At 71.3% G+C, this 57088-nt stretch carries 48 protein-coding genes and 3 pseudogenes (1 of these 51 cut by a window edge); 25 read left to right on the top strand and 26 right to left on the bottom strand.

Annotated features, from left to right (window positions below; all coding sequences use genetic code 11):
• Window positions 1–77: 77 nt before the first annotated feature.
• Entirely contained in the window at window positions 78–659 is a 582-nt protein-coding gene (locus WMF24_RS34995; RefSeq protein ID WP_437731785.1) for a Mut7-C RNAse domain-containing protein, read from the bottom strand.
• A gap of 123 nt (window positions 660–782) precedes the next feature.
• Here WMF24_RS34995 and WMF24_RS34990 point away from each other — a divergent pair, with 123 nt between their 5' ends.
• Entirely contained in the window at window positions 783–1730 is a 948-nt protein-coding gene (locus WMF24_RS34990) for a matrixin family metalloprotease (RefSeq protein WP_437731784.1), read from the top strand.
• A 60-nt stretch (window positions 1731–1790) separates the two neighbouring features.
• Here WMF24_RS34990 and WMF24_RS34985 read toward each other — a convergent pair whose 3' ends face one another.
• From WMF24_RS34985 to WMF24_RS34975, 3 genes are all read right to left on the bottom strand, one after another.
• Window positions 1791–3107: a PAS domain-containing protein gene (locus tag WMF24_RS34985; RefSeq protein WP_437731783.1), complete on the bottom strand. Its 1317-nt coding sequence runs from the start codon at window positions 3105–3107 to the stop codon at window positions 1791–1793.
• A gap of 19 nt (window positions 3108–3126) precedes the next feature.
• Window positions 3127–3960 carry a hypothetical protein gene (locus tag WMF24_RS34980; RefSeq protein WP_437731782.1) on the bottom strand — a complete coding sequence of 278 codons (834 nt, stop codon included), beginning with the start codon at window positions 3958–3960 and terminating at the stop codon, window positions 3127–3129.
• Window positions 3961–4118: 158 nt separating this feature from the next.
• Window positions 4119–4886: a TVP38/TMEM64 family protein gene (locus tag WMF24_RS34975; protein ID WP_437731781.1), complete on the bottom strand. Its 768-nt coding sequence runs from the start codon at window positions 4884–4886 to the stop codon at window positions 4119–4121.
• Between the two features lie 115 nt (window positions 4887–5001).
• Between WMF24_RS34975 and WMF24_RS34970 the strand changes: the two genes are divergently transcribed.
• The 10 genes from WMF24_RS34970 (at window position 5002) to WMF24_RS34925 (ending at window position 13831) form a co-directional block, all read left to right on the top strand.
• Window positions 5002–5943 (top strand): Uma2 family endonuclease, encoded by a 942-nt coding sequence (locus WMF24_RS34970; protein WP_437731780.1) that lies wholly within the window; start codon window positions 5002–5004, stop codon window positions 5941–5943.
• Between the two features lie 217 nt (window positions 5944–6160).
• Complete coding sequence (locus tag WMF24_RS34965) at window positions 6161–7015, top strand: urease accessory protein UreD (RefSeq protein WP_437731779.1); 855 nt, start codon at window positions 6161–6163, stop codon at window positions 7013–7015.
• 10 nt (window positions 7016–7025) lie between these two features.
• Window positions 7026–7367 carry an urease subunit gamma gene (locus WMF24_RS34960; RefSeq protein ID WP_437731778.1) on the top strand — a complete coding sequence of 114 codons (342 nt, stop codon included), beginning with the start codon at window positions 7026–7028 and terminating at the stop codon, window positions 7365–7367.
• A gap of 18 nt (window positions 7368–7385) precedes the next feature.
• The gene (locus WMF24_RS34955; protein ID WP_437731777.1) at window positions 7386–7700 is read left to right on the top strand and encodes an urease subunit beta; all 315 of its coding nucleotides are present in this window, start codon (window positions 7386–7388) and stop codon (window positions 7698–7700) included.
• A 12-nt stretch (window positions 7701–7712) separates the two neighbouring features.
• Window positions 7713–9434 (top strand): urease subunit alpha, encoded by a 1722-nt coding sequence (gene ureC / locus WMF24_RS34950; RefSeq protein WP_437731776.1) that lies wholly within the window; start codon window positions 7713–7715, stop codon window positions 9432–9434.
• Window position 9435: 1 nt separating this feature from the next.
• A complete protein-coding gene (locus WMF24_RS34945; protein WP_437731775.1) occupies window positions 9436–10065 on the top strand; it encodes an urease accessory protein UreE in 630 nt (209 codons plus the stop codon).
• The gene (locus WMF24_RS34940; protein ID WP_437731774.1) at window positions 10062–10742 is read left to right on the top strand and encodes an urease accessory protein UreF; all 681 of its coding nucleotides are present in this window, start codon (window positions 10062–10064) and stop codon (window positions 10740–10742) included. The genes WMF24_RS34945 and WMF24_RS34940 overlap by 4 nt, the downstream gene beginning before the upstream one ends.
• The gene (gene ureG, locus WMF24_RS34935; RefSeq protein WP_437731773.1) at window positions 10739–11383 is read left to right on the top strand and encodes an urease accessory protein UreG; all 645 of its coding nucleotides are present in this window, start codon (window positions 10739–10741) and stop codon (window positions 11381–11383) included. Before WMF24_RS34940 ends, ureG begins: the two co-directional genes overlap by 4 nt.
• A gap of 960 nt (window positions 11384–12343) precedes the next feature.
• The gene (locus WMF24_RS34930) at window positions 12344–13375 is read left to right on the top strand and encodes a hypothetical protein (protein ID WP_437731772.1); all 1032 of its coding nucleotides are present in this window, start codon (window positions 12344–12346) and stop codon (window positions 13373–13375) included.
• A 333-nt stretch (window positions 13376–13708) separates the two neighbouring features.
• Window positions 13709–13831, top strand: a complete 123-nt coding sequence (locus WMF24_RS34925) for a hypothetical protein (RefSeq protein WP_272101989.1) — start codon at window positions 13709–13711, stop codon at window positions 13829–13831.
• Window positions 13832–14128: 297 nt separating this feature from the next.
• Here the strand turns inward: WMF24_RS34925 and WMF24_RS34920 are convergent, their stop codons facing one another.
• Entirely contained in the window at window positions 14129–14974 is an 846-nt protein-coding gene (locus WMF24_RS34920; RefSeq protein ID WP_437731771.1) for an SDR family NAD(P)-dependent oxidoreductase, read from the bottom strand.
• 125 nt (window positions 14975–15099) lie between these two features.
• On the opposite strand from WMF24_RS34920, the gene WMF24_RS34915 reads away from it, so the two are divergent.
• On the top strand, window positions 15100–15690 hold the full coding sequence (locus WMF24_RS34915; protein WP_437731770.1) for a TetR/AcrR family transcriptional regulator: 591 nt from the start codon (window positions 15100–15102) through the stop codon (window positions 15688–15690).
• Between the two features lie 81 nt (window positions 15691–15771).
• Here WMF24_RS34915 and WMF24_RS34910 read toward each other — a convergent pair whose 3' ends face one another.
• The 3 genes and pseudogenes from WMF24_RS34910 to WMF24_RS34900 all read right to left on the bottom strand — a co-directional run.
• Window positions 15772–16041, bottom strand: a complete 270-nt coding sequence (locus WMF24_RS34910) for a beta-propeller domain-containing protein (protein WP_437731769.1) — start codon at window positions 16039–16041, stop codon at window positions 15772–15774.
• Window positions 16038–16313, bottom strand: coding sequence for a beta-propeller domain-containing protein (locus tag WMF24_RS34905; protein ID WP_437738888.1), 276 nt, complete (start codon window positions 16311–16313; stop codon window positions 16038–16040). Before WMF24_RS34905 ends, WMF24_RS34910 begins: the two co-directional genes overlap by 4 nt.
• A gap of 361 nt (window positions 16314–16674) precedes the next feature.
• Window positions 16675–16830: pseudogene (locus tag WMF24_RS34900) on the bottom strand (alcohol dehydrogenase catalytic domain-containing protein); the annotation flags it as partial.
• Here WMF24_RS34900 and WMF24_RS34895 point away from each other — a divergent pair.
• Window positions 16828–17135: pseudogene (locus tag WMF24_RS34895) on the top strand (TetR/AcrR family transcriptional regulator); the annotation flags it as partial. The pseudogenes WMF24_RS34900 and WMF24_RS34895 sit on opposite strands and share 3 nt — an antisense overlap.
• Before the next feature lie 392 nt (window positions 17136–17527).
• Here the strand turns inward: WMF24_RS34895 and tnpA are convergent.
• The 6 genes from tnpA to WMF24_RS34865 form a co-directional block, all read right to left on the bottom strand.
• Window positions 17528–17737 carry an IS66 family insertion sequence element accessory protein TnpA gene (gene tnpA / locus WMF24_RS34890; protein ID WP_437738887.1) on the bottom strand — a complete coding sequence of 70 codons (210 nt, stop codon included), beginning with the start codon at window positions 17735–17737 and terminating at the stop codon, window positions 17528–17530.
• 701 nt (window positions 17738–18438) lie between these two features.
• On the bottom strand, window positions 18439–19239 hold the full coding sequence (locus WMF24_RS34885) for a hypothetical protein (RefSeq protein WP_437731768.1): 801 nt from the start codon (window positions 19237–19239) through the stop codon (window positions 18439–18441).
• 212 nt (window positions 19240–19451) lie between these two features.
• The gene (locus WMF24_RS34880; RefSeq protein WP_437731767.1) at window positions 19452–19868 is read right to left on the bottom strand and encodes a hypothetical protein; all 417 of its coding nucleotides are present in this window, start codon (window positions 19866–19868) and stop codon (window positions 19452–19454) included.
• Between the two features lie 779 nt (window positions 19869–20647).
• Window positions 20648–21922 carry an IS91 family transposase gene (locus tag WMF24_RS34875; protein WP_437729911.1) on the bottom strand — a complete coding sequence of 425 codons (1275 nt, stop codon included), beginning with the start codon at window positions 21920–21922 and terminating at the stop codon, window positions 20648–20650.
• A 6-nt stretch (window positions 21923–21928) separates the two neighbouring features.
• Window positions 21929–22792 (bottom strand): tyrosine-type recombinase/integrase, encoded by an 864-nt coding sequence (locus WMF24_RS34870; protein WP_437730089.1) that lies wholly within the window; start codon window positions 22790–22792, stop codon window positions 21929–21931.
• Window positions 22793–23520: 728 nt separating this feature from the next.
• The gene (locus tag WMF24_RS34865; RefSeq protein WP_437731766.1) at window positions 23521–24921 is read right to left on the bottom strand and encodes a hypothetical protein; all 1401 of its coding nucleotides are present in this window, start codon (window positions 24919–24921) and stop codon (window positions 23521–23523) included.
• A gap of 382 nt (window positions 24922–25303) precedes the next feature.
• Between WMF24_RS34865 and WMF24_RS34860 the strand changes: the two genes are divergently transcribed.
• The gene (locus WMF24_RS34860; RefSeq protein ID WP_437731765.1) at window positions 25304–25504 is read left to right on the top strand and encodes a hypothetical protein; all 201 of its coding nucleotides are present in this window, start codon (window positions 25304–25306) and stop codon (window positions 25502–25504) included.
• Between the two features lie 71 nt (window positions 25505–25575).
• The gene (locus tag WMF24_RS34855) at window positions 25576–25929 is read left to right on the top strand and encodes a hypothetical protein (RefSeq protein ID WP_437731764.1); all 354 of its coding nucleotides are present in this window, start codon (window positions 25576–25578) and stop codon (window positions 25927–25929) included.
• A 43-nt stretch (window positions 25930–25972) separates the two neighbouring features.
• On the opposite strand, the gene WMF24_RS34850 is transcribed toward WMF24_RS34855, so the two are convergent.
• The 3 genes from WMF24_RS34850 to WMF24_RS34840 are packed head-to-tail and all read right to left on the bottom strand — an operon-like array spanning window position 25973 to window position 28124.
• Window positions 25973–27079 carry a hypothetical protein gene (locus WMF24_RS34850; RefSeq protein ID WP_437731763.1) on the bottom strand — a complete coding sequence of 369 codons (1107 nt, stop codon included), beginning with the start codon at window positions 27077–27079 and terminating at the stop codon, window positions 25973–25975.
• Complete coding sequence (locus tag WMF24_RS34845; protein ID WP_437731762.1) at window positions 27076–27777, bottom strand: hypothetical protein; 702 nt, start codon at window positions 27775–27777, stop codon at window positions 27076–27078. Before WMF24_RS34845 ends, WMF24_RS34850 begins: the two co-directional genes overlap by 4 nt.
• Window positions 27774–28124, bottom strand: coding sequence for a hypothetical protein (locus tag WMF24_RS34840; protein WP_437731761.1), 351 nt, complete (start codon window positions 28122–28124; stop codon window positions 27774–27776). Before WMF24_RS34840 ends, WMF24_RS34845 begins: the two co-directional genes overlap by 4 nt.
• A 773-nt stretch (window positions 28125–28897) precedes the next feature.
• Here WMF24_RS34840 and WMF24_RS34835 point away from each other — a divergent pair.
• The 3 genes and pseudogenes from WMF24_RS34835 (at window position 28898) to WMF24_RS34825 (ending at window position 29610) form a co-directional block, all read left to right on the top strand.
• On the top strand, window positions 28898–29119 hold the full coding sequence (locus tag WMF24_RS34835; protein WP_437731760.1) for a hypothetical protein: 222 nt from the start codon (window positions 28898–28900) through the stop codon (window positions 29117–29119).
• Between the two features lie 132 nt (window positions 29120–29251).
• Window positions 29252–29335, top strand: a pseudogene (locus tag WMF24_RS34830) (urease accessory protein UreG); the annotation flags it as partial.
• Window positions 29336–29466: 131 nt separating this feature from the next.
• Window positions 29467–29610, top strand: a complete 144-nt coding sequence (locus WMF24_RS34825) for a hypothetical protein (protein WP_437738957.1) — start codon at window positions 29467–29469, stop codon at window positions 29608–29610.
• Window positions 29611–29934: 324 nt separating this feature from the next.
• On the opposite strand, the gene WMF24_RS34820 is transcribed toward WMF24_RS34825, so the two are convergent.
• The 3 genes from WMF24_RS34820 to WMF24_RS34810 all read right to left on the bottom strand — a co-directional run bounded on the left by WMF24_RS34820 (window position 29935) and on the right by WMF24_RS34810 (window position 34527).
• Entirely contained in the window at window positions 29935–30615 is a 681-nt protein-coding gene (locus WMF24_RS34820; protein ID WP_437731759.1) for a hypothetical protein, read from the bottom strand.
• A gap of 77 nt (window positions 30616–30692) precedes the next feature.
• Window positions 30693–31154, bottom strand: coding sequence for a hypothetical protein (locus WMF24_RS34815; protein ID WP_437731758.1), 462 nt, complete (start codon window positions 31152–31154; stop codon window positions 30693–30695).
• 367 nt (window positions 31155–31521) lie between these two features.
• A complete protein-coding gene (locus WMF24_RS34810) occupies window positions 31522–34527 on the bottom strand; it encodes a CHAT domain-containing tetratricopeptide repeat protein (RefSeq protein WP_437731757.1) in 3006 nt (1001 codons plus the stop codon).
• Between the two features lie 101 nt (window positions 34528–34628).
• On the opposite strand from WMF24_RS34810, the gene WMF24_RS34805 reads away from it, so the two are divergent.
• Both WMF24_RS34805 and WMF24_RS34800 read left to right on the top strand, forming a co-directional pair.
• Window positions 34629–36068: a sigma 54-interacting transcriptional regulator gene (locus WMF24_RS34805; RefSeq protein ID WP_437731756.1), complete on the top strand. Its 1440-nt coding sequence runs from the start codon at window positions 34629–34631 to the stop codon at window positions 36066–36068.
• A gap of 48 nt (window positions 36069–36116) precedes the next feature.
• Window positions 36117–39740: a serine/threonine-protein kinase gene (locus WMF24_RS34800; protein WP_437731755.1), complete on the top strand. Its 3624-nt coding sequence runs from the start codon at window positions 36117–36119 to the stop codon at window positions 39738–39740.
• A 122-nt stretch (window positions 39741–39862) separates the two neighbouring features.
• Here the strand turns inward: WMF24_RS34800 and WMF24_RS34795 are convergent, their stop codons facing one another.
• The gene (locus tag WMF24_RS34795; protein WP_437731754.1) at window positions 39863–40255 is read right to left on the bottom strand and encodes a hypothetical protein; all 393 of its coding nucleotides are present in this window, start codon (window positions 40253–40255) and stop codon (window positions 39863–39865) included.
• Between the two features lie 1360 nt (window positions 40256–41615).
• Here WMF24_RS34795 and WMF24_RS34790 point away from each other — a divergent pair.
• Window positions 41616–42551, top strand: a complete 936-nt coding sequence (locus WMF24_RS34790; RefSeq protein ID WP_437731753.1) for a trypsin-like serine protease — start codon at window positions 41616–41618, stop codon at window positions 42549–42551.
• A 141-nt stretch (window positions 42552–42692) separates the two neighbouring features.
• Here WMF24_RS34790 and WMF24_RS34785 read toward each other — a convergent pair whose 3' ends face one another.
• Complete coding sequence (locus WMF24_RS34785) at window positions 42693–45677, bottom strand: penicillin acylase family protein (protein WP_437731752.1); 2985 nt, start codon at window positions 45675–45677, stop codon at window positions 42693–42695.
• Window positions 45678–45748: 71 nt separating this feature from the next.
• Window positions 45749–46690 carry a LysR substrate-binding domain-containing protein gene (locus WMF24_RS34780; protein ID WP_437731751.1) on the bottom strand — a complete coding sequence of 314 codons (942 nt, stop codon included), beginning with the start codon at window positions 46688–46690 and terminating at the stop codon, window positions 45749–45751.
• Between the two features lie 380 nt (window positions 46691–47070).
• On the opposite strand from WMF24_RS34780, the gene WMF24_RS34775 reads away from it, so the two are divergent.
• Entirely contained in the window at window positions 47071–47487 is a 417-nt protein-coding gene (locus tag WMF24_RS34775; protein WP_437731750.1) for a cupin domain-containing protein, read from the top strand.
• Here the strand turns inward: WMF24_RS34775 and WMF24_RS34770 are convergent.
• Both WMF24_RS34770 and WMF24_RS34765 read right to left on the bottom strand, forming a co-directional pair.
• Window positions 47439–50660 carry a hypothetical protein gene (locus WMF24_RS34770; protein ID WP_437731749.1) on the bottom strand — a complete coding sequence of 1074 codons (3222 nt, stop codon included), beginning with the start codon at window positions 50658–50660 and terminating at the stop codon, window positions 47439–47441. The genes WMF24_RS34775 and WMF24_RS34770 overlap by 49 nt on opposite strands.
• 139 nt (window positions 50661–50799) lie before the next feature.
• Entirely contained in the window at window positions 50800–50967 is a 168-nt protein-coding gene (locus tag WMF24_RS34765) for a hypothetical protein (RefSeq protein ID WP_437731748.1), read from the bottom strand.
• 814 nt (window positions 50968–51781) lie between these two features.
• Between WMF24_RS34765 and WMF24_RS34760 the strand changes: the two genes are divergently transcribed.
• The 3 genes from WMF24_RS34760 to WMF24_RS34750 all read left to right on the top strand — a co-directional run bounded on the left by WMF24_RS34760 (window position 51782) and on the right by WMF24_RS34750 (window position 56339).
• A complete protein-coding gene (locus WMF24_RS34760; RefSeq protein ID WP_437731747.1) occupies window positions 51782–52258 on the top strand; it encodes a hypothetical protein in 477 nt (158 codons plus the stop codon).
• Between the two features lie 352 nt (window positions 52259–52610).
• Window positions 52611–53588 carry a response regulator gene (locus tag WMF24_RS34755; protein WP_437731746.1) on the top strand — a complete coding sequence of 326 codons (978 nt, stop codon included), beginning with the start codon at window positions 52611–52613 and terminating at the stop codon, window positions 53586–53588.
• Between the two features lie 51 nt (window positions 53589–53639).
• Window positions 53640–56339, top strand: coding sequence for a response regulator (locus WMF24_RS34750; RefSeq protein ID WP_437731745.1), 2700 nt, complete (start codon window positions 53640–53642; stop codon window positions 56337–56339).
• 106 nt (window positions 56340–56445) lie between these two features.
• Here WMF24_RS34750 and WMF24_RS34745 read toward each other — a convergent pair whose 3' ends face one another.
• Window positions 56446–57088 carry the end of an ABC transporter substrate-binding protein gene (locus tag WMF24_RS34745; protein WP_437731744.1) on the bottom strand. Its footprint extends 788 nt past the window's final position, so 643 of the gene's 1431 nt are visible here — the last part of the coding sequence; its start codon lies off the right edge, out of view; it ends in the stop codon at window positions 56446–56448.

Genomic DNA, 57088 nt, shown 5'->3' with positions numbered 1-57088 from the left:
GCGCTCGCGGGAAGAGCGCTGGTGGCGGTGGCTCGTCACCCCGCCCCTGGGAGCGCTCCCCGCCCGTGGGTGAATTTTTACCGCAGACGAGCGGTCTTTGCCAAGCCCGGCGACGGAGCGGCCGCCGCGGCCCCAGCGCCGGCCGCAGCGGCGGCCACCCCGGCGGCCACCCCGGCGACGATGCCCTCCCAGTGGCTGCCCTTCCACAGCACCTTGCCGCAGCGCTCGCACCGCCAGAACTCGTCGTAGCGCTCCACCACCACCGCGGGCACAGCCCCCCGCACCGCGTCCTTCGGCGCGGCGGCGAGCGCGCCGCCGCACGCCATGCAGCGCGGGTCGCGCACGGGCAGCCCGAGCTCCCGCAGCACGAAGCCCGCCTGCTCCATCGGCCGGAGCCCGCGGGGCACGTAGAGCCCGCGCACGGCCGCGGTGCGCAGGGGGCGCCGCTCGAACACGCCGGCGTCGGAGCTCAGCAGCACCCGGCCGGTCCGCTGCGCGAGGCGCACGAGCTCGCCGTCGTCGATGCCGTGCTCGAACGTCGCGTCGTACCCGGCGCCGCGCAGCCAGCGCGACAGACCGCCGAGCATCGCGTCGCACAGGAAGCGAGGCCCCGCCGCGTCGTCCGGCGCCGCGGCCGCCCCGCCGCCCGCCTCATCCACGTGCTCGCCCCATGCGCTCAGGATGGCGCCCGGCCCGCGGGCGGCAAGGCGCCCGCCGCGAAATCCCCACGGCCCGCTCGAGCGCTGGTACCGTCGTGGTGAAGCGATCGCCTGGAGGAGTGGATGTCGATGAAGGGTGCGTGGTGGTCCTCTGCGGCCGTCGCGCTCGCCGTGCTGGCGAGCGCACGGGAGGCTCCGGCCTACTGCCGCTCGAACACCTGCAAGATACCGGAGCTGTGCCTCCAGGACGACCTGCCGAGGGGCGACTGCAAGCCGCTCCGCTGGACGGGCGATTGCATCGGGTTCTCCGTCCACGAGGACGCGTCGAGCGAGGTCTCCTACCAGCAGATCTCCGACGTGCTCGATGCCGCCTTCAGGGCGTGGCAGGAGGCGCCCTGCCCCGGGGGAGGGACCCCGGGCATCCGCGTGCAGAACCTCGGCCCCGTGGCCTGCGGCGAGGTGGAGCTGAACGCGAGGGACGGCAAGACCCGGCTCGTCGACGGGCTCGTGCCGGGCAACGCCAACGTGGTCGTCTTCCGCGACATGGACTGGCTCGCGGCCGCGGGGCACAGCAGCGAGATGCTCGCGCTCACCACGGTGCAGTTCGACAAGAAGACCGGTGATCTCTGGGGCGCCGACATGGAGATCAACTCCAACCTCTACGACTTCGCCGTCGGGGACGACTCGGCTGCGCCGCGGGAAGACCTCCTCGCCGTCGTCACGCACGAGGCGGGGCATTTCCTGGGCCTCGATCACTCGATGATCGGCCCGGAGGCGACCATGCATTACCGGTACGACAGGTCGGACCCGATGAACTTCCGGACGCTGCACGAGGACGACATCGCGGCGATCTGCCAGGTGTACCCTCCACGGGATCTCTCGACATCGACCTGCAACCCCATCCCGCCGCACGGGTTCTCCCCGGAGTGCGCGGCGGACCAGCTGGTCACCTGCGGCGTGGCGCCGCCCATCGCAGGCGGCGCGGGGTGGGGCGCGCCGCTCGCGGCCGCCGCGATCGGCGCGGCCGCCTGGCTGCGCGCCGGCGGGCGTGGCCGCCGCGGGAGGCGCTGACCGGCGCGCGCCGGCGTCGAGAGGCGCTGACGGGCGCGCGCTGTCGGGGCGCGCCTGGGCCTACGGCGCCGCGCCGCGGTGGCCCCGGCGGGAGAGCGCGTAGGCGACCCCCCGCTCCAGCGTCCCCAGCGTGACGATGCCGCCGAGGTCGGCGTCGAGCTGGACGAGCGACTGGGCCACGCTCGGCCGCACCCCGGTGATCACGATCTCGGCCCCGAGCATCCGCACGCTGCGGGCGGCCCGGATCAGCGCGTCGGTCACCTCGGCGCCCGCCTCCGGCATGCCCGTGACGTCGAGGATCGCGATCCTCGCCTGCTGGCTCGAGATGCCGCGAAGGAGCGCCTCGATGACCAGATCGGCCCGCTCGCGGGTCACCTTGCCGACGAGCGGCACCACGAGGACGCCGGCGGCGATGGGCAGGAGCGGCGTGGAGATCGACCGCAGCGTGTCCTCGCGGACGCGGAGCATCTGCTCCTGCAGCCGGAGGTTCTGCTCCTCGGCCCGCACGCGCTGGGTGATGTCCGCCGAGATGCCGCAGACGCCCGTCACCTTGCCGTCGTCGTCGCGGAGGGCGAACTTCGTGGTCATGAACACGTGCGTGCCGTCGTGCATCTCGAGCCGGTCCTCGGCGACGATCGGCGCGCTGGAGGCCATGGCATGGCGGCCCTGCTCGGCGAACCGAGCGGCCACGTCCACGGGCACGAAGTCGCCCGGCCTCCGCCCCACGAGCTCGCCCCGGGATGCGCCGAGCGCCTCCTCGACGAGGCGGTTCGCGACGGTGTAGCGGCCCTCGGCGTCCATCGCGTAGATCAGCAGGGGCGCGTTCTCGATGATGCTCTGCAGCAGCGCGGCGCTCCGGCGCTGCCGCGCCTCGGCCTCCCGGTGCGCCGAGACGTCGCGGATCAGCGCCACGACGAACCTCACCCCGGCCTCGTCCCGGAGCGGCAGGAACGTCACCTCGAGCCAGCACCAGCGGCCCAGGTCCTCGTTGACCTCGTGCTTGATCACGTAGGGGATCGCCGGGAGCGTGACCGGCTCGCCGGCGACCGCGCGCAGGAAGGCCTCCGCGAACCCCTTCGATATCGCCTCGGGGTCCTGCAGCACGCTGTACTTGCCGACGAGGTACTCCCGCGGGGTCTTGTACCAGGTACAGGTGACCTCGTTGACCGCGGCCACCACCCCGTCGGTGCGGTAGACGAAGGCGGGCATCGGCAGCAGCTCGAAGACCGCCTCGAACGGGACGCGCGGCTCGGTCGCGGAGGCCTGCGCTGCGGGCGGCGACGTGGCCTCGCCGAGCCGCCGCTCCAGCTCCTCGACGCGGGCCCGCAGGCGCGCGTTCTCCGCCGCCGTCGCGTCACTGACCCCCTGTGTGCTCATGGTCCCTCGCTCGTCGATGTCACGCCGTCCGCGGCCGCTCCACGCGGAGCTCGGTCCACGGAGACGTCTGCTCGGCGAGCGTACGATACGCGAGGGCCGCGGCGCCGACGAAGAAGAGCGCAAGCGCGGCCGGCCCGATGCCGATGCCGCCGGCCGGGCCGAGGGCGCCGAAGACGCCCGCGTGGAACGCGCGGAACAGGCCGAGGTGGAGCCCCGTGAGCGCCGCGCCGAGCGCGAGGGCCCAGGCGCGGTGGAAGCGCGCGCGCCGGGCGTGGTGGGCGATCACCGTGTCGGAGGAGACGCAGAGGTTGCCGTGCGCGGGGGCGCGGAGCACCCAGGCCTGCGCCGCGTCGCGGTACCCCTTGCCGGCGGCGCTCGGGTCGATCTCGCGGCGCACGGAGCCGGCGATGTAGATGGCGTCGCCCGGGCGGACCTCGGACCGGTAGACGAGCGCGCCGCCGCGGCTCGCCGGGACGAAGGTCGTATCGAGGGTCAGCCGGCCGCTCGCCGGCTCGACGCGCACCGCGGCGCCCGAGGGGAGCCGGAGCGAGAACGCGCGCGCCCGGGTGTGCCACGCGCCCGGCGTGGCGCCGGGGACCGGCCGGCCGCCGCACGGGATCTCGACCGCGATCACCGCGTCGTCGGGCGCGGAGTCCTCCGCGCCGACCTCGCCGCGGAGGAGGGCGAACCCCTCCCGCATCGCGCCGGGCGACGTCGATGGGCTCCGCGCGTACGCGGCGACCTGCGAGCGCCGCCGGTGGTGGAGGCAGCGCCCGATCGCGATCGCGAACGCGGCGCCCAGCACCACCCCGGCCACCCCGTACACGATGAGAAAGCTGGCGACGAACCCCATCCGGTGAGCCTAGACGTGCGGCTCCGGCCCGTCGAGATGGGCAGTTTGCCGCGGCGGATGGCCTCCGGCGTGTCGGCGGACTCGGCGGATGGCCTCTGGCGTGTTGGCGGCCGCGGCGGATGGCCTCTGGCGTGTTGGCCGCCTCTCCACCCCACGCGTCAGTCCGACCGGCGGTCGCGCTCGCGGGGCGCTCCGCCCGCCCGCGCCGCCCGGCGCCAGCGCTCCGGCAGGCGCACGAACACGAGCAGCGCGAGCCCGGGGAGCAGCACCATCCCCGCGAACAGCAGCAGGACGGACGTGAGCCGCGCGGCGGAGGCGCCGACCGCCGCGTATGTCGCCGAGATGCCCAGGTTGGCCAGGGCGGTGACCGTCAGGAACGCGCGGCGCGGCATGCGGCCCGCGCCCGCGAAGACGACGGACGCCTCGGAGAGCACCGGCACGCCGCGGAAGACGAGCAGGAACCAGGGGCCGTGCCGCTCGGCGGCCCGCGCGAGGCGCGCGAGCTCCGCCTCGCCCACCATCCGCCGGAGCGCCGGCGCCCCGGCGCGCGCGCCGACCGCGTAGCCGAGCGCCGAGCCCGCCATCATGCCCGCCCAGGAGACCGCCGTCCCGCGCCAGAAGCCGAGCAGGCCGCCCGCGGCCGTGCTCACGAAGCTCGACGGGACCGGCAGGAACACGTCGCTCGCGAGCAACCCCCCGAGCACGAGCGCCGTCGCGCCGGCCGGCGGGGGCGACGCGAGCAGCGCGCGCGCGGCCGCCTCGAGGCGGTCCGCGAAGAGGAAGAAGGGCACGAGGATGCCGAGGAGCAGCAGGCCGGAGAAGCCGGCCCACCCCGCCCAGGAGCGCCGCGCGCGCGCCGGCGCGCCGGGGGCGGAAGAGCTTCCCGGGGGGCGGGGCGAGGCGGGGCCGGGGGGTGACGACGGCAATTTCTGGGTCTCTCGGCGTGCCTGGCGCCCAGGCGGTCAGCGCGTCCGGCCCTTGTACCAGACGCAGGCGAACACCGCCCCGCCGCGGCCTCCTCGCCGGTGCTAGCTTCTCGGCATGGTCCTCCCCGCCTCCGGGACGCCGCTGCCGCCCTCCTCCCTGCCGATCGCTCCGACAGAGGAAGCGTGGCGCGCGATGACCCCGGCGGAGCGCGAGCGGCTGCTGGTGACGATCCTCGACGCCCTGTCGGATCCGCGGAGCGCCATGGCCGAGGGGCGGCCCCATTACAAGGCCAAGGCGCGGGCGATCGACATGCTCACCCTGCACTTCGGCTCCACCGGCCGCGTCATCTACCTGGCCGAGGAGATGGCGGTCCTGTACCCGGGGGAAGAGGTGTTCTCCCCGGATATCCTCGCGGTGCTCGACGTGCCGCAGCCGGAGGACGACCCGCGGATGGCGTGGGTCGTGGCCGACGAGGGCAGGGGGCTGAGCCTGGTCCTGGAGGTGCTCCACCAGGGCGACCGGAACAAGGATCTCGTCGCCAACGTCGAGCGCTACGCGCGCCTGGGCATCCCCGAGTACTTCGTCTACGACCGGCTCCGGCAGCAGGTCCACGGCTACCGGCTGCCGGCGCCGGACGCCACGCGCTACCAGCGCATCGTGCCGCAGATGGGGCGTCACGCCTCGGCGGTGCTGGGCCTCGACCTGGCGGTCACCGGCGAGCGGCTCCAGTTCTTCCAGGGCATGGCCGAGCTGTTCGGCACCGCGGACCTGATCGGCCGGCTGAAGGGGATGATGGAGAGCCTCGAAGCGAGGGCCGAGCAGGCGCAGGCCCAGGCCGAGCAGGCGCAGGCCCAAGCCGCGCAGGCGCAGGCGCAGGCCGAGCAGGCCATGGCGGGGCTGCGCGAGGCCATCCTGGCCACGCTCTCGCTGCGCGGGATCGCGTGCCCGGACGAGCCGCGCGCCCGCCTGCTGGCCTGTCAGGAGCCCGCGACGCTGCAGCGCTGGCTGCTGCGGGCGATGAGCGCCGGCTCTCTCGACGAGATCCTCGCCGGGTAAACCAGGCCGCCCGTCGTCCCCGCGAGGATCGCGCGCCCTGGCTCGAGCGCGAGCGCCGTGCCGTCCGCGCCTCTGCGGCTCGAATTCTACTCCATTGCGTCCATTGCGGAGCCGGAGACTCTTATGGACAGCGCTGCATCGGCTGAAGTACAAGCCTGAGGCCGGATCGGTGAGCGGCGGCGAGACGGGGACTTTGCACGATCGACAGAGGCTCTCCTTGGCTGACCCGACCGACTACCCCGAGCACCGGCTGAAGCTGCAGCGGGACGACGGGTTCCTCGAGGTCCGCTTCGAGCATCACGATCGCACGCGGCCGGTCCACCTCGCGCACCGCGCCCCGTGCCGCATGCTCTTCCCGCGGCGAGAGCCGGACGAGCCGCTGCTCGGGGTGTTCGTCACGACCTCGGGCGGCACGGCCGGAGGCGATGTCCTCCGGGTGTCCGTCGAGGCGTGCCGCGGCGCCGACGCCACCGTGACGAGCCAGGCCGCCGAGAAGATCTACCCCTCGCTCGGCGCCCCGAGCCGCCTCTCGCTCGAGCTCCGCGTCGAGCAGGGCGCCGCGCTCGAGTGGCTGCCCCGGGAGACGATCCTGTTCAACAGCGCCCGCTTCGAGCGGCGCGCCGAGATCGACGTCGCGCCCGGCGGGAGCCTCCTCGCGCTCGACCTCGTCGTCTTCGGCCGGCTGGCGCGCGGCGAGCGCTTCACGGCCGGCGCGCTCCACGACGTCTGGCGCGTCCGGCGCGGCGGGCACCTCGTGTGGGCGGACGCGCTCTCCCTCTCGGGCGACATCGCCGCGCAGGTAACCAACCCCGCGGGCTTCGGCGGCGCGACGGCGGCGGGGCTCGCGCTGCTCGTCGCCGACGACGCGGCGGCGTGGGTCGACGAGGCGCGCGCGCGGCTCGCGCGCGGGGCGTCCCGCGCGGGCGCCACGCTCGTCGGCGGGGTGCTCGTGGCGCGGGCGCTCGGCGCCGAGCCGGCGCACGTGCGGCGCGACCTCACCGAGCTCGTCTCGTGGCTCAGGGCGGCGCGCTCGGGGCATCCGGCGCGCATGCCGCGGTTCTGGTCTATCTGAGGAGGAGTCGATGAATCTCACCCCCCGAGAGAAGGACAAGCTGCTCATCTCCGTGGCCGCGATGGTCGCGCGCCGGCGGCTGGAGCGCGGCGTCAAGCTCAATTACCCCGAGGCGGTCGCGCTCATCTCCGACTTCGTGATGGAGGGCGCGCGCGACGGCCACTCGGTGGAGGACCTCATGAGCCGGGGCGCCCGCGTCGTCTTCCTCGATCAGGTGATGGAGGGCGTCGCCGAGATGATCCACGACGTCCAGGTCGAGGCGACGTTCCCCGACGGCACGAAGCTCGTCACGGTCCACAACCCGATCGGCCCGCGGCTCGGGGTCCAGTCGGCGCCCCAGGACAAGCCGTAGCGGCGAGGAGGACGAACCATGATTCCCGGAGAGATCATCACCCCCGCGGGGCAGGAGGACATCCAGCTCAACGTGGGCCGGCCCGTCGCCACGATCACCGTCAAGAACACCGGCGATCGGCCGATCCAGGTCGGCAGCCACTACCATTTTTACGAGGTCAACGCGGCGCTCGAGTTCGACCGCAAGGCGGCGCGCGGCATGCGGCTCGACATCCCGGCCGGGACAGCGCGGCGCTTCGAGCCGGGCGAGACGTGCGAGGACGTGCCCCTCGTCGCCTACGGCGGCGACCGCGTCGTCGTGGGCTTTCAGGGGAAGATCAACGGCTCACTCTAGGAGACCCCGGCGATGCCTCATCCGATCTCTCGTTCCAGCTACGCGAGCCTGTACGGCCCGACCGTGGGCGACAAGGTGCGGCTCGCCGACACCGATCTCCTCATCGAGGTCGAGCGGGATCTCACCGCCCTCAAGGGATATGGCGAGGAGGTCACGTTCGGCGGCGGCAAGGTCATCCGCGACGGCATGGGCCAGTCCCAGCGGAGCCAGGCCGAGGGCGCCGTCGACACGGTGATCGTGGGCGCGCTCATCCTCGACCACTGGGGCATCGTCAAGGCGGACATCGGCCTCCGCGACGGCCGGATCGCCGCGATCGGCAAGGCCGGCAACCCCGGCGTGCAGGACGGCGTGACCATCGTCATCGGCCCCGGCACGGAGGTCATCGCGGGCGCCGGGAAGATCGTCACGGCCGGCGGCATCGACGCGCACATCCACTTCATTTGCCCGCAGCTCGTCGAGGAGGCGCTCTGCTCGGGCCTGACGACGCTGATGGGCGGGGGCACCGGACCGGCGGCGGGCACGGCCGCCACGACGTGCACGCCGGGCCCCTTCCACCTCCGGCGCATGCTCCAGGCCGCCGAGGCGCTGCCGATCAACATCGGCCTGTTCGGCAAGGGGAACACGAGCCGGCCCGCCGGCCTCATCGAGCAGATCGAGGCTGGCGCCTGCGGCCTGAAGCTCCATGAAGACTGGGGCAGCACGCCCGCGGCCATCGACAACTGCCTGTCCGTGGCCGACGCGTACGACGTCCAGGTGGCGCTCCACTCCGACACGCTGAACGAGGCCGGCTTCGTCCAGAATACGATCCGCGCCATCAACGGGCGGACGATCCACGCGTTCCACACCGAGGGGGCCGGGGGCGGCCACGCGCCCGACGTCATCGCGCTCGTCGGCGAGCCCAACGTGCTCCCGTCGTCCACGAACCCGACCCGGCCGTTCACGAAGAACACGGTCGCCGAGCACCTCGACATGCTCATGGTCTGCCATCACCTCAACAAGGACATCCCGGAGGACGTGAAGTTCGCCGAGAGCCGTATCCGCAAGGAGACGATCGCCGCCGAGGACATCCTGCACGACCTCGGCGCCATCTCCATGATGTCGAGCGACAGCCAGGCGATGGGGCGCGTCGGCGAGGTCATCCTGCGGACCTGGCAGACCGCCCACAAGATGAAGCGCCAGCGCGGCACGCTGCCGGAGGATCGGCAGGGGAACGACAACTTCCGCGCCAAGCGCTATGTCGCGAAGTACACGATCAACCCGGCCATCGCCCAGGGGGTCAGCCGGCATATCGGCTCGGTCGAGGTCGGCAAGCTCGCCGATCTCGTGGTCTGGTCGCCGGCGTTCTTCGGGGTCAAGCCGGACCTGGTGCTCAAGGGCGGCTCGATCGTCATGGCCCCGATGGGCGATCCCAACGCCGCCATCCCGACGCCGCAGCCGGTGCATTACCGGCCGATGTTCGCGGCCTATGGCCGGAGCGCTATCGAGAGCTCGGTCCTGTTCGTCAGCCAGGCGTCGCTCGCGCGCGGGATCGCGGCCGCCGCGGGGCTGTCGCGCCCGCTCGTCGCTGTCGAGAACACCCGGTCCGGGCTCTCGAAGGCGAGCATGATCCACAACGGCGCCACGCCGCGCATCGAGGTCGACCCGGAGCACTACATCGTGAAGGCCGACGGCGAGGCGCTCACGTGCGAGCCGGCGGAGGTGCTCCCCATGGCCCAGCGCTACTTCCTGTTCTGACATGCGACGCGCCATCGAGGTTGTTCCCCGAGGGGGTTATCCCGAGACCGCCGCCGAGGCGTGCGTCACGCTCGCTTACGACGATCGGCACCGGCGGCGGATCCGGCTCACGACCGACGAAGGGTGGGAGTTCTTGCTCGACCTCGCGGAGGCGACCGTGCTCGGCGACGGAGACGGCCTTCGCCTCGACGACGGCGGCTGGCTCCGGGTCCGCGCGGCGGACGAGGATCTCGTCGCCGTCACGTGCCGCGAGGCGGCGGATCTGGCGCGCGTCGCCTGGCACATCGGCAACCGCCATATCCCGGCGGCCATCGACGGCGCGCGGATCCTCATCCGCCACGATCACGTGATCGTCGACATGGTCCGGGGGCTCGGCGCCGAGGCGACGCCGCTGCGCGCGCCCTTCACGCCGGAGCGCGGCGCGTACGATCGGCAGCCGGCGCACGGGCATTCCCACGGGCACGGGCACTCCCACGGGCACGGGCATTCCCATGGGCACGGGCATTCCCATGGGCACGGGCACTCCCATGAGCACGGGCACTCCCATGAGCACGGGCACTCCCATGAGCATGCTCACGGTCACGGGCATTCCCACGACGATGAGCACGGTCACGAGGACCGGCACGGGTGATCGCCGTGGGAGAGGGCGCGCTCTACCGCCTGATGAGCTGGATGTCGCCGGCCTACCCGGTCGGCGGCTTCAGCTACAGCCACGGTCTGGAGTGGGCGGTCGAGGCGGGCCTCGTCGGCACGGCGGAGCAGCTCCGGGCGTGGGTCGCGACGATCCTCGGCGAGGGCTCCGGCCGGGTCGACGCGGCGCTGCTCGCGGCGGCTTACCGCGCGGAGCACGACCGCGCGCTCGACGAGGTGGCCGAGCTCGCGGCGGCGCTCCGGGGCACCCGCGAGCTCGCGCTGGAGAGCGCGCAGCAGGGCGCCGCGTTCCTCACCATCACCCGCGCCGCCTGGCCGCACCCGCGCCTCGACGCCTTCGCCGAGCGCCACGGGGGCGAGGCGCCGCTCCCGGTGGCGGTCGGGCTCGCCGCCGCCGCGCACGGCGTGCCGCTCGATCCGGCGCTGACGGCTTACCTCCACGCCTTCGGCTCCGGCCTCGTCTCGGCGGGCATCCGGCTGATCCCGCTCGGCCAGACGGACGGCCAGCGGGTCGTGGCGGCGCTCGAGCCGGTCATCGTCGACGCCGCCCGCCGCGCGCGGGAGACGCCGCTCGACCGCATCGGCGCCGCGACGCCTGGCGTGGATCTCTCGTCGATGCAACACGAAACCCAGCACACGAGGTTATTCCGCTCATGACAGCAAGCACTCACGGTCCGCTCCGCGTCGGCATCGGAGGGCCGGTCGGCTCCGGCAAGACGGCGCTCGTCGACCGCCTCTGCAAGCGCATGCGCGACGAGTGGCGCGTCGCCGTCGTCACCAACGACATCTACACGAAGGAAGACGCCGAGTTCCTGACGCGCTCGGGCGCGCTCAGCCCCGAGCGCATCGTCGGGGTCGAGACCGGCGGGTGCCCCCACACGGCGATCCGCGAGGACGCCTCGATCAACCTGGCGGCCGTGCGCGAGATCGCGCAGCGCCTCGCCCCGCTCGATCTCGTGTTCGTCGAGTCGGGCGGAGACAACCTGGCCGCGACCTTCTCGCCGGAGCTCGCCGACCTGACCCTCTACGTCATCGACGTGTCGGCCGGCGACAAGATCCCGCGCAAGGGCGGCCCGGGCATCACGCGGTCGGACCTGCTCATCATCAACAAGATCGACCTCGCGCCCATGGTCGGCGCGAGCCTCGAGGTGATGGACCGCGACGCCCGCAAGATGCGGGGCGAGCGGCCGTTCCTGTTCACCAACCTCAAGGAGAACAAGGGGGTCGAGGAGATCGCCGCCTTCATCGTCAACAAGGGCGGCCTCGACGTCAGGAAGAGCGCCCCCGCGGGCGGTTGAAGAGACGCGCGGCGGTCTCGCCGGGGCGGCGCCAGGGCCGCAGAGCGAGGACCTTCTTCGCCGCCTCGAGGTACCGGAAACGGGCCGGGCAGGGCTGCCGCGCAGCCCTCGCGGCACCGGAAACGGTCTGGGCAGGGCTGCCGCGCAGCCCTCGTGGCACCGGAGACGGTCCGGGCAGGGCTGCCGCGCAGCCTTCGAGGCACCGGAAACGGTGCGGGCAGGGCTGCCGCGCAGCCTTCGAGGCACCGGAAACGGTGCGGGCAGGGCTGCCGCGCAGCCCTCGAGGTACCGGAGACGGTGCGGGCAGGGCTGCCGCGCAGCCCTCGAGGTACCGGAGACGGTGCGGGCAGGGCTGCCGCGCAGCCCTCTCGGCACCGGAGACGGTGCGGGTGAGGCTGCCGCGCAGCCCTCGTGGCACCGGAGACGGTGCGGGTGAGGCTGCCGCGCAGGTGGTGGGGGAGCTCGCTCACCCTGCCGGAATGATGGAACCGCCAAGACGCCATGAGACGCCAAGATCTTTGTGTTTTCTTGGCGTCTCATGGCGTCTTGGCGGTTCAAAAGACCCCACCATCGGCCGAAGCACCCCACGACCGCCGCGCAGCCCTCGCGGCACCGGAAACGGTCCGGGCAGGGCTGCCGGGCTGCCCAGGCGCAAGGATGATCGCCGGCTCTGAACACGAGGCGGGACGGCGGGAAGACTATCCCGCATGGTCTTCCCGCCTTGACGTGAATCTCTTCAGGGCAAGTCAGGCCACCACCGGCGCAGGCTCGCACCCTCTGGCTGCCTGTCGCCAGGATCTTGCCAGGTGCGTTGACGCATCCGAACCGAACGTTATGCCTGGCCGGAACGTCCGGCGCGCGCCGGGCGCTCACAAGAACAACCATCGCGGGGGGTAGAGGGCGTGTCCTTTCGTGTCCTCCACGGCTCGACGATGGGGACAAGCGAGAGGTGATCCCCTCATGACGAAATCTTCTTCGGTCAAGAAAAAGCCCGCTCCCAGAAAGCCCTCGGCCCCGCCCCAGGCGGCGGCGGCGTTCGACAAGGCGCTTCCCGAGATCGAGGCGCTCAGCCCGGACCGGCTCATCCCCCTGAACCTCGATATCCCCCGCGTGGTCTCCCAGGTGCTCGGCGTGCTGCCTGGCCTCCGCGCGCTGCGCGCCGACATCGCGGCGCACCTGCCGACGTTCGAACTCGCGCGGCTGGACCGGCTCGAGACCTACGCGCTCGCCGCCTGGTACGCGCACCTCCTGTGGCTGTCCAGCGGAGGCGCCGAGAACGCGCTGAAGCCGCTCCTGGCCGAGGCGGCACCGCTGCGCGAGAACCTGCTCGGCGACGCCGAGGCGCTCGCCCGCCGCGGCCTGCTCGACGCGACGGCGGTCGCGGACATCCGCGCGGGGCAGGGGCACATCGACACGGCCAACGATCTCGTGGCGCTCTCGGCGCTGTTCAGCGCGAGCTGGCCCGAGATCGCCGGCAAGACGGCGGCGACGGAGGAGGAGGTGAAGCGCGCCGGGGAGGTCGGGCCGCAGCTGCTCGCCGCCCTCGGCGTGCGGGAGCACGGCAAAGGGCCCGGTCCGACCGAGGCCGCGGACAAGCGGGTGCGCGCCTTCGCGCTGCTCGTCCACGCCTACGACCAGATCCGCCGCGCCGTCGCGTTCCTGCGCTGGGACGAGGGGGACGCCGACGAGATCGCCCCGTCGCTCTACAAGGGGCGCACGGGCCGGGCGACGTCGTCCACCGAGACCACGGCGGCGCCGGCCGACGAGACGCCGGCCGGACCGACGGCGTCGCCCGGCACCGCGGCGCCGGTCACGCCGGCGGGTACGGCCGCGCCGCCGGCTCCCGGGGCCGCGTCGGTTCCCGGGGCGCCGCCGGCTCCCGGGGCCGCGCCGGCTCCCGGGGCCGCGCCGGCTCCCGGGGCCGCGCCGTCTGGCACGGCGGCCGCGCCGGCTCCCGTCGCCGCGCCCAGCGGCGCGTCCCCTGTCGGCTAGTTGCGCCCGCCCGAAGTCCGGCCACGGATGGCCGGACCTCTGCGCCGCTTCACGGCAGCTTCGCGCGGGCGGCCCTGGCTTTGTTTCCTCGGGGCTCCGTCCCGCTCCGCACCCCGGCGCACGCTTCGAGGCCGCCCTGATTCCGCGCGTCAGCAATCCTGGCGGGACTCTTCCGCGGCGCCGAACCGTCGCGATCCGTCGCATCGCCAGGGAACTTGGGAGGGCGTGACGACGGATCGCACCCCCTCAGGAGACGTGGACCCAGCACCGGCCCAACCGCCGAGCCCTGGACCCGGAGAGCTCGCGACGGTCGATCCATCGCCTCGAGCCGCCGTGGTCGCCTCGCTCGCCGGCACCCTGAGCCGCGCCGTCGCCCTCGGGGACGCGGAGGCAGCCTGGGTCGTGCACGAGGCGATCGGTCAGCTGCTCGGGCTGCCGGTGGCACCGGAGCGGTGAGCAAGCTTGGGCCGAGCGTCGAGCCCGCCGCTCGCGTCGACTCCCTGCCGGAGCCTTGCCGCTCGCCAGTGCCCGCAGGCTCTACGGGGATCGCCCGCGCGCGGCGGTTGCGTGCCGAAGCGCCCCGGAGGCATCCGGAAAGTGATGCCGGCAAGCAGCAGGCCTGTGCCGGGAGGCAAGCGCGAAGGAACATCGCCCGCTTCCTCTCCGCGCCGGCGGAGCAGCCGCCCACGGCCTCGAGCGGCGCCGCGACGGCGAGCTTCCTGTGAAATAGAGCCCAGGCGACGCCGCGCTCGCTCACACCGGCCACCTGAACCGCCCGTCGCGCCGGTAGTCGTCGCGGCGTCGCTCCAGCGCCATGCGAACATGCTCGGGCGCGTCGTCGCCGATCAGCAGGCGCAGCGGCCCGTCGCCGCGGCGCACGTGCGCGACGAGGGCGCTCGCGGCGTCGGCCGGGTCGGCGCTCGTGTCGCTCGCCTGGTGGCTCATGTCCCAGGGGACACGCGCGCTCCCGAAGAGCGACTCGCGCAGACCGTCGTACGCCGGCAGCGGCGTGGCGAACCGCATGCTGCGCCACGCCCAGTCGGTCGCGAACCCGCCGAGCTCCGCGATCGTCACGCGGACGCCGAACGGCGCGACCTCCGCCGCGAGCGCCTCGCTGAAGCCCTCGAGCGCCCACTTGCTCGCGTTGTAGATGCCGAAGGTCGGCATGCTGCCCACCCCGCCGACGCTCGATACCTGCACGATGTGGCCGGAGCGCCGCGCTCGCATGTGCGGCAGCACGGCCTGCGTGACCCAGAGCGCGCCGAAGACGTTGGTCTCGAGCTGCGCGCGCGCCTCGGCCTCCGTCAGCTCCTCGATCGCCCCGAGCAGCCCGTACCCGGCGTTGTTCACCACGACGTCGAGCCGCCCGAACGCGGCGTTCGCCCGCTCGATCGTGCTGAACACCGCGCTCCGATCGGTGACGTCGAGCGGCAGAACCACGGCCCGCTCCGGATGGGCCGCGGCCAGCTCCCCGAGCGCGTCCGGCCGGCGCGCTGTCGCGACGACCCGGTCGCCCGCCTCGAGCGCCGCGCGAGCAAAGGCATGGCCGAGCCCGCGACCCGCCCCTGTGATCATCCAAACACGCTCTGCGTAAGTCATGGAATCTCCTAGGTCATACCGTCCCCTCGCTGGCGAGACGGCGCGTCTCGCGTACTGTGGCCGCTCCGCTATCCTCTGTCAAGACGGTGCGTCTCGTCTCGCCATCGATTACGATCGGCGCGCGCATGCCCGCCCGCTCCCCGGACTCGTCCCGCCGCAACGAACGGTCTCACCGCGCGATCCTCGCCGCCGCTGGGGAGCTGCTGATGGATGTCGGCTACGCGAAGCTGACCATCGAGGCGATCGCCGCGCGCGCCGGTGTGGGCAAGCAGACGATCTATCGCTGGTGGCCCTCCAAGGGCGCGGTGGTGTTCGACGCCCTCCTCGCCAAGAACGAGGGGCCGAGCGGCGTCGTCCTGCCCGACACCGGTGACATCGGGAGAGATCTCCAGACCGTGCTGCGCGCCACGGTGGAGGAGCTCCTCGATCCGCGCATCGACGCCACGCTCCGGGCGCTCACGATCGAGACCCAGCACGACCGTGATCTCGCGACGCGCCTCGTGGAGCGCCTGCTAGGACCGCAGATGGATGCCACGGTCGACCGCCTCCGCGTCGCGCAGCGCGCAGGGCAGATTCGGGCCGACGTGGACCTCCGCGTGGCCGTCGAGCTCCTCTACGGGCCCATCTTCCATCGCTGGCTGCTGCGCACCGCTCCGCTCTGCGCCGCGTATGCCGATACCGTCACGGCCCTCGCGCTCGCGGCGCTGCGGCCGTAGTCCGCGCAGGGGGAGCCCCGCGGAGCCGGCGGCGCGGGCCGCCCGGCCGGCGCGCCGGGCGCCCGCGCCGCGGGGCCCGGCTCACGGGGTGAGCGACACGACGGCTGCAGGGGTCGCGAGATCGCTGATGTTGGCGACGCGGATCTCGTCCTCCGAGATCGAGTAGACGTAATCATCCATGAAGACGCTCCGCTTCACGAACGAGCTGGCCTGGCTCCACCAGTTCCCGCAGCTGGCGGCGCCGGAGCTCGCGTCGGGCAGCGGGTGGGGAACGCCGCCCACCGAGCTGAAGCCCTCGGCGGCATCGACCTTGTAATCGACCTTGTAGACGAGCAGCCCGCTGAACGTCATCTCGTCGCCGAACTGGCCGCCTGGTCGTCGGCGTCGTGGCCGATGCGCATGACCTGGCCCTCGTCGATCATGTGCATGTACGTCGAGAACCCGGGGATCTTGAGCTCGCCGCGGACCTTCGGGGACTCGGGGCTCGAGAAGTCGGGCGTGTAGAGCGGGTCGGTCTTCTTGAAGGTCACGACGAAGCCCACGTCGCCGTAGAAGCGCGCGGACCGGATGTCCTCGCCCGGGGCGAGGTGCTCTCTCTGCCCGTCGTGTCTGGGCCGACGCATGTGTGCCACGGCGGCGAACCTGATCGAGGACGTCCTGCCCGAGGTGGCGCACCGTCCGTGGGTGTTGACGTTTCCGTTTCCGTGGCGGCGCAGGCTCGCCCAGGACGGGGCGTTGTTCGGCGTGCTGACCCGCCTCTTCGTCGAGAGCGTGGAGCGGTTCTACGAAGAGCGCGCCGCGCGCCGAGATTTCGCCACCCGCACCCGGGGTGCCCCGGGTCGACGAGCTGTCCGACTGGATCCGCGAGCTGCACCCGAAGCTGGTGCCCAACACCCCGCTCTACGTCGCCACCCAGTACGCGCTCAACCAAGAAGAGGTCTCCCGCCGCTGCTTCACCGACGGTCAGTTCGAGATCGACAACGGTGTCATGAACCAGTCCATCGGGTTCAGCCCGGCCGCGGTGACCCGAACACGGACCTGTCCCGGTCCGGCCTGCGGAGCTGGAACCTCACGGATCTCCAGGACTTCGGGGCCGCCAAAGGAATCGAGCCGGACCGCCCGGCTCCTGCTCGTGACCAACTGCCGCCGGCCGTGGCGATGCGGCGCTGGATGGACCTGTTCGGCGACTGGATCGCGACCAAGAACGGCATGCTCAACACACTGCTGGCGATGATCGAGACAGGCGAGATCACCCACGACCAGACCCGAATCGAGCTGCTCGCGGCCATCACCACAATCCTCGACGCCGGCCGCGCGGCGGATGACCTCCGCCGAGACGTCACCGCCGAAGACATCGCCTCGAGTCTCATCGGCATCTTCACGGTGGCCCCCAAGCCCCAGCGAGAAGCTCTTGCCACTGCCTGTTGGAGCTCCTCATGGATGGACGCGGCCTCCAGTCCGCCGGTAACGGCAACACGGCTGCCTGCTGGGAGAACAAGAGGTCCAATAGGGCTCCGCGCGAACTCGCATCGATCGCAGCTGGGCGCACAAGACAGCCCTTGTTGCGATGCTCATGTCCTCCGCGGCGGAGCGGGCCCGTGGCGGCGGCCTGCCCGCGAGTGAGTACCACGCGCTGTACGCCCCTCGTGACGTTGGACCGCCGGCGCGGCCAGCAGCGCTGCGCCGGCGACGCGCCCAACATCAAATCCGGGCGCATGTCGATGGCCATCTCGGACGGGCGGCGCGGAACGGGTACTCGTGCACGGCGACGTATTCATCGTGCCCCACGACGTACTCGTCGTGCGCGACGACGAACCTGTCGTATGCTGCGACGATCTCATCGTGCGCTGCGATGGGGCCGGCCGGGCTCGGTCGAGCGGGCTGGCGCGTCCAGGACCCGGACGGGCAGGAAGTCGATCACTGCCGCCGAACCTGCCGGCGGTGTCGATCGTAGCTTCCAGCGCCACCAGACGAGCCGTTTCGCTTCGATGCGCTCGCGCGTCGCGAACGCTGCGGCGCTCAGGCCGCTCGCCTCCCACCGTCCCACACGCTGCCACGAGCCCTTCACCGCGGGCAATGCGGCGGCGCAGGGCGCCCCGCTGGGCCACACCGGAGCCCCCCTCTGCGGCGAAACAGGCGAAAGCTAGCAAAATTGCTGCTGTTTCCAGCGACCGCTCGCCATCGGCCGTTTTTTCTGGCGGGACTGTCCCGCGGGGGCGAACCGTCGCGATCCGTCGTTTCCCCGGGGATTGGGGGAGAGCATGACGACGGATCGCACCCCCTCGGACGGCATGGGCCCAACCCGGGCCCAGCGGTCAAGCCCCTGGCCTGGGGAGCTCGCCGTGACCGATCCGTCGCCTCGGGCTGCCGTGGTCGCCTCGCTCGCCAGCACCCTGAGCCGCGCCGTCCCCCTCGGGGATGAGGTGGCGGCCCGGGTCGTTCACGCGGCAATCGGTCGGCTGCTCGGGCTGTCCGTGGCACCGGAGGGGTGAGCAGGCCCGGGCCGAACGTCGAGCCCGCCGCTCGCGTAGACTCCGCTGCCGGAGCCTTGCCGCTCACCAGCGCCCGCGGGCTGTGCTGAGATCGCCCGCGCGTAGTGGCTGCATGCCGATAAGCAGTTACCCGTCGGACTGCTGATCAGAGGCGTACTGCGCAGGCTTGAGCGGCCCAGCCCCGCAGGGCCCCGACTTCATCGGTCGACCGCGCACGCGCCGGCCCCTCCGGCGCGTGCGTTGCCCATGCCCGCTCTCAGACGCGGGCTGTAGAGGCGGCGTCCTGCTGCAAGCGGGCGATCAGCGTCACCAGCACATCGAACGACATCACGGCATTCGAGTGCATGCTGTGGAACACCCCGCCATCCACATCCAGAATCTGCGACCGCTCTGCCCAGAAGTTGGATGCGACGTCAGCAATGCGTTCGATCGCGATGGTCTTCCCCTCGATCGTGAGGTGGCCGCGGGTGAGTTCGATCCTCTGCATCGGATGGTCCATGTTGCGGGAGGCGAACAGGGTTTTGGACAACGCCACGCTGTCGGGCAGAGCCCGGAAGCCGACCGAGCCACCGGCCTGAAGCTCGCGGTAGAGCCGCTCCCCGCGCTGCTCTACATGGCGCATCCGCAACGTCTGGCTCAGCTCGGCGTAGCGCGAGGTGCGTGCTCCAATGAAGACCCACGGCGCCTGTGGTGTCGCTCGGTAGCCGATACCGCCGAAGTAAAACGTGTAGAGATCCTCGATGTCGGCGTAGAAGTCGGTCCGGGTGCCATTGCGCTCCCGAGCCTGGATCGCGTTCTGGTGCAGCACGAACACGGGCTGCGAGCCCACGACCCACCACGTGCCCAGCGCGATCACGACGCCCAGCGCGATCGCCCCGTAGCCAACTCGATACAGCACCGACACATCCCCATCGAACCGCACCGTGCTGCCCGGCCCTGGTACCAGAGACAGCACCAGGGCGCCCGCACCGGCGAGCAGCGCTGCCAGAAACCATCCGGTAAAAAGAAGCGAACGGCTCTTGCCGTAGGTGCCGATCACATCGCCTGGATTGTGCATGCTTCCATCCCTAGGTGTCGACGGTATCACCGTTGCCCCAGTCGCTCCCGAACACGGCGCGCGTGCCACCAGGGCTGGGCACGGTGTGCGGCTCGGCCCCTTCGAGGTGCCCTCCGCAATATCCCATGTCACGAGGAGCCCGATGGCGGCATCGCCGGCGGGACCGGGATCGTAGACAGCCCCGCTCCAGGTGTCGTGACCGTTCACCATGCTCAGCGACGCGTGGCCGTACGGCTCCAGGCGCCGCCCGAGCAGAAGTCAAACGTCGTCACGACGTCCTTCGTCCCGGCGCCGACGTGGTAGCGGATGAGGTCCTTGCCGTCAACGTGGAACAGGACGTCGGGATCAGATGTGTGCGAGTACACCTGCTCGATGTCCGCCGGCGAGATGTCGAGCGCCTTGATGAGCCGGTACGTCTTGCCGTCGTAGAGCTGGTGCTCGCCGGCTGCGACCGAGAAGAGGATGCGCCTCGACTCGTCCGCGTTCCACGCCGAGATGGTCGAGTACATCGGCTTGATGACCGCAGCGTTCCCGCCGTCCGGCGCGACCGCCGTGATCCGGCGGATGGGGGTGCAGAGCTCGGCGTCGGTGACGGCCTCGCCGAGCGCCGGCTTGGCGAGCTCGGTCATCGGGGGCGCTTCCTTGTCCGGCACGAGACCCGCGCAAAGATGGATCGGCTCGCCCGGGCCCGCGCCCGCCGAGCCGCCCATCCCCGTCGTGCCGGCGGCGCCCGTCCCCGCGGCGCCGCCGGGTTCGGCTGTTCCGCCCGGTCCCGCCGTCTCCGGCCGAAGCGCCGCCGTCGGAGCAGGCAGCGAGGCGGACGGCGTTGCAGCCGCGCAGCTTGAGGATGCGGATGCGCCGGTCCTCTGCCGCGTCTGCCGCGTCGAGGGGGTGCGCGCCGATCACGGCGTTGTCGTGATCCCTTCTCACTGCCGGAGAAATCCTGGCGGGACTCTACCATGGTGACGAACCGTCGCGATCCGTCGCATCCCCGGGGGTTGGGGGAGGGCCTGACGACGGATCGCACCCCCTCAGGGGGCATGGGCCCAACCCGGGCCCAACGAATAGGCGTTTGCGGGACTGCGCCTGAGCAGCGGCGGCGGCGAGGTCCCGGCGCAGTCCCGCAAACGTCGGGTTGGACCGGGCCGGTTCGCGGCCGGGCGGAGCGGTCGCGAGGCCTATGGGGATCCTGCCCGAGAAGGCAGCAGAGGGCGGGCTCGGCGGGGCTCGCACGCGGGGGGCATCCCGCTGCCACGACGTCGGGCGCAGACGTGCCGAGGCAGAGCGCGGCGCCGACGGAGGCCCAGGAGCACGCACGCCGCCGCCATGGACGGCGCAGAAGGCGGATCGATGCCTGACCGCCGCGCAACGGAGGTGGTGTCGTTGCTCCTGCCCAGGCCATCGATGCTCATGACGTGTCCGGAGGAGCAGCGGAAGAGGCGACGACGCACGACGGCAGCGGACGGCGAGCCATCGCAGCCTGACCGCAGCGAGGACAGAGGGACAGGTCGATCCCCGTGAGCGCGGCGAGCAGCGTGCACCAGTCGACCTTGACGACGTGGCGCGGAGAGGGCTCGTGCTCGTGAGAGCTGCCTTCCCGGCGCTCCTCTCCCCCGACAGCGCGCTGCGCTGCGTCTCGCGCCGCCAGGATCGTCGTGCGTGCCACCTCGAGCGTGGTGGTGGCGTGACACGCTGCCATCAAGCCGAAGTGTCGGATCTTCACGAAGCGATGAGGCAGCACGTGCAGCAGGAAGCGACGCAGAAACTCCTCGGCGGAGAGCGTCACGGTCTTGTCTCCGCGGGTCCGGAAGCACACGCCGCGCTCATCCATCGACCGCAGTCGGTGATTGGACAGCCCGACACGGTGGGTATAGCGACCGAGGTAGGCAAAGACCTGCTCGGGCCCAGCAAAGGGCGGCTTGGCGTAGACCACCCAGGGCTTGCGGTAGAGCGCGTCGAGCAGCGCAGCGAAGGCCGCGGGGTTGGCCAGCGCGGCGGCCCCGCCGGTCAGGTCGAGCTCTCCTTGGTCATAGGCCTGCCGAAGCGCGGCGAGCAACTTGCCGCGGAAGAGCTTGCCGAGGACCTGCACAGGGAAGAGGTAGCCGCGCCGCCCCTCGATCCAGCGCGAGCCGTCGAGCGAAAGCCCGCCGCCGGTGACGATGCAGTGCAGGTGCGGATGGAAGCTGAGATCGCGGCTCCAGGTGTGCAGCACGGCGGTGACACCGAGGTCGGCGCCGAGCCGCTTGGGATCGCGGCCGAGCGCGAGCAGGGTCTGCGAGCCGCACTGGAAGAGCAGATCGAAGACCGTCTGCTGGTTGACGAGCGCCAGCGGGCGCAGCTCGGCCGGGAGCGTGAAGACGACGTGGAAGTAATGCGTCGGCAGGATGCGTTGCTGCCGCTCGGCGATCCACCGGGCCTGGCTGAGGCTCTGGCACTTGGGACAGTGGCGGTTGCGGCAGGAGTTGTACGAGGGCTGCTCGTGGCCGCAGCTCGTGCACACGTCGACATGGCCGCCGAGCACCGCGGTCCTGCACGCAGCGATGTCGCGCAGGACCTTGCGCTGGGCGGCGGAGACGGCGTGCGCGCGCAGGTAGGCCTCGCCGTGGGCGCGGACGATATCCGCGACCTCGAGCCGAGGCCTACCCGCGGCCGCGGGCCGCGGCGCCGGGCGATGCGGGTGCACGCGAGCTCAGCCGAGCTTCTTCTTGGCCTCCTGAGTGCCGAGCACTTCGGCCGGGCTGCGGGTGCGACCGATGTGAGCCTGGCTGACGCGGACGTAGCGGACGGTGGTGCGGATGGAGCGGTGGCCGAGCAGCGCCTGGATGACGCGGATATCGGTGCCGAGCTCGAGCAGGTGGGTAGCGAAGCTGTGCCGCAGCACGTGCGGGGTGACGCGCTTGTGCAGCTTGCAGCGCCTCGCCGCCTCGCGCAGCGCGCTGCGCACCGCCTCGTGCGAGATGACCGAGCCCTGCTGGCGACCCGGGAACAGCTCCGGTCCAGCGGGTCTTTCCGCCCGCCAGTAGATGCGCAGCGCGGTCAGCACGGGGGCGCTGAGCATCACGTACCGATCACGCCCGTGCTTGCCATTGCGGACGTGGATGAGGTGGCGCTTGCTGTCGATGTCCTCGACCCGCAGCGAGCAGACCTCATCGATGCGCAGACCGGCGCCGTACGCCGTCAGCACGATCGTGCGCTGCTTGACCGAGCCGATCGCGTTGAGCAGCGCCTCGACCTCGGTGCCGCTGAGGACCGGCGGCAGCTTCTGGGGTACCTTCGGCCACGGGATCGCGACAGCGACCTCCGGACGCCCGAGCGTGGTGGCGTAGAGAAACTTGATCGCCGCCACGTACTGGTGCTGCGTCGCCTCCGCGATCTTCCGCTGCTCGGCGAGGTAGAGCAAAAACGCGCGCACCTCGTCGAGACCCAGCTGCTGCGGCGGCTTGCGGTGGTAGGCTACGAAGGCCCGTGCGCAGCGGAGGTAATTGTCGCATGTCGACGGCTTGTATCGCCGCAGCTTCAGGTCTTCGGCCATTCGATCGCGGAGCTGTCCCATCGCTGCCCTCCTGGTGAACGCGGCGCCCGGGCAGGGGCGTCGCGACCGGCAGGGTGGGCAGGGAATGAGGCGGCAGGCGGGCAGTCCTGCGCTGCGCCGGGCGTTTATTTTCGCAGGGAATACCGGCAAAAGCCGCGCTGCGGCAGCAATCACTGCCGCGACAACTGCAACGACGACAAGGACCCGAGCCGCGGAAGGAAATCGCGGCTCGGTATCCGGAATGCTCAACGAAGCAGAGCCCGCAGCATCTTCTTGAGCCTCACGCCGAACTCCTGCACCTCGTCCGCATCGCGCTCGCTCGGGGGCCCGAGCGCCGCCGCCAGGTCCATGGCTCCCAAGGTCTCATGGTGGCTGGAGCTGCCGCGAAGCGGCTTGGTCCAACGGTCAAGCCCTGGGTCCGGGGAGATAGCGACGGTCGATCCGGCGCCTCGAGCCGCCGTGGTTGCGTCGCTCGCCGGCACTCTGAGCCGAGCCGTCGCCCTCGGGGACGCGGAGGCAGCGCGGGTCGTGCACGAGGCGATCGGTCAGCTGCTCGGGCTGCCGGCGGTACCGGAGGGGCGAGCAAGCTCGCGCCGACATTAGCCCGCCGCATCGGGACGGCCTGTCTCGCTCTCCCGGAAACTGGCCGCCTCGTTTCCGCTCACGAGCGACCGCGTCGCTTTCGCTCGACCTCGCGACGGGCCTCGGTGCTCACGCCTCCCCGATCTTACGACGGGGCGAATACATGATCAGGCTGTGTTGCCGCTGCTGATGCTTGTGTCAAGCGGCTGTAGATTGCGGTTCCGGTCGATGTTGATTCTATGGCTAAAATGCTTCAGTGCCAGTACAGGATCTATGCCGTCCATCGTCATTGGTGCGAGCGTCGGATAATCCACCGTCAGTTCGAGCACCATGCGCCGCGTCGATCTCCCGATCGACGAGTCTAGCGCAGTACGGAATGCACGAAGCTCTACGACCTGACACGTCGGCAGGTTCAGCAGCGCTTCAGAGGCGTGCCGGATCGCCAAGCTGGCGACCAGCTTCACGTATTGCTCCCGAAGCAGCTTCTCGCTCTTTTCCTTGTAAGAGACCTTGCCGCTGGCGAGCAGCTTGGCTTCGGTCGTCGGTATGACACTCGGCTCTGGAACATCGATTTCTAGAGAAACTTTGCTTGACGACTGTATATCAAATCGCAGATTGCACGGCACCGGTAGATCGAGCGGCAGCACGGCTTCGAGGGCCTCTCGCATACTGCCAGTGTCGCCATTCTGGAGTTCGTGCAATGAGCGCAGGCGTTCATCCTCCTCGCGGTCGAACTCTGCGCGTGCAGCTTCGGTCTCAGCCTCGTAGGTGGCTCGTGCCTTCTGGAGACCTGCCTGAGCTTGCGCCTCGTCTTCGCGCGCGAGCACCTCGAGAGCCTCCTGTAACCGGAGATGCACGTCCTGCTCCACACTCGCCTGAAACGTGTTGCGCTGGTGATTGGCTTGCCTCGTTGCTACAACCTGTGTCACGACAATACCGACAACCCCGATGAGGATGGCGGCCAGTGGAGCCGATGAGTTACTCATGGATTCCACGAAAAATAGCACCAGTCCGGTGGCCAGAACTGTCCACGCAACAGCCTGCGCTCGTCGCACGCTAGCAACGTTCGGCCGGAAGGAGGCTATCTGCGATTCGATCTCCTGATCAGCCTGCTCGTTCAGCTTTTTCGCTTTGGCCTTGCTGTTTGGCGGAGTCGGGGCGACGAAGAGGGCCGGTTCGAATGCTCGACGCTCCAAGAGTTCGGCATAGAGCCGGTCGCGATCTTCTACCTCTGGTGACTCGTTGGCGATGCGCTCGATCTCCTGCTCGCGCTCTTTATGATCCTCATACTCCAAACGCCAGGCCCTAATCTGCGCATCCTTCGCTTCCTGTTTTTGTAGCAGAGCATGTTCCCTCTCCTCGGAGATACGGCGGCGTTCGGCATCGCGCTCAGCTCGTATCCGGGCTCTCTCCTGTTCACGCTCGTGGCGGATCATTTCTCGCTCAATCGCGCGGCTCTGGACCGCTTCGAGACGCCGCTCTCGTCGGCGGCGATCGGCGGCGGCTCGATTGGCCGACTTCTCCATTTCGCGCACGAACGTTCCGATAATGCTCTTTCGGCGTCCCATCGGGCGTTATCTCCTCATTAGATAAGTTCAACGATGCCGTGGCGCCGACGACAGGCTAGTTGAATTTGCCTCTTCCAGTTCACAATTCTAGGCTGACTGGAAGATGTCGGCCGATGCTGTATGCTCACGCCGTGCCGCGTGGTACTCGGAGGTATCCTCATGGCTCTCACCGCTGCTCCTGCTACCCCGTTGGCCGTGCCCCTCTGCGAGGCCAGCGGAGATGCCGTCCCTTGTCAAGAGGAGGCTGCCGGCAGGCCGGGCAGTGTCCCCCATGGAGCAGGTGGTTCCCTGCTACCGCCACCGATGCTGCCGCGTGCGGTTGCTTGGGTCTCCTCGCCACTGTCAGGCGACCGCGACCGCCCTACAGTGCGTGCGGCTGCGGATGAGCCGCGCCGGCGCCGACCGTGAGGTCTTCACCGCCGACGCGCTCATCTTGCTGCACGAGACGGCCAGCTCGAGCCTGCGCGAGATCGACCGCCTGGCCACCGCCGGGCTGCGCGAGGCAGCGTGGCGCAAGAAGAAGCTCGTCGAGCGCAAGGTGATGGCCCACGTCGTCGGAGACCTGGGGACGGACGGCAGCTGACACTGACCGCGATGACGGGTGCGTCCTCGGCGCCGGCACAGGAACTCCTCGCCGGCGCCGACGATCGAGCGATGATGGCCGTCACGAGGCCCCCAGTGACGCGCGCCTCGGGGATGGCCATCGGCCTCCTTGACCCCAACCGAGCACGCCCGCGATGCCCATCAAGGGGTCTGCTCGGCGAGCCATCAGCGAGCCTGAGCGTCAACAGCAGGGGCGGCCAGGGAGGACCGGGCGGCTACGGCGGCCCGGGGCGCGGCGGCGACTCGATCGGCATCGCCTACCTCGACGAGGACCAGCTCAGGCTCGAGCGCGTCAGCTTCGAGATCGGACCGCCGGGCAGTGGCGGCATGAGCTGGGATCACGATGGCTCGACGACGATGGGGCCGAGCGGGGAGAGCCACGAGACGCTTCGTTTCCCCGAATAGTCCGCGGCACGTCACAGGCGGACGGCGCGGAGCTCCACGAAGGCTACGAGGAAGCTTCGAGAACCGAGTCCAGGGGCCAACTCGCCAGGAACCTGGAGGCCCAGGCGACCATGGCGGCCGGCGGCTCGCCGTGACCGTCCCATGAAGCGACCAGTGCTTCGAGCTCGCGCTTGGCAGCCATCGCGCGGAGGGTCTCCGGCGACTCGTCGTGCGCACGCATGTTCGCAAGTTCCGCCAGCATCTTATCCCTGTGCAGGAAGCCGTCTGTAGATGCTGACCAATAAACCGCTGGCGACTTTCGGTATGGCTCTGGCATCTTCTGAAGCAAATTGGGCAACGTGAGAGTCAATCTAATCTGGTGGTGCGCGCGGAGCACGGTAAGCACCGTAATGAACCGTTCTGTCAAGCTACTCGGGTCGAGCGTCACGACCGCCCCTCTCTCGGGCGGCGATGGCTCCACCCACCGACGATCTATGGTAAAAAGGCAATCGTAAAGCGTCGCACCGCGCATGCCTACCACCACGTCCGGCACGAGAGTGGTACCGACCTCCGGCGGCATGGGCTCACTTCCGAAGGTTGACTCGATCTCATGGGCAATCCACGTCGCGCAAGGCCGTTCGTCGGGCGCCAGATCGAAGGTGAGCTCATGTCGTGTGACGTTCGCGCTATGTAGCCTCTCATCATCCGGGTTCAGTACGAGATCGGGCCCCAAAGCACTTCGTGGAATGGAGAAGTTGATGCCATACGGAACCACGAAGCCGACAGGTGGCCTGACAAGATCGATCATGCGATAGCTGTAAACGACGTAGTACGGCGCCAGAAAGCTCACGTGAAACCAGAGCGTTCGACGGTCGGGCGCGTTCGGTAGATCGACTGTGAACGAATAGCACGCATCGTAGATTCCGGCAGGTAGGTGGAGTGATCGGTTCATGAGTGGCAGGTCAGGGAATCGCTCTGAAATGCGACGCCGCATGGCATGCCAGCGTTCGTCCTTGGATGCTTGGATCCGCGCGGCGACGAGCCGGGCGTGTTCTTCAGTCTGTTCTCCGTGTGAATCGTCCTGCCAGAATTGGTGGGGGTCAGGGCCCCCGATCCCACGGGGGTGATATCGGTAGACGATCTCCAGCAGCTGGCCGATGGTGTGCTTCATGACTTGTTGACCACCGCGCCAAGGTTCTTGTACTGTTTTCCGAATACCTCTTTTGCGTTTGTAAAGAACTCTAAGCAGAATATTCCAGGCGGCAGCTCGAAACGACCCGTTCTCTCCATCTCGCTTGCTACCGCGTTCGTTACTTCAGCGCTGTACATCGCTGCATTGTCGGCCGATATGAACCCCCAAAGGCTATTTCGTATAGGCATCCCGATGCGAAGAAAGCATGTTGCTACGCCAGACTCCAGGTAGATGGCTAGCCCTGTCTTTGCCTCTTGCCAACCACCTCCCTTATCAGTTCCATCGTCAGGGACAATCGTGGCAAACTTGAAATCCGACGGCTTGAACCTTATAGACACGCACCCCATGCTCGGAGCGCCGCCCTGCTGGCAGGGGTCTGCCGGCTTCTCTGGGCTGGGCGTAGGGCGCGCTTCTTCTTCCTCCTTCTCCTCCTCTTCGTCTTCGTCCTCCGTCTTGTTGCACTGGATCTTGCGCTCGCCGCCTTCCGGCGGCTCCGCCCCGAAGTCCCCCGACGCGCTGGAGCTGAAGACGGGGACTGGCCCATGGACCGGCGCACTTGCCCCTCCACCCTTCTCCCACTCCTCGCGGGGATAGCAGTCTCCCACGGTCCAGTTGCATGCCGCCAGCGACCAGATGGCGATGGCCACGATCAGCAGCAGATGTCTCTTCACGTTCATTTGACACTCCATCGAAGCACGGGACCAGCGACAGCAATCACCGACGCGTGACCAGGAAGCACAAGACTGCTCCCGCCGATCCAGTCCACGTTAGCGCTCACCGACACGCCGAGCGGTCCGGCAAGGTACGCGTTGATTCGCGCGTGTCCGCCCACCGCCATCCCGGCGATGCGCCCACACAAGGTGCTGCCGCACGCCGGCATGAGGTAGACCGCAGCCGATGGCCCCGCGCTGACATCGCCGCTTTCCCAGGCATATCCAACGGCGACGGAGATGTGATTGTAGACGCCGGCCCCACCTGCCTGAATCGGAGGCACGATGCTGCACTGGTCGTGAACCTTGAACAAGAGGTCTCTCTCGATGCGCCATGACATCCCTGCATGCGGCCCCACTGCGAAGCGTTCAGCTGTGCCGGCCTGGACCCACCCGAAGCTCACACCGGTGCTCAGCTCGGATGCTGCTCCGTGCGCTGGAACGGCAACGAGCGGGAAGACGACCATTGCCCCGCATGGTATCCGGCCGCCTCTCGTGCCCATCGATCCCTCCCCCATCTCGGCGACGAACGAGCAACGTGACCACGAGCCATCCTTCTGATCGTAGAAATGGACGTCAATCGGAATTTGGCGAGAACACCACCATCGACGTGAGTCGCACCCGTCCGGGGCGTTCATCATTGCGCACCTGGCTGCGAGGCGCGAGTGCTCGCCAACCTCCTGGCGTCTGGCTGTCCGTCCATGTCGCTGTGAGGGCGCACTGGCCGACGCGCAGCTTGGGGCTGCACGACGGCACCGGCGAGCAGTCACGATGCGCTGGCGGGCGCGCACGCAGAGCTGGACGACGGCGCCCATGCGCCAGCGACGCCCGCGATCTCGGCCGGTCGCGGCGCCGTGGTCCGGTTGCCGCTGGCGGCGCGCTGAGGGGGACCGGAGCACCTGCATGCCGTCGCCGGAGCAGCCCGGCGTTCCGCCGCCTGGCGGCTTCCTGACGTGCGTCGTTCACGAGGGCGACGTCACGTGCGCGGAGCCGTACCTGGATCGGCACGTCTTCTACGGCGGTACCGACGACACCCGCGGCTGCTCGGAGCGGCTGCGGCGAGCTCGAGGGCGCGTCGTGTACGATCATGGCCTCGGTCTACAGCGATGGGGCGTGCGCGGACCTGCTCGCGTCGAGCGTCGTGAGTTCGACGACGCCGTTCTGCGGGGTCACGCCGCCTGGCGTCGCCCTCGGCAGCAAGTCGACCGAGGTCGTCGCCGTCGACCCCGGCGGCTGCGCCCCGAGCGGCGGCGATCCGGTCGGCGAGCTGCTGCCGGCCGAGCCGTCGACCTTCTGCTGCCTGGCATAGGCCTGCACGGCCACCGACACGCGACCCGTTGATGTGCGGCCGCGTGGCGTCGCGCCGGTGCCGATCAGGAATCCTTCACGACGACGCGGTTTCTGCGGATCGGGGTCACCGACCGATCGCGCCCGTCCGCTCATGACAGCAAGCACTCAGGGTCCGCTCCGCGTCGGCATCGGAGGGCCGGTCGGCTCCGGCAAGACGGCGCTCGTCGACCGCCTCCGCCAAGACGCCATAAGACCGTCGCACGCTACGGCTCGCGTCTGCTCGTCACCGAGCCCGCGGACGAGACGTCGGACCACCACGACGCGAAGGCCGGCCGGCTGCTCGTCGTGGCGCCGCGGTGACCCGGCGTGCCGGACGCCGCCCGCGAGCGCATCCTGGACGCGGGCGAGAAGGCGAACAGACGGGCGCGGGTCACTGGCAGCTGGACGCCGATCGGCCCCGTCACCCTCAACCCTCACACCCACGAGGCCAAAGCACTCATGACGATCTGACCGAGTTGCCGGACAACTATCTTTGCCTCCTCGCCGAAGCGTCGTCGTCGAAGCGTCGTCGTCATCGACACCCGAGCCGAGAAGGCCGTGCCAGCGTTCATCGCCCACGGCGGCGCCTCGTGGAGCCCCGTTCGATAGCCGCTCGCTCAGCAGGGCGTGTACATCTCGGCGCCGAGATAGGTGTTCGTGAACTGGATGTTGACCGGGTTGCCGAGGTAGTCATGGCACTGTACGTTGACCTGGGTCTCCGAACCGACGCCGTACCCGTGAGAGACCTTGTGCCGGCGCCGCCGCCGGCGAACGTGGCGGGAGGCGCCGGTCGGATCACAGCGGCATCGGCAGCGCCTCGTCCTCGCGCGCGAGGTAGGACACGACCACCACCTTGCCGGTGTCCGGATCGCTCACGGGCATCGCGAAGAACCCGCCGTTCCAGGGCCTCTTCTGCGGATCCATGAACGCCTCCTGCATGAACCGCTGCATCTGCGCCATGTCGTCGTGCTCCGTCTCGATGCGGCACATCGAGCTGCGGCACTCCACCGTGCGCAGCGACGATCTCTCGGGGAGGGCCGAGCTCAGCTTCTCGCGCGCCGTCTGGCTCGCGCGCGCGGTCCACTGCGCGTCGGTCCCCTGCTGCGCGAATACGTCCTGGATCCGCTCGCTCACCTCGGCCATATCGACCGGGCGCGGCTCGGCCGGCGCGGGGCTCTCGCGCTCCTCGTCGTCGGGCTGCCCCGACGCTTCGGCCTCCTCCCCGGACGCAGGCCGCGGCGCGGCGTTCGGCCGGGCGGCGGCCTCCAGACGGCGCTCCAGCCGCTGCACCGACTCGGCGCTCGCGGTGCCGCCGCGCGCCTCCTCCAGGTCGCGCGAGAGCTCGCCCATCTCGGCGCGCATGCGCGCGAGCTCGGCCTCCTGGGCCTTCTGGCGCCGCCACTCGAGGACGAACATCGTCACGGCGCCGATCACCGCGAGCGCGGTGAGAACCTGCCCTATCCGCTTCATGCCCATGACTCCCTCCATTGCGCGGCCAGCCGGCCCGAGCAAAGCCGCGGGACCCCCCGCTCCCGCGGCGCACGCCGTCGATCTCAGTAGCGGACCTGGTTCACCTGCCCGCCGGGGCCGACCCAGCAGGCGACGTAGGCCGTGCCATCGGGCGGGAAGAACGCGCCGGGCAGCACGATGTCCTGCCTCGAGCCGAACGCGGGCAGGTTCTGGTATGCGTCTCCCCAGTAGGCCCCCGACGCCCTGTCGATCCCGAGCGACGCGCACCGCACCAGTCCGGTCGCGTTGGCTGCATACGCGGTGACGGTCGCGTTCAAGTGGTTGTTGAAGGGCCCCGGATCCATGGTCAGCGGGAGGATCAGGAGCTTCTGTGTGCTGCAGTTGTTGACCACGCTGCCGTAGCTCTCGCCGAAGCACCCGGTGTCGGCGGGGTTCTGGGCGCGCCCGAGGAAACCGATGGAGCTGCGGGCCGCGGCGGGCAGCGTGACGGCGCCGAGGGCGAGGGCGGAGGCGACGACGAGGGTGCTTTTCACGAGACGGTTCATGGCAAATCTCCTTTGATGGTCATCGAGTCCGTCGCAGTGTCGCGACGCGGGACTCACCAGACTCTGCAGACTCTGCGGACTCTGCGGACTCTGCGGACTCTTCAGCACGCGCCGCGCCAAGGGCGCAGTCCGCCGATCTCCGCGGTATTCGCAGGGCGGTGCGACAGCGCGGGGGCACCCCGCGCCCCGCCGTCCCCGGTCGGCGCGACAGCGCGGGGGCACCAGGGCTGGCCGCGGGCTCGTCGAGATCCCCGGACGCGCGGCGGCTGCGCACAGCCGGGAGGCCCGAGCCTCACCGTGACCAGCTTCGCCGCGCAGGGGACCACGGCCGACATCACGGTCCAGTACGGACCGTTCTGCCCCCGGCTCACCCGGCTTTCGCTGAGCGCCTCGCCGCCCTCGATCCGGCGCGTCGCCGACGGGCGGCCGCGGCGAGGCCGGCGGCGAGGCCAGCGGCGAGGTCGAGCCGCGGCGCGCCGCCGGCCGCTCCGCCCTGGACCTCGCAGGCGCACCCCCTTGGTCCTGGCTGCACCGGCGCCACCGGGGCGGTTTGCGGCGTCGGGGCCGCGCTCAGGAGCGGACCTCCGCGGAGTGGGCCACCGTCCCCGGACACGATGAACGCCGCCCAGTAGAACGGGTGCGCGGTGTCCGGTTGTCCCTTCAGCGAGAGCTGGGCCTCCCGCAGGGCGTCGCCGCGCTCTCGCCCGGAAGCCAGCCGGTCGTAATAGGCCGTCATCAGGTGGCGCGTGGCCTGGTCGCCTATACGCCAGAGGCTCATCACCTGGGTCTCCGCCCCCGCGATGACCAGCGCGCGGCGTAGCCCTTGCACCCCTTCGCCATGGCTCGGCTCACCGACGCCCGTGTCGCACGCGGAGAGCACGACGAGCTGCGTACCGGAGAGGTCGAGCCCGGAGACCTCGGCCGCCGTCAGCACGCCGTCGTCGCCGCCGCTCTCGCGGAGGTTCGCGCCCGCGAACGCCAGCCCCGAGCGCAGGAGGGCGCTGCCCACCTCGGACACCGGCGCGGCCACGGCCGCGCGAGCGACCGCATCGAGCCCATCGCGGGCCGGCGCCTGCCCCGGGGCAGAGGCCGCGGGCAGGAAGAAGCCGTGGGTCGCGATGTGGAGGATGCGCGGCCTGGCGAGGCCCTTCACGGCGCCCTCGGTCGCGCTCGCGCCCGTGAGCACCCGCGCGCCCGTGAGCTTCGCGCCGACCGCGGCCGCCTCCTTCGCGGTACCCGGGAGCGGCAGGAACCTGAGCCTCGACAGATCGACGCCGCGCGACGCCTGGCAATCCCAGCCGCAAGGCTCCTTGCCGGAAGGCGGCGCCGACGCGCCGCCGTCGAAGGCCGGATCGGCGATCACGACGAGCTCCTGCCCCGGCTCGGCAGGCGCCGTGAGCCGGAGGAGATCGCGTCCGGTGGTGATGTACGTGATCTCGTAGCGCTCCAGCAGCGCTCTCTGATCCTCGTCGACGAGCGCGCCGAAGGGCAGCAGGCTGAGCGCGCCGTCGGGGCTGATCACGAGCTTCCGGGCTGGGCCAAGGAGCGGGCGCACCCTGGCCATGAGCTGGGCGTCCATGCCGCGCGCGAGGCGCGTCGGGTCGCGCGACGGGTCGGACAGGGCGCGGCGCAGCTCCTCCACGGCCGCGTCGATCGCCTTCACCTCGCCGAGATCGGCGAAGGCGGGCGCTCCCTTCCGTCGAAGGACGTAGGCCACGTAGCGGGGCTCGCCCAGCCGGTCGCGTCGCCTGGCCCGGGGCTGGTAGGGCCGGTAGGCGAAGAGCTCGATCAACGCCGTGTCCTCCGGGATCGCCGCCTGCACCTCCGCGAGGAGCACGGGGCGCTGCTCCGCCCGGAAGGCGGCGCTCCTCCGGCTCACCTCGGCCTCGACGCCCTCCCGCTCCTCCTCGAGCGCCTGCACACGCGCGCGCTGCCCGGGGGGATCGCGGTACGCGCGGGCGCTCAGCTCCGCGTCGATCGCGCCGAGCCGGTCGAGCAGGGCCTGATCCTGCCTGGTCATGCTCTTGCGCAGGCTGGCCAGGCTGCCCGCCATCGCGTCGAGCGCGCGCGCCTTGCGGCGGAGGATGGTCGTGAGCGCGAGCGCCGCCGCTTCGCCGTTCTTCGGGGCGGAGATCGCGTGGAGCGAGATCGTCTCGCTCGTCGAGCGCTCGAGCCTGCCGAGAAAGGCGAGCTTCTCTCGCTCGGCGCCGCTGGTGAGCAGGCGCGTGAGGTGCCGATCCTCGGCGGAGACGGCGGCGAGCCGCATGGGCAAGGCCTCCCGCAGCTTGCCCTGGGCGATGGCGAGCCCCTCGAGGGAGCTCGCGCACTCGGCGACGCGCGGGTGCTCGGGGCCCAGCGCCTGCTGCAGGAGAGAGAGCGCGCGCCGGAACAGCGGCTCGGCGCGGCCGTACTGCCTCCTGTCCCGGTACAGCGAGGCGAGGTGAACCAGGGGCTCGGCGACGTCGGGGTGCGTCGGCCCGAGCTCCTTCTCACGGATCGCGAGCGCCCGCAGGAAGAGCCGCTCGGCGCGCGCCTCGTCCCCCATGTCCTGGTAGAGGAGCGCCTGGTGGTCGAGGCACGTGGCCAGGGAGCGCTCCGGCCCGCCGCTCCATGTCTCCAGGATGCTCACGGCGCGCCGAAAGAGCGCCTCGGCTCTGGGATGGTATCCCTGGAGCCGGTAGACCTCCGCGAGGTCGTCCAGCGCTGCGCCGAGCTCGTGGTTGTCGAGCTTCGCCCCTTCGCTCCTGTTCCTGGCGTTCTCCTTCTCTCGCGCCGCGAGGAGGCGCTCGTAGAGCAACGCGGCCCTGCCAAGATCTCCCTGGGCCATGGCCAGGGCTGCCAGCCCGCGGAGCGCGTCGTCGCCGCTGTGCCCGACCAGCACGTGCTCGGCCAGGAGGCGCCGGTAGAGCGCTTCCGCGCGCCGGAAGTCGCCCATCTCGCGGTACACGAGCGCGAGGGTCTCCTGCTCGGGGATCAGCAAATCGCCCGGGACGCCCTCCCGCTCCAGGACGGCGAGGGCGCGCTCCAGCAGGGACGCTGCCTTGTGGTACTCCGCGACCCTGCGGTAATGGTTCGCCGCCCAGATCGCGGCGAGCGAGGTCTGCGGGTGCTCCGGCCCGAGCACCCGCTGGCGCAGCTCGAGGAGCCGCTCGGCGGCCGAGAGCGCCTCGAAGTACCTCCCCTGAGCCGTCTTTTCCCAGAGCTCGTTGTCCAGGGCGCCGTCCAGCCGCTCGTCCTCGGGCGCCGGCAGCGCCGTCCTCGGCGGAACCCACAGGGGCTGGGACTGCGCCTCGACCGGGACCGGGGCCGTCACCGCCGTGCAGAGCGCGGCGAGCGCGCCGTAGAGCCACGGTGTCCATCGCGTCCTGGCCATGAGGCCGCGGAGGATAACCCGGTGCCTGTGATGGCGTCGCGGCCGCGGGGGCCGCGGGCGATCCCCGGACTGGGGGTGCGCTTCCCGCCTATACTCACGCCGTGGCACAGGAGCTCACCCAGCCGCTGGAGCGCGAGGGAAGTGCGTTCAGGCTCGCCTCGCGCAAGATCCGCGTCGAGGTCGTGCACGGTCCGGATCGGGGGCTCGTCGCGGAGCTCCCGGGGCCGGAGGCGCGCGTCGGCCTCGGCCAGGAGTGCGATCTCGTCCTCAAGGACCCCACGGTCAGCCGCCTGCACCTCGTCGTGCGCGTCGAGGACGAGCGCATCCGCGTGATCGACGCCGGCAGCCGCAACGGCACGGCGGTCGACGGCGTGGAGGTGCGGGACGCCTACGCCCGCCCCGACGCGGCGATCTCGATCGGCGGCACCACGATGCGGCTGCGCATGCTGAGCGACGTCGTCGAGCTGCCGCTCTCCCAGCGCGAGCGCTTCGGCGGCATGCTCGGGCGCAGCGTGGCCATGCGCCGGCTGTTCGCGGTGCTGGAGCGGGTCGCGGCCACGGACGCCACCGTGCTCGTCGAGGGCGAGACCGGCACGGGCAAAGAGCTCGTCGCCGAGGCGGTACACGAGGAGAGCCCGCGCCAGGGCGGGGCGTTCGTGGTCTTCGACTGCTCGGCGGTGAGCGCCACCCTGATAGAGAGCGAGCTGTTCGGCCACGTGCGGGGCGCCTTCACCGGCGCCGTCGCCGAGCGCCCCGGCGCCTTCGAGGCGGCGGACGGCGGCACCCTGTTCCTCGACGAGATCGGCGAGCTGCCGCTCGATCTCCAGCCCAAGCTCCTGCGCGCCCTCGAGCGCCGCGAGGTGCGGCGGGTGGGGTCGAACGTGCCGCGGCGGGTGGACGTGCGCATCGTCGCCGCCACGAACCGGAACCTCGCCCGCGAGGTGGAGCGCGGGAAGTTCCGCGAGGATCTCTACTACCGCCTCGCGGTCATCCAGGTCGCGTTGCCGCCGCTCCGCGAGCGGCAGGGCGACATCCCGCACCTCGTGCGCCACTTCGAGCAGGAGCTGCGCCCCCGTTCCGGGTCGCCCCCGCCGCTCTCCGAGGAGGTGGTGGCGGGGCTCGCGTCGCGCTCGTGGCCTGGCAATGTCCGCGAGCTGCGCAATGCGGTCGCCCGGGCGCTCTCGCTGGGCGCCGTCGGCGGCGCGGGCGGTCGTCCGGCGCACGCGGCGGCGCCCGGTTCGACGCCCGGTTCGACGCTCGGTTCGACGCCCGGTTCGACGCCCGGTTCGACGCCGGATTCCGGCGCGCTGGGCGAGCCCGCGGTGGACCTGAACGAGCCGCTGCTCGCGGGCCGCGAGCGCGTGGCCGAGGCGTACGAGAAGGCGTACCTGGACGCCGCGCTCCGGCAGACGGGCGGCAACGTGTCGCGCGCGGCGGAGCTCGCGCGGGTGAACCGCAAATTCATCCAGCGCGCCATGAAGCGCCACGGCCTGCGCGGGGACGCCGAGGGAAGCGGCGAGGGCGGGGACGCGGCCGGGTAGGGTCGCCCGCGGACGGCTCGACTCGCGCTAGCATGGCACCCGGCCCGGATGCCGTCCTCCGCCTCCTCCGCCGCGTCCGTTTACCTCCAGCGCCCCGACGCGGAGCGCTGGCTCGGACCCTTCCGGCTGATCCGCCAGCTGGGGCGCGGCGGCTTCGCCCCCGTGTGGCTGGCCGAGGAGATCTACGACGGCCGCAAGCTCCGCGACGCCGCGGTCAAGCTCTTCTTCCTGCCGGACAGCATCGCCCCGGCCTCGCCCGCGGCCACGTCCTGGCGCGACGCCATCCTCGACGAGGCGCGCGCCCTCTGCCGGGTCGAGCACCCCAACGTCGTCCGCTTCTACGCCCTGCACCGCGACGACGCCTGGGGCGTGGTCGGGCTCGCCATGGAGCACGTCGCCGGGCCCAGCCTCGATCGCCGCCTGGAGCAGGTCGGGCGCCTGAGCCCGCGGGACGCCGCCGAGGCCGCGTTGGCCGTCGCCTGGGCGCTCTCCGCCGTCCACGACGCTGGCCTCGTGCACCACGACGTCAAGCCGAGCAACATCGTCGAGCGCGCGGCGGCGCCGGAGCCGCCGCCCGCAGGCCAGGGCTCCGCAGCGCGCCCCGTCTACAAGCTCATCGACTTCGGCATCGTCGTCGACGACCCCTCCCTCCTGCCCGCGGGCGCGGCCGAGCGGCCGCTCTTCGGCTCCCCAGGTTACATGGCGCCGGAGCGGCTCCTCGGGGGCGCCGCCTCGCCCGGCACCGACCTCTACGCCCTCGGCGCCACGCTCTTCCGCCTGTGCACCGGCGTGCTCCCGGTCGACGCCGTGGGCGGGCTGGAGGCCCTCCTCGACCAGCGGCGCCCGCCCCGGCTCGACGCGCTCTTGCCGCCCGGCGCGCCCGTGCTCGAGCCGCTCGCGCGCCTCACCGCGCTCCTGCTCGAGCCGGATCCCGGCGCGCGCCCGCGCCACGCCGAATGGGTCGCGCGCGAGCTCGAGCGGGCGCTCGCCCTCTCCACGAGCGAGCGCCCGCCGCCGACGATCCGCGTCGGGCGCGGCTCCCCGGGCGTGGAGCTCGCCCCGCGCGACCTGCCGACCGCCGGCCTTCCGCACGACGTCACCCTTCCCGCCGCGCCGGGCGCTGTCGGGACGAGCGAGGCCGGAGGACCGCCCGAGCCCTGCCCGCACGCCGCGCTGGTCGGCCGCGGCGACGCGCTCGAGGTGCTCGCCCGCCTCGCCGCGGAGGTGCAGGAGGGCGCTGTCCGCGCCGCGGTGATCACAGGCCCGCTCGGCATCGGCCGTACCCGGCTGCTCGCTGCCGCTGTCGAGCGCGCCGGCGTCGGCGACGCCCGCGTGCTCCGCGCCGCCTGCTCACCGGAGCGGAGGAGCCCCCTCCGGCCGCTGCTCCGCGCCCTGGAGGCGCTCCCGCCCGAGGCCGCCTCCGCGTTCGGCCTGCTGCAGGACACCATCGAGCGGGCGCTGTCGCCGAGCGTGCTCCCGGGCGCGCCGGACGCGGCCGCCGCGATGGAAGCCGTCGAGGACGCCTTGCTCTGGGCGAGCGTCGAGGCGCCGCTGCTGCTCGCCATCGACGACCTCCAGTGGGCCGACGCGCCCACCCTCATCCTGCTGCGGCTCGTGCTCGAGCGCGTCGGCGCGCGCGCAGGTGCGGCGAGCGCCCGCCCCGGCGCGGCGCCGCGCCTCCTCGTCCTCGCGACCGCGCGCGACGAGCCGAACCCGCCGCCGCCGCTGCGCGCCCTGCTCGCCGAGCTGCGCGGGCGCACCCGCCCCGGCGCCCGGCACGTCGCCCTGGGCCCGCTCGGCGACGCGGACGCCGCCCGCCTCGTCCAGGCCACGCTCCCCGTCACGCCCGCGCTCGAGCGCGCGGTGGTGCGCGGCGCGGGCGGCGTGCCCTTCTTCATCGTTCACGCGCTCGTCGCCTGGCGCGAGACAGGCGCGCTCGTCCACCGCTCGGGCGTCTGGGACGTCGCGGCGCCAGACGTCCTCGACCGCGGCGTCCCCGGCGTCGCCGACCTCGTGTCCGCGCGCCTCGCCGGCTACCTCGATCCGGCGAGCGACGCCGGGCGGCTCGCCCTGCGCGCGCTGGCTGCGGTCGCGCTCCATGGCGGCGGGCTCGGCGCCGATGTGCTCGCCGAGGTGATCGACAGCGACGATGACGCGCTGGAGGTCGCGTTGCTCGCCCTTGTCGATGCGGGCATCCTCGTCGCCGCGAGCGACGGGCAGGGGCACGGCTTCGCCCAGGAGATGGTGCGCCAGGCCGTGCTCAACCTCGCGCGGCCGCGGCCCTGGCTGCGCCGCCTGCACCGCGCGCTGCTCGACGCCATCGCGCGCGGCCCCACCGCCGCCGCGGACGCCGCGTTCCTCGCCACGGGCTACGAGCGCCTGGGCGCGGCCCCGGAGGCGCGGCGCTGGCTCGGCCGGGCCATGGAGGCCGCGCTGGGCTCGGGCCTGTTCGTCGAGGCGGTGGAGCTCGGCGACCGCCTCGCCGCGCTCGCCGAGGACCCGGACGAGCGCGCTGCCTTCGAGATCGAGGCGGTGCGCGCCCTCCTGCGCGGCAGGAAGCTCGAGGAGGCCCGGCGGCGGCTCGACGCGCTCGACGCGCGCGCGGCCGTGTTCCCCGCGCGCTGCGCGGCGGTGTCGCTGCGCCGCCGGCTCTGCCGGCTGGAGGTGGCGCGGGGGCTGCGTGAGGAGGGCTACGACGATCCGGTGCTGCTCGCCGACGCCGACGCCCAGCCCGACCTGGCGCTCCGCTGCGAGGCGCGCATGGCGCTCGCCGGCGTCGCCGCGCCGGAGCGGGCCCTTGCGCTCGCGGGCGAGGCGGTGGCGCTCGCGTCGCGCGCCGGCGCCGCGCTGGAGTTCGGGGCGCGCGTGCTGCGCTTCGAGCTGAACTACGCCTCGAACCACCGCGACCTCGCGCTGGCCGAGGAGGACCTCACGCGCGCGCTCACCATCGCGGCCGCGCTCGGGTCGAGCTGGCACCGGCTGCACATCGAGGCCGATCTCGCGGTGCTCGAGGCGGAGCGCGGCCGGCTCGGCGCCGCGATCGACCGGCTTGGCCGCCTCGCCGCGCGGGCCGAGGCGGAGGGCATGCGCGGCCAGCTCCGCCTCGTGCTCACGAACCTCGCCGCCTTCCTGCTGCGGGAGGGCCGCGCGGCCGAGGCGGCGGAGACGGCCGGCCGCACGGCCGAGCTCGCGGCCGAGGCGGGGGATCCGGCGCTGCGCGGGAGCGCGCTGTCGCTGCGCGCGGACGCGCTCCGCCGCACCGGCGATCTCGCTGGCGCGCTCTCCGCCGCCGACGAGGCCGAGGCGCTGCAGCGCGCCCACCGCGACCGTCGCCAGGCGCTCACGCTGCTGCGGCGCGCGGAGATCCTGGCCCTGGCCGGCCGCTCCGCCGAGGCGCTCGCCGACGCCCGGGCGGCCCGCGAGGTCGCCGAGGCGCGAGGCGACCGCGACCTCGCCATCGGGGCGCGGCTCTGGGAGCTCCTGTTTGTGGCGCGGCGGGGCGAGGTCGGGGCCGAGGCGATGGAGGCGGCGATCGCGGAGGCGGCTGGATCGGGCGTGACGTTGCGCCCGCTCACGCTGGGGCTGATGGACGAGGCGCGCGCGTGGGTCGCTGCGACGCGCAGGGCGTTGGAACCGACGCCCCCGCCAGGGCCGGCGCCGGCGTCGGGGTGAGGCCGCGGCCGCGCCGCCCTCGGCGCCCGACCTCTCCAGCCCCTGGGCTCACGGTCCCAGGAGCTGTCTTTCGCCGGCGCGCCGGACGGCGCCGATCTCGGGCTGCCCGGGGCGCGCGCGGGTCACTTCGACGGCGTCAACGCTGGCTTCGGGATCGCCGTCGCCGCTGGCTTCGGGACCGACGTCGGCGCGAGGCCCGGGTCGCGCCCCGGCTCCACCGGGCGCTGGTCGACGATCACGCCGCGATCCTGGATGCACTTCTGCCTGGGGCCGCTCCAGATGCAACCCGGCGGGCAGACCGGCGGGTCGCCTGTCGGCTGCTGGTCCAAGCAGAGATCCTCCTCCTCCTCGGAGGCCTCGCGGGTGCTCTGCACGGCCTCGGGCCCCGCATTCCGGGGCGTCTCGGCGGACGGTGACCCCGTCGGGGTCTCGACGGGCTGTGGCGGTGCGCTCGAGCAGCCGGCGGCTGCGAGGGTGAGGGACGAGAGGAGCATCAGGATCAGGCTTCGGCGCATGAGATCTCTCCGGGGAGGAGCAGGTGATAGGCTGCCCGCGGCCGGGGCTCCGGCGCGGGTGGTGCCGCCGTTGTGTCGCACCAGGCGCCTTCCAGGCAACGGGCATTCCACCGCCCGACAGGGCAACGGGCATTCCACCGCCCGACAGGGCAACGGGCGTCCCGCGCCGCCGCCCCGACGCGAGGAGAGGCCGCGGGCGAGGCGGGAGGCATCACGCCTCGCGCGCTTGCTCTGACGGAGCATCACTCCACTCCTCGAATTCGAGCCATATTCCCGGTATCGTGGTGATATGCGCAAGGGGTATCTCATGGCGAGATTACCGAGGGCGAGCGACGTGTCGAACTCGCGTGTACTGGCGTCGGGGGCCATCACGCTCTCGCTGTGGCTGACGATCGGCGTCGAGGCATTGAACACCGCCGGGTCGTCGCCACGGAAGACGTCGACCTGTCCGCGCCCACCGTCGAGCGGCTGGGCGATGCGGCCCACGGCGACCGAAGCGCCGAACCGTTCGAGGTCTGCGGGCCGGCGATGCGAGTGCGGCAAGCGCGTGCGCCGCGTGGGCGCCGGCGCAGAGGAACGACGGCCACAGGAAGATCACCGGGCCCTCGAAGCGCCGCGCCGGGATCCACGTGCGCGCTGGCACGCTGGCACGCTGGCACGCTGGCACGTGGGTGGAACGCCAGCGCCATCGGCGCCGCCGTCGCTCCCCTCGGGCGCAGCCTTGCCGCCCGGCGAGCGGCGCTCTTCACCGGCTCCGCTGCTCGTGAGGCCGGTCTACCGCACGGCAGCCCCGAGCACCGCGGGAGGCGTGCCAGCGTGCCAGTGTGCCAGCGTGCCAGCGCCTCGCACGGCACGAGAGCGAACGCCTCTGCTCGGAAGATCGATGAATCCCCCCTGTCTCGCCGCCTCGCGCGGCGCGCCGCCTCCGGCTGCGGCGCTGGCACGTCATCTGCTAGAGGCCTCGTCCGTCCAGACACGTTTCTCGGTGAAGCCGTAGGACACCGAGTCGGCACGCCGCCCCGATGCAGGGTGCGTCTTGACAGACGCCTTGGCTGGCGCGACGTCTGATTCGTCACGTCCGTCGCGCTTCCCTACAGCGATGCTCTTCATCTGATCCGCTCCTCGACGGGTTCGTGCTCCAGTGGAGCACGAACCACCCGATATCGAGCGTGTCTCATGACGCTCCCGATGCCGCAGCCGGAGGCTCTCTCCGCTCGAGCACGTCGGGGGCAGCGCTGTGTTCGCGATAGATCGTTCAGTATCAGGCTCACGGGTTTCGGCAACGAGTCCCGCGCGTCGCTCTGCGTGCCACGAACACCAGAGCGGAACATGAAACATAGACCGAAAGCGAGTTTTTCCAATGACGAACAGCGAGATGTCGAATAACGGCCGTGAACCGCGAGGGGCTGGCTTTGCATGGAATCGCACGGGCGCCCTCGGCGCGCTGCTCGCTCTGGCGACCGCGGCGTGCGGCGCCGCAGATCCGAGCGATGACTTCTCCGATGAACCGCTCGCGACCGACGCGCAAGAAATCCGCTTCGGCACGCACGGCGGCGGAGTCGGTGCCGTGATGTTTGGAGATGGAGGGTGCACGGGAACGCTGGTTGGCACGCACATGATCCTGACCGCGGCTCACTGCTGGGATGGCGCGCTCGGCTCGGCGCTGCAGGGAACCGTGAGCACCAGGGTGTCCTACGCGCAGACGGGCACCACCTTCAGGTGCCTGACTGGCACCCCTGCGACCGACAAATGCAACGTCGACCGGGACGTCTACGTGCAACGCCTGCAAGTGGGAGCGGACGCGAAATACGACCTGGCCGTCGTCACCCCCGCGACGCCGGGCGCCGGGTTCCACCACGTGACGGCCTTCGACACCGCCGACGGAATCTATTCAGGGCCCCTGAGCCAGACGCAAACCTATAGAATGTACGGCGCGGGCTTCGATGACCCGAGCGGCTCAGGCAATGGAATCATGCGGTACATGGACAAGTCGTTGAACTGGGTTGGTGAGCGGCACTTCGTCGAGGACACGGAGTGGACCCGGGTCTGCCATGGCGACTCGGGCGGCCCGTATTTCCTCCGGGATTCGTCCGGCCCCACGCGGTGGATGTTCGGCCTTCACTCCAATTCGGATAAGGCATCCGGGGAGAAGTGCGCCGAGGAAGGCGGGAAGACGCGGGGCATGCGGTTCACCGAAACCCGAATCGGCCATGTCAATGAGTACCGCGCCAACCGCGCGCTTCCGGCGTGTACGCGGCACTCGAGCGCATTCCCCGATTACTGGGTTTGCTACTGAGCGGTCACTTCCTCTAGCACCGCTGCCCACGCGACCTGCTCGGTGGTCTCCACGACCGGCGTCGTCGCCAACGTGGACGAGATCCGCCGACTCGGATCGTCACGTGACAGATGCCGGCCCGGGGTGGGCCTCGGAGGACAGCTACGGCGCCTCGACCACCGTGCGCGACTCCTTCGCCTGGATCACATCGGGGAGCAGGAACGGCACCAGGTGCGTCTGGTTCTTTCGCCAGAGCTCCGCCTGATCGCGGAAATGAGGGCTCTCGGCGTCCCAGACATTGCCTCCGGGAATGGCGTTCCACGCCTTCGGCCCCGCCGGGTCGAGCTCCACGACGAGCCGCTGCGACGGGCCGTGGACGTACCGGAAATCCGGTGACTCGTCGAGCGCCCACGAGAGGCGGTAATCCGAGGAGTCCACCGCGAACTCGTCGCCGCCGCGCGGAAAGCCGCCGCGCCAGAGGGGATCGCTCGGCGGAGGGATGCTGAGGCTGCTGAAGACGGGGACGAGCGCGTCGAAGGTGACCGTGTGAAAGGCGCCCCAGCGGGGCGCCGCAGCCCCGGCGCCGCCCTGCTGATCGAGCCAGGCGAGGGCGTCGAGCAGCGCGCGCAGCACGCGCTCGTCCCTGGACTCGACCGCTGGCGTGCCCATGTCGTCCCACAGCGCGCTGTCCTGCACGGCCGGATCGAAGGTCGCGAGCTGCTCCCGATCGGCGGAGAACAGGTGGAGGAGCGCCTTCGCCGACAGCTCCCGGGAGAACGACGAGAAGCCCATCTGGCCGAGCTCGTCGCCCAGCACCCGGCGCACCACCCGGACGAGCCAGACGTTGAAGACCAAGGTCGCCTCCGAGGCGCGGGCGTCGATCGCGCCGGGGCCATCGCCCTCGTCCGCGAGCGGCATGCCGGTGTCGAGATCGACGCCGGCGGCCGCCTTGTAGTCCGCCTCCTTGCCCCAGCCGTCGAGGAGCGCCCGCTGGGCGGCGAGGCGGTCCAGGTCGCCGGCGGTGGCGTCCGCGACGAGCGCGCTCAGATCGGCGTGCGTACCGGGCGACGCGCGCTCCTCGCCGGCGCGGTCGATGGCGCGGAGGAGGTGAGGCACGAGCCTCGCGCCGAGCGCCGACTTGATGTCGCCCTGGATCGCCGCGCAATCCTCCGGCGACAGAGGTCCCTCGTGGGCGTCGATCCGCTCCTGGATGCGGCCCTCGCGAAACCCGATGTCGAAGCTGCAACCCAGGTACATGGGGGTGCCGTCGGGGAGCGCGCCATTCGATGGATCGTTGTCCAGGGAGTCCCCGATGGGGTCGTTGTTCGCCGTGGCGATGTATCCCGCCGGCGGGTTCTTCGCCCGGGGGATGAGGTGCTCGGGGAGCGTCCCGGTCCACTCCGCGGTCCCGTCGCCGGGGAGCACCAGGCAGGGGAGGACGCCCGTATAGGTGGCCGCGTCCCAGGCGAACGCCTCACGAGACCGCGTCGGGATCGCCGCGTGCGTCGTCCAGAGGATGTCGCCCGCGGCGTCGCCCATCACCCAGTTCTGCGCGCCGACGCTGAATTTCGAGAGAGACTCCTGCGCCTCATCGACCGAGCGAGCGCGCAGCAGGCCGAAGATGGCCTCCAGCTCCTTCGTCGGCTCCAGCCCCGTCCAGCGGACGCTGAGCGCCCCCACGGCCGGGTCCGGATCCACCACCGCGTGGTCGACGATGGTCGGCAGGATCGGGCCGTGATGGGGCACGATCGGGACACGGTAGGTATAGGGCTCCCTGCCAGCGATCGCGATGACCTCCTCGACCGTCTGGAGGGGCACTGGATTGCCCTTGAAGAGCACGGCCTTGCCGTCGGGCGTGAGCTTCTCGGCATAGACATCGGTGACATCGTACATCGCGACCGTCGCTCCCCACCCGACGCGCTCGTTGTGGCCCAGGATGATCCCCGGGATCCCGGGGAAGGTGACGCCCCCGACGTGAACATCGCGGCTCGCGTCCTTGCCCTCGGGCGCGGTGACATGGATCGAGACGGCATACCAGACGGCCGGCGCGCTCAGCGACAGGTGGGGATCGCTGGCCACGAGCGCGTGCCCCGTCGCGCTCCGGCTCGCGTGGATGGCCCAGTTGTTCGAGCCGAAGCCCTCCGGGGCGACCTTGCTCCTGGCGCGCTGGACCGCGCTCAGGTAGCCGGCCAGCGACGAGATGAGCTCCGCGCGGCCCTGCGCGGCGCGGCCCGGTCGTCGCGCGCGAGGCGCTCTCTTCGCCGCCTTGTCCTCCGCCTTCTGCGCCTCCTCCCGCGCCGGGGAGGCGGGGTAGCCGCTGCTGGTCACCGCGGGCTCGGAGGGGGCGAACCTCAGGAAGTCCCGCTCGAGGCCGGCGCGCTTCTGCGCGAGCGGATCGGCGCTGGTCGACGCGAACGTCGTCCGGGCGGCGTCGAAGAACTGCTGCATGGTGATGTCCAGCTCGGCGTCGAACGACAGGAGGTAGCTCTGGAAGCGGCTGATCACGAGCGAGTCGACGCCGCTCCAGTCGGTGAACGCCTTGGCGGGTATCCCCGTCGCGCCTTCGGGGAGGAGGATGTCCCCGGAGCGGATCTTCCTGAACACCTGGGTCACCCCGTCCGCGTACGCGTCGAGCATCTGGCGGAGCTCCCCCTCGGGGAGCGCGTCGTACTGGGCCCGGGCGATCCGACCGAGCCCGACATGGCGGAGCGCGATGTCCTGATCGATGGTGGTGGGATCGAGCTCGCCGAAGAGCTCTGCGAGCCTCCCCTCGGCGGTGCGCCGCAAGATCTCGAGCTGAAGCGCGCGGTCGCGCGCCGTCAGATACCCTTCGACGCGCATCGCGTCCACGAGGTTTTCGGCATAGATATGGGGCCTACCGTCCCTGTCCTGGACGACATCGACGGCAGAGAGCAGGCCGTCGATGGTGAGCCGCCCGTCCACGGGCAGATCCGGCCGATCGCCGAGTGGACCGAACGTCGCGGAGGAGGGCGGGCTGCCGTCGGGCGCGCCCGCGTCGGGATCGCTGGGCGCGCCCGCGTCGGGCGCGCTGCTGCCGGGACCAGGGTCGTCCGAGCACCCGAGCATGCCCGTGAGCCCGGTGACCAAGGCGAGGACGCAATGTGCCGAGGAGAATGACAGTCGCATGAACGCTCCTTGGTAGGACGGAAGCGAGCCACCGCGGCGGTGTCGTCGCGCGAATACAGAGATTCATGGCGTTATTCTTCGACGCGCTCATCGCCATCCACGAGGGCTTCGCGCTGGACTCCACGAGCGATTTCGATGGGACGTTGCAGCGCCTGCACCACGAGGGCCGCGAGGCGGGCGGTCGGGAGCCCCGGCTCCGCCTCCGCCTGGTGCAGGGCCAGGGGGAGCGCGGGCAGCGCCGGCAGCCCGCGCTCCCCGGGGCCGAGCGCCCGCACGCCGGCGGGCAGGCCGATCGGCGCGCGCACCGTGAACCCGAGCCCTGCCGCCGCCGCGGCCCAGAGCCCGCCCAGGTCCGGGCTGGTGAACGCGAGCCGCCACGGGATGCCAGCGCGATCGAGCGCCGCCGCGGCGGCATCCCGGAACCGGCACGGCGCCTCGATGGCCAGGAGCGGCAGCGGCTCGCCCTCCGCCCCGGTCCACGCAGGGCACCCCGCGGCCGACCCGATCCAGCGCATCGGCAGCTCGGCCAGACGCTCGCCGTGCGGCGCGCCGGTCCCGTCGCCCCACGCGAGGGCGAGATCGAGCCGGCCCGACGTGACCCGCTCGAGCAGCTCCGCATTGCGCGCGACCCGCACCTCGATCCGCACCCTCGGGTGGGCGCGCGAAAACCGCCCGAGCACCCCGGAGAGCAGCACGTCACCGAAGTCCTGTTGCAGGCCGAGCCGGACCCAGCCCTCGAGATCGACGCCGCGGACCGCGGCCGCCGCCTCGTCGTTCAGCTCGAGCAGGCGGCGGGCGTAGGCCAGCATCGTCTCGCCCGCCTCCGTCAGCGCGAGACCGCGCCCGGCCTTGCGAAAGAGCGGCGTGCCCGCCTGCTCCTCCAGCTTCTTGATCTGAGCGCTCACCGCCGAGGTCGACCGGCCCACCCGGCTCGCCGCCCTGGCGAAGCTGCCCAGCTCCACCCCCGTGACGAAGCTGCGCAGCACGTCGAGATCGAAGGTGACGCGTTGCATGTCAACCGTCCCGTTTTCTTGAAGTATCCGTACCAAACTTCCTGATTTTCGGCGCGATGGTGCTCCGTCATGCTGGTGGCGTCAAGGCGAGCCGGAGCCGCCTGACAGAGCACAAGGACCCACACTCCATGCGTTTTGCTCACGTCTCACGGCGGAATGGCGAGCCGCCGCTGCGCGAAGGGGACCTCCCTCGCGATCTCGCCGACAGCCATCGTCGCACGCGGCGTCCGGGGAGAGCGCTCCCCGGGAGCGGGCGCCGCCGCTCCCGGGCCACGCTCGCGATAGCGACAGCCTTGCTCTGTGCCGGCGCGGGATGCACGCGGGGCTCGGTCCTGGAGCGAGCCTCGCTCGGGACTCACGCGGTCGCGGGCGGGAAAGCCGTGACCCGCGTCGAGGTGCAGCGGCTGATGTTGCCTCCTGGGTTCAAGGCCGGGCCGCATACGCACCCCGGTCCGGTCGTCTGCTATGTGACCGAAGGGCGTATTCTGTTCCAGGTGAAGGGCCAACCGGCCAGGTACTACACGGCAGGGCAGACGATCTTCGAGCCCGCGAGCACGCCCATCGAGCGCTTCGACAACGATTCCAGCTCGGGCCCCGCGACCTTCATCGCCACCTACCTGCTCGGCGACCAGGACACGGAGTTGCTCCACAGGCTTCACACCGCGGGCGGCGCAGCGGCGGAGGGCGCCCCGTCGGGCCACACCGGAGCCGCCCTCGGCGGCGAAGCAGGCGGTGGCTTTGCGTGCCGCTACCGCGCGAGCTTTGCGGCGAACATCGTGCTGACCCCGGCGCGATAGAGAGCGCTGCCGCCGAAATCGATCTTGCGCTGGAATTCGCCCGCCAGCAGGACACCCCCCGCGCCGTCCCAGGCCACGGCGTTGATCGACGCCCGGCTGAGGTCGGTCGCGGCGTCGTCCAGGTCCTCGCGCCCGCGTTCCGTGCCCGCGCCGTCGAGCTCGATCAGCCGGAGCGCGCTCGGGCCACGGCCGGCGAGGACCAGCCCGTCGTGTCCGACCGGCGTCATCGCGGTCACCACCTCGGCCGAGGGCGAGATGTTCCAGAGGAACTGGCCCTCGGGGTCGAACTTGACCAGCCCGGTGTACCCCGAGAACAGACCTCCGCCGAAATCGAACTGCCCGAAGAGGGTCGTGTGGACGATCAGGTTGCCCGCGCCGTCGACGGCGGCGAGGTCGAGGCCGATGTATCCATTGTCCTCGCTGCCGGCGCCGAAGCTCCGGCGCCAGAGCTCGTTGCCCGCCGGGTCGAGCTTCCTCACCACGAGATCGCTGTCGCCCGGATCCATGATCGTCTCGGTCCAGAAGGGCTCCCGGTTGACCGTTATCCACGTCACGGCCACGTTGCCGGCCGCGTCGACCCCGATCCTTGTGTGGCCGGAAGGGTGGTCGTCGTCGACCACCTTGGCCCAGAGCACCTCGGCGTCGCCGCTCAGCTTGAGCAGGAAGTCCCTCCGGGAGCCCTGCGCGCCGCCGATCGGGAAAGGACCACCTCCGAAGTCGAGCTCCGCCGCCGCCGTCCTGCCCAGGAGGACGATGTCCCCGGCGGGATCCACGACCACGTCGAGCCCCTCCACGCCGTGACGGTGCCAGTAGGACCTGCGCCAGCGCAGCGCGCCCGCGGCGTCGAGCTTCACCACCTCCATCTGCTCATCCCGCCCCGAGCTCGGGATGGTCCCGGCCAGGATCACGTTCCCGAGCGCGTCCGTGGCGATGGCGTTCGGGCTCATGTAGATGCCATGGTCCGCGGTCACCTTGTGCCACAGGGGCTCGCCGGAGGGATCGAGCTTGACCAGGAGAGGGTACGTCGACAGGGTCGCTTTCGTTATCGGCACGTCGCCGACCCGCGCCCTGCTCTCGAAGGAACCGAGCACGAACACGTTGCCGCTCGGGTCGACGGCGACGTCGCGCCCGTGTTGCTCGCCCCGCGCGTCGAAGTGCCAGGTATAATCGAACGCCCCGGAGGCCAGGATCTCGGCGGCATATGCGGTCTGCTCGGAGCTCATGAGGGTCGCGCGGCCGAGCGCGATCTCGCCCTGGTAGGCGCCGGCCAGGCCGATGACCCCGGACGTGGCGCTCGCGACCTGCACGTGGCGCTGGTCGCCCCCGTCGCCCACGCGCCCGCCGAGCAGCGGATGGCCGTCGCCGTCGAGCTTCGCCCAGAAGGCGTCCGTGACGCCCGAGCTCGTCAGCACCTGATCACCGAGCGTGATCGCGCCCTGAAACAGACCACCGAGGGCCATGGTGCCGGACGGGCCGGCCGAGAGGCTGCGGCCGGCCTGCTCGCCCTCGCCGCCGAGCCGGAAGCTGTAGAGGGGGAGCCCCGCCGCGTCGAGCTGCGCCACGAAGGCGTCCGCGCCGCCGGCGCTCATCAGCGGACCGCTGCCGAAGTCCGCCGTGCCTTCGAAGGAGCCGGTCACGACCACCCGCTGGGCGTCGTCGACGGCGACGTCGCTGGCCTCGTCGTGGCCGGCGCCGCCGAATCGCTGGATCCAGCCCGGTTCACCCGCCGCGTCGAGCTGCGCCACGAAGGCGTCCACGCCGCCGGCGCTCACCAGCGGGAGGCCGTCGAGCTCCATCTCTCCCTCGAAGCGCCCTGCCAGGAACACGTCGCCGGCCGCGCCGAGCGCGACGCCCGTCGCGTGTTGATCCCCCTCGCCGCCGAGATGCCTGCTCCAGACCGGAGCCCCCGCGCCGTCGAGCTTCGCGACGAAGGCGTCCGCGCCGCCGGCGCTGACGAGCGGCTCGCCGCCGAGCTGGGCCGTCCCCTCGAAGTGGCCGGCGATCACCAGGCTCCCGTCGGCGTCGCTCGCGATGGCCGACACGTGATCGTCGCCCGCGCCGCCGAGCTGCGTGGCCCACACGGCAAGTCCGTTCCGATCGAACTTCGCGACGAAGATGTCCGTTCCGCCGCGGCTCGTCAGATCCGCCGCGCCGCCGCTCAGCTCGAGGAGGCCGTCGAAGACGCCGACGACGAGCGCGTCTCCCTGGGCATCCAGCGCGATGCCGGTCGCGCGCTCCTCACCTGAGCCGCCGATGCTTCTGACCCAGCTCCGCTCGGAGCTCGAATAGACGGAGGGGAGCTTGGCGAACAGGATGTCGTTATCGTAGGTGCGCACGGCCGGTTCCCAGGGCAAGTGGGGTCCGGCGCCGCGGCGCATCGAGCCGACGATCAGGGTGTATCCGGATGGGTGCATGACGATGTCCGCGGCCTCGCTCGACGGGTGGAAGCCGAAGTGCCTGCTCCAGAGGTGTTCTCCTCCCGCGCAGGGCGGGGCGGCCACGCCGTCGCAATCCTCGTCGGCCGGCGTGGTGCAGACCTCCGTCGCCGGGGTGACCTCGCCGATGCACGGGCCGAACCCCGCGCCGTCGGCCGCGCAGGTGGCGACCCCGGCCACGCATTGCCCGATCCCCTCGCTCCCGCTCCGCCCCGTGTAGCAAGGGGTCGTGCTGAAAGGCACACACGCCTGCGTGCTGCCGCCGGAGCCGCCGTCGCCATAGCCGCCGGAGCCGGAGCCGCCGGAGCCGCCGGAGCCGCCGGAGCCGCCGTCGCCGGAGCCGCCGGAGCCGCCGCCGCCGGAGCCGCCGGAGCCGCCGGAGCCGCCGTCGCCGGAGCCGCCGGAGCCGCCGGAGCCGCCGCTGCCACCTTCGCCAGAGCCGCCGGAGCCGCCGCCGCCAGAGCCGCCGTCGCCGGAGCCGCCGTCGCCGGAGCCGCCGTCGCCGGAGCCGCCGCCGCCAGAGCCGCCGCCGCCAGAGCCGCCGGAGCCGCCATCGCCAGAGCCGCCGGAGCCGCTGGAGCTTGTCACGCTCCCAGCTCCCCCAGCGCCGTCGCCCCCGGTGCCCCCTTGCCCTGCTCCGCCGCCGCCCATCCCGTCGTCGCACGCGGCTGCCACGGACGACAGCGCTGTCACGACCGACAGCCGCGCAACGCTCCGCCACATGCCTCGCATCATCATGGATTCCTCTCCTGTCCCTCCGATGCGGTACGGCGCGCCTCCGTTCAGCGGATGGGCGCGCGCGGGGCGAGCGCTCGCGCCAGAGCACATTTTCAACCGGCGAGGACCAGCGCGTCGAGGAAAACTGTCAGGGACCGGCCTATTGGATCGCGACCGGGATGGCGAAGCGGATCGGCCTCGGGACGGCGAAGACCACGTACCGCGCCAGCAGCGCGGCGCCCTCGGCGCGGCGGAGGACGCGCTCGGTGCGCATCGGGATGGCCGCGAACGCCGTCAGCACGCCGAGCGTGATGAGGTCGATGGCCATGGCGCCGCAAGAACCAGATCGTCGTCGCGATGGGGCTTGAGCTCCTGCTGCGCGTCCCAGCGGGGTGTACGTCCGGTGCGCACACGGCGCGCACCTCACGACGAGAAGAGCCCCTGGCCTCACGGGTCAGGGGCTCTTCTTCTGTGTCCGGAGGGGGACTTGAACCCTCACGCCCCATAAAGGGCACGAGCGCCTCAAGCTAGCGCGCGGTATTCGCAGGCGTTTCAGGCGTGGAAGGCGCCGGTCGGTGATCACCGCCTCATGGATGCGACGATCGAATGGGCCTGGTCGACGTTCGATCAGCCCCAGGCTCCCGGCCCATGCGCCTGTTCGCGCGCTCTGCGCCGCGCCAGCGTGACGTATACGATATCACGCTGAGCTCGTCCAAACGCCGCGCGAAGGTGCCAAGCAAAGCGGCGCGGCGAAGGGTGAGCCGGTAGCGAAAGCGCTTGTCAAGCGACGGCAAATTTCACTGACGGGGGGCACCGCACGTGTCGCGCAGCGAGGACATAGCGAAGGCTGCTTGTCAGAGCGAAGGCTGCTTGTCAGAGCGAAGGCTGCTTGTGACGCCCTCTCACCAAGGCACGACGGCTCGCGCGCCCTCGGTGGCGCCGCGAGCCACCACCAGACATGGAGGCGCGTCCCTCCAGCCCGCGTCCCTCGCGCCGCGCCCCTTCCAGGATCTCGGCTGAACCAGCCTCCCCGCTCGACCCGCTCCCCTCGTGGGCCCTGGTACGCCTCATGCCAGTGTCCGCCTGGTCTCCGCACGAAGGAAGCCGCCCGCGAGACTTGCTGCAACGATCAAGGAGAGACGATGATGCCCACGAACACGACCCACAAGACCCGCTCCCTCATCCTGTCGCTCACGATGGCCGCCGGCCTGGCCGTGACAGCGTTCACGTCCCCTGCGGCGGCCGGGCCGCTGCCGACGCTCTCCGGATGGGGCGTGCGCGGCCATGCCAGCTTCATGGGCTCGGTGAGCCAGCAGGCCGACGGCTCGCTCAGGGGGCATTTCACGATCATCATCCACAATCCCGGCGAAGCCCCCGTCACCTGCCGCTACCTGCGCTTCCGTCCCCATACCGTGAGCGGCGGGAGCTGGAGCTTCGATGGCCATGGCACGTGCTGGAGCTCGGGCGGCACGTTCGCTGCGGCGAACCGCTTCGCCTTCTCTGACCTGGGCAGCCCAGGCGCGGGCGTCGACGCCGTCGACGTGAACTTCTACGGCGCGGTCGGCGTCTCGATCCCCGGCGGCTTCTTCGATGACGGCGACATCGTCTACACGCCTTGAGGCCAGCCGCGATCCAGCCGGCCTGTCAGCGCTGCCGCTCGCGCCGCTGTGTCGGTCGCGCGATCGGGATAAACTTGAGCCCGGGTGAGGCGACCGGCTCTGCCGTTCTGCCCTGGCCCGGCCCCGTCCCGCGCGACGCGGTGATCGGGCGCACACGGTCATGAACTCCCGCAGATCGTCGGCCCGTCGAGCTCGGTGCGCGCCGCGCCTTGCGCGCTGGAAGCGCAGAACGCGCCGTCCGAGCGGCCAGCTTTTTCGTTGATCCGAGGGAACGATCCGTCTATGTGTGAAGACCGACAACCGGACTGGACGACCGGGCAAACCGATGGATCGTGCGGACAGAGCTGACCTGGTGCTCGTTGTGGACGACAACCCCGTCAACCTCGGTGTGATATCCAAAGCGCTCACCGACGCCAACATCGACGTTGCGGTGGCGACCGACGGTGAAATGGCGCTGCGTGTCGTCTCGCGCGACGAACCGGATCTCGTTCTCCTGGACGTGATGATGCCTCGCCTCGACGGGTTCGAGACGTGCAGGCGTCTGAAGGCGAACCCCGCGACCGCGGCAATCCCGATCATCTTCATGACCGCGCGCAACGAGGCGACCGCCATGGTCGAGGGGTTCGAGGCGGGCGCCGTCGACTACGTGACCAAGCCGTTCAACGGCGGGGAGCTCATCGCGCGCGTGCGGACGCAGCTCTCGCTCCGGCGCGTCACGCGGGCTCTCCTCGACAGGAACGCGCGCCTGGAGGAGACGCTCCGCGAGCGCGCGACGGCCGAGATGGAGCGCGAGCAGCTCACCCAGGAGCTCGTGCGCCGCACGGAGGAGCTGCGCCAGGCCAACGATCGCCTGAAGCTCGAGCTCGCCGAGCGGGAGCGCGCAGAGTCCGTCAGGGCCGATCTGCAGGAGCAGATCATCGCGGCCCAGCAAGAGAGGCTCCTGGAGCTGTCGACGCCGCTCATCCCGATCACGGATCGCATCGTGATCATGCCGCTCATCGGGACCATGGACGTCATGAGGATCGCGCGCGCGACGGAGACCGCGCTCAAGGGGGTCAGCGAGCGCCGCGCCACGTTCGTCATCCTGGACGTCACCGGAGCGCGCGGGCTCGACGCGAGCGCGGCGCAGATGCTCGTCCGGGTCGGCAACGGGCTCAGGCTGCTCGGGGCCCAGGCCGTGATCACCGGGATTCGCCCCGAGATGGCGAGCGCGTTCGTCAAGCTCGATGTCTCCCTCGGCACCATGGTGACGGCCGGCGCGCTCCAGGAGGGGATCGCGTACGCGATGAAGGCGCAGGGCAAGCGGAGCTACCGCTTTGGCGTCCAGTAGCCCACGCGCCCTCACGGCGCGGGCGCGCGCGCCGGCCAGGAGCGACTCGGTGTGATCAAGAAGATCTGGAAGCGCAGTCTCCTGGTCCAGCTGGTCAGCTATTTTTCCGGGCTGTCGCTGATCACGGTGTGCATCGTCGCGTTCGCGGCGGACCACCTCGCGAAGGGCGCTCTCCAGAAGGCCATCGAGAGCCGGCTCACGGTCGCGACGTCGCTCAAGGAGTACGAGCTCGCGGAGTGGCTGGCGGCGGCGCGCAAGGACGTGCTGCTGCTCAGCCAGATGCCGGGAGTCCGGGAGCAGCTCGCCACGCTGCTCGTGGGCGGCGAGGGCGCGGCGCGCGAGGAGGCGTACGAGAAGCTACGCGCGCACATCGCCTCCACCGTCGCCTTGATGCCGGAGATCAGGAGCGTGCTCATCACGACGAACGGCGGCTTCGTCGTCTTCGCGTCGGCGGACAGGGCGCTCGAGGGGCGGTTCCGGCCGATCGGGTACCCGAGCACGTTCTTCCTGCGCGAGAGCGCGGACTCGGTGGTTCCGAACTACTACCAGTCCACGAACGGCAGCAAGGCGCTCACGTTCGCGACGCCCATCCTGGACGACCACGGCGTGCGCATGGCCGCGGTCGTGGTCGACCTGCACCTCGGCGGCATCGACGCCCTCATCCGCCACACGACCGGGCTCGGCGCCACGGCGGAGACGTACCTCGTGGGCCGCGTCGCCAACAAGAACATCCTCATGGCGAGCGACTCGCCGGGCGATGCCGGCGGCAAGGGGGTCCACAGCTACGGCATCGACGCGGCGGTCTCCAGGATCAGCGGCCAGGGCACGTACGTGAACTACCGGGGGACGCCGGTCATCGGCAGCTACCGATGGCTCCCGGAGCAGAACCTCGCCCTGCTCGCCGAGGTCAGCCAGGCCGAGGCGTTCGCGCCGGCGAACCGGCTGTCCCGGTCCATTCTGCTCATCGGGCTCGCCTCGTCAGCGCTCCTGCTGCTCGCGGTTTACCTGCTCTCGCGCCGGATCACGCGGCCCATCCTGGCCATCACGGACGCGGCCATCGAGCTCGCGGGGGGGAAACTGAGCCGCACGGCGCCGGTCGTGACCGAGGACGAGATTGGCAAGCTGGCGACGGCGTTCAACCGGATGGCCGCGCAGCTCAAGCAGTCGTTCGAGGAGCTCGAGCTGCGGGTCGAGCAGCGGACGGTGGAGCTCCGCGAGGCGAAGGACGCGGCCGATCTCGCCAGCAGGGCCAAGAGCGAGTTCCTGGCCAACATGAGCCACGAGCTGCGCACGCCCCTGAACGGGGTCATCGGCTACTCCGAGCTCCTCCAGCGCTCGCGGACGCTCGGCGAGGAGGAGCGCCGCTTCGTCGACATCGTCCGCCAGTCCGGCTTCCTCCTGCTCCACCTGATCAACGACGTCCTCGATTTCGCCAAGATCGAGGCGCGGCGGCTGGAGCTCTGCCCGGCGCCGCTCCATCTCTCCTCGTTCCTCCGCGAGATCATCGACGTCTGCCGTGTCCGCGCGGAGCAGAAGAACGTCCGCCTCGTTTACGAGGCGGACGCCGACCTCCCGGCCGGTGTGCAGGTGGACGAGAAGCGCCTGCGGCAGGTCCTGATGAACCTGCTGAGCAACGCGATCAAGTTCACCGAGGCCGGCGTGGTCACCCTCCGTGTCCGGGGACTCGGCGCGCCGGGGGGCGGGGCGGGCGGGCGGCAGCCGGGGCAGGAGCCCGACCCTGGCGCGCCGGGCAGCGGAGATCACGTGTGCCTCCGGTTCGAGGTCGAGGACACTGGGGTCGGGATCAGCCCGGCGCACCTTCAGCGGATCTTCCTCCCGTTCGAGCAAGCGGAGCACGGCACGCGCCACGCGGACGGGACGGGGCTCGGGCTGCCCATCAGCCAGCGGATCGTCGAGGTCATGGGCAGCACGATCCACGTGAGGAGCGAGCCTGGCCGGGGGAGCACCTTCTGGGTGGATCTCGTGCTGCCGCGGGCGCTCACCGGGGCCTCGTCGGCCGGCGCTGCAGAGCTGCGCACGCCGGTCGGCTACAGCGGGCCGCGGAGGACGATCCTCGTCGTCGACGATCACCCCGACAACCGGCTGATGCTGGCGAGCCTCCTCGAGCCGCTCGGGTTCACCGTCGCGCAGGCGGCCGACGGCGAGGAGGCCCTCTCGGTGGCGGCGGACGTGAGGCCCGATCTCATCATCACGGACATGCGCATGCGCAACGTCGATGGGATCGAGCTCCTCCGGAGGCTGCGTGAATCCCCCGACCTGCGCGGCATCCCGGTCATCGTCTCTTCCGCGAGCGCGTTCGAGCGCGATCTGCAAAAGAGCCTCGCGGCCGGGGCGGTCGGCTTCGTGTCCAAGCCCGTGCAGCTCTCCGTGCTGCTCCAGGCGCTCGGGGAGCACCTCGAGCTCGCCTGGATCGTGGAGCCGGCGACCCCGCCGGTCCAGGGCGACGGGCCCGCGGACGCGCCCCTGGCCGCGGATCGGCCCGCTCCGGCCGCCGAGGGCGCGCCGCCGCGGCCCGCGGCGCCGCCGCCGGAGGAGCTCGCCGCCCTCAAGGATCTCGCGGAGCGAGGGCGCGTCGACGCCATCCGGGCGCGGGCCAGCCAGCTCGCGAGCTCCGACGCGCGGCTCGCCGCGTTCGCCGACGAGCTGATCCGCCTCGCGCAGGGTTATCGGGTCATGGAGATAGTCGCGTTCATCGACGCGCACCAGCGCGAGACCCCGTCGGGCTCGTGATGGGGCGGAGCCGCCGCGCGCGTCGCTCGCGCGGCGCGGGATCCCGTGCGCGCCGGCTCACCCCAGCGGCGCCTGCGCGGGGCTCGCGGGCGCAGCGCGGCCGACGTCAGTCCCACTTCTCGAACGTGTCCTTGATGTGCGCGATCGCCCAGTCGGCCGCGTTCTCGGGAGACGCCTTGTTCTGCAGCACGCTGAGGAGCGCCTTCGCCCAGACGTTCTGGAACTGGACCTCCGTGTACGCGGCGCTGTACGCCTCGTAGCCCGGGCGGGTCGGCCCGAGCGCCATCCGGAGCGCCGCGGAGAGGTGCGGATCCCCCGGATCGCTCCAGTACGGATCTTCCAGGAGCCTGGTCGTGACCGGCAGATAACGCCCCTTGCCGCCGTCGCGGAGGAGCAGGTTCATGTTCTCCGGGCTCAGCAAGAAGCGGAGGAAGCTCTTCGCGGCCTCCTTGTTCCTGGAGCGCTCGAACGTGACGATCTGCTTGATGCCGACGATCATCCGGAGCGGGCCGCCGCCCGGCCTGTCCGGCCAGCCGGCGGTGACCATCTTGTCGTAATAGAGCTCCCTCGCGCCCAGGTTGTACTCGTTCGGATCGAGCTTCTGCGTGAGGGGGATCGACAGGCTGCCGTTGGTGGTCATCAGCAGCCGTCCCTCGAGGAAGCCGATGTTGTTGCCCGCGCTCGTCCACTCCACCGCGTCCTTCGGGACGTAGCCGTCGTTGAAGAACCCGGCGTACTCCCGGAGGACG

The organism is Sorangium sp. So ce1335, from assembly GCF_051521615.1.
Lineage (GTDB): Bacteria > Myxococcota_A > Polyangia > Polyangiales > Polyangiaceae > Sorangium.
The sequence above is the reverse complement of the archived record's forward strand: the minus strand, read 5'-3'. Positions and strand labels throughout refer to the sequence as shown.

Bases quoted from the DNA above. Each gene is read 5' to 3' on its own strand.
- WMF24_RS34990 (WP_437731784.1), top strand. From the start codon at position 783: ATGTCGATGAAGGGTGCGTGGTGGTCCTCTGCGGCCGTCGCGCTCGCC.
- WMF24_RS34985 (WP_437731783.1), bottom strand. From the start codon at position 3,107: ATGAGCACACAGGGGGTCAGTGACGCGACGGCGGCGGAGAACGCGCGC.
- WMF24_RS34980 (WP_437731782.1), bottom strand. From the start codon at position 3,960: ATGGGGTTCGTCGCCAGCTTTCTCATCGTGTACGGGGTGGCCGGGGTG.
- WMF24_RS34970 (WP_437731780.1), top strand. From the start codon at position 5,002: ATGGTCCTCCCCGCCTCCGGGACGCCGCTGCCGCCCTCCTCCCTGCCG.
- WMF24_RS34960 (WP_437731778.1), top strand. From the start codon at position 7,026: ATGAATCTCACCCCCCGAGAGAAGGACAAGCTGCTCATCTCCGTGGCC.
- WMF24_RS34955 (WP_437731777.1), top strand. From the start codon at position 7,386: ATGATTCCCGGAGAGATCATCACCCCCGCGGGGCAGGAGGACATCCAG.
- ureC (WP_437731776.1), top strand. From the start codon at position 7,713: ATGCCTCATCCGATCTCTCGTTCCAGCTACGCGAGCCTGTACGGCCCG.
- WMF24_RS34945 (WP_437731775.1), top strand. From the start codon at position 9,436: ATGCGACGCGCCATCGAGGTTGTTCCCCGAGGGGGTTATCCCGAGACC.
- ureG (WP_437731773.1), top strand. From the start codon at position 10,739: ATGACAGCAAGCACTCACGGTCCGCTCCGCGTCGGCATCGGAGGGCCG.
- WMF24_RS34930 (WP_437731772.1), top strand. From the start codon at position 12,344: ATGACGAAATCTTCTTCGGTCAAGAAAAAGCCCGCTCCCAGAAAGCCC.
- WMF24_RS34920 (WP_437731771.1), bottom strand. From the start codon at position 14,974: ATGACTTACGCAGAGCGTGTTTGGATGATCACAGGGGCGGGTCGCGGG.
- WMF24_RS34915 (WP_437731770.1), top strand. From the start codon at position 15,100: ATGCCCGCCCGCTCCCCGGACTCGTCCCGCCGCAACGAACGGTCTCAC.
- WMF24_RS34910 (WP_437731769.1), bottom strand. From the start codon at position 16,041: ATGACGTTCAGCGGGCTGCTCGTCTACAAGGTCGATTACAAGGTCGAT.
- WMF24_RS34905 (WP_437738888.1), bottom strand. From the start codon at position 16,313: ATGCGTCGGCCCAGACACGACGGGCAGAGAGAGCACCTCGCCCCGGGC.
- WMF24_RS34885 (WP_437731768.1), bottom strand. From the start codon at position 19,239: ATGCACAATCCAGGCGATGTGATCGGCACCTACGGCAAGAGCCGTTCG.
- WMF24_RS34880 (WP_437731767.1), bottom strand. From the start codon at position 19,868: ATGACCGAGCTCGCCAAGCCGGCGCTCGGCGAGGCCGTCACCGACGCC.
- WMF24_RS34870 (WP_437730089.1), bottom strand. From the start codon at position 22,792: ATGGGACAGCTCCGCGATCGAATGGCCGAAGACCTGAAGCTGCGGCGA.
- WMF24_RS34865 (WP_437731766.1), bottom strand. From the start codon at position 24,921: ATGGGACGCCGAAAGAGCATTATCGGAACGTTCGTGCGCGAAATGGAG.
- WMF24_RS34860 (WP_437731765.1), top strand. From the start codon at position 25,304: ATGAGCCGCGCCGGCGCCGACCGTGAGGTCTTCACCGCCGACGCGCTC.
- WMF24_RS34855 (WP_437731764.1), top strand. From the start codon at position 25,576: ATGATGGCCGTCACGAGGCCCCCAGTGACGCGCGCCTCGGGGATGGCC.
- WMF24_RS34850 (WP_437731763.1), bottom strand. From the start codon at position 27,079: ATGAAGCACACCATCGGCCAGCTGCTGGAGATCGTCTACCGATATCAC.
- WMF24_RS34845 (WP_437731762.1), bottom strand. From the start codon at position 27,777: ATGAACGTGAAGAGACATCTGCTGCTGATCGTGGCCATCGCCATCTGG.
- WMF24_RS34835 (WP_437731760.1), top strand. From the start codon at position 28,898: ATGGCCTCGGTCTACAGCGATGGGGCGTGCGCGGACCTGCTCGCGTCG.
- WMF24_RS34820 (WP_437731759.1), bottom strand. From the start codon at position 30,615: ATGGGCATGAAGCGGATAGGGCAGGTTCTCACCGCGCTCGCGGTGATC.
- WMF24_RS34815 (WP_437731758.1), bottom strand. From the start codon at position 31,154: ATGAACCGTCTCGTGAAAAGCACCCTCGTCGTCGCCTCCGCCCTCGCC.
- WMF24_RS34810 (WP_437731757.1), bottom strand. From the start codon at position 34,527: ATGGCCAGGACGCGATGGACACCGTGGCTCTACGGCGCGCTCGCCGCG.
- WMF24_RS34800 (WP_437731755.1), top strand. From the start codon at position 36,117: ATGCCGTCCTCCGCCTCCTCCGCCGCGTCCGTTTACCTCCAGCGCCCC.
- WMF24_RS34795 (WP_437731754.1), bottom strand. From the start codon at position 40,255: ATGCGCCGAAGCCTGATCCTGATGCTCCTCTCGTCCCTCACCCTCGCA.
- WMF24_RS34790 (WP_437731753.1), top strand. From the start codon at position 41,616: ATGACGAACAGCGAGATGTCGAATAACGGCCGTGAACCGCGAGGGGCT.
- WMF24_RS34785 (WP_437731752.1), bottom strand. From the start codon at position 45,677: ATGCGACTGTCATTCTCCTCGGCACATTGCGTCCTCGCCTTGGTCACC.
- WMF24_RS34780 (WP_437731751.1), bottom strand. From the start codon at position 46,690: ATGCAACGCGTCACCTTCGATCTCGACGTGCTGCGCAGCTTCGTCACG.
- WMF24_RS34770 (WP_437731749.1), bottom strand. From the start codon at position 50,660: ATGATGATGCGAGGCATGTGGCGGAGCGTTGCGCGGCTGTCGGTCGTG.
- WMF24_RS34765 (WP_437731748.1), bottom strand. From the start codon at position 50,967: ATGGCCATCGACCTCATCACGCTCGGCGTGCTGACGGCGTTCGCGGCC.
- WMF24_RS34760 (WP_437731747.1), top strand. From the start codon at position 51,782: ATGATGCCCACGAACACGACCCACAAGACCCGCTCCCTCATCCTGTCG.